At 71.0% G+C, this 57,671-nt stretch carries 41 protein-coding genes (2 of these 41 running past the window's edge); 26 read left to right on the plus strand and 15 right to left on the minus strand.

The annotated features are described in order from the left end of the window. Positions 1 to 2,685, plus strand: partial view of an efflux RND transporter permease subunit gene (locus HQM25_RS01060; protein ID WP_172988519.1) — the 3' portion only. 1,155 nt of this gene lie to the left of the window's left edge; only the last 2,685 of its 3,840 coding nucleotides appear in the window; the start codon falls outside the window, past its left edge; its stop codon occupies positions 2,683 to 2,685. Between the two features lies 1 nt (position 2,686). On the opposite strand, the gene HQM25_RS01065 is transcribed toward HQM25_RS01060, so the two are convergent. After that, positions 2,687 to 3,307, minus strand: a complete 621-nt coding sequence (locus HQM25_RS01065; protein ID WP_172988520.1) for an antibiotic biosynthesis monooxygenase — start codon at positions 3,305 to 3,307, stop codon at positions 2,687 to 2,689. 1,147 nt (positions 3,308 to 4,454) lie between these two features. Here HQM25_RS01065 and HQM25_RS01070 point away from each other — a divergent pair. Then, positions 4,455 to 6,536, plus strand: coding sequence for a DEAD/DEAH box helicase (locus HQM25_RS01070; protein ID WP_172988521.1), 2,082 nt, complete (start codon positions 4,455 to 4,457; stop codon positions 6,534 to 6,536). A gap of 159 nt (positions 6,537 to 6,695) precedes the next feature. Here the strand turns inward: HQM25_RS01070 and HQM25_RS01075 are convergent, their stop codons facing one another. Together HQM25_RS01075 and HQM25_RS01080 are read right to left on the minus strand one after the other, a co-directional pair. Then, on the minus strand, positions 6,696 to 7,970 hold the full coding sequence (locus HQM25_RS01075; RefSeq protein WP_172988522.1) for a glycosyltransferase: 1,275 nt from the start codon (positions 7,968 to 7,970) through the stop codon (positions 6,696 to 6,698). A gap of 101 nt (positions 7,971 to 8,071) precedes the next feature. Beyond that, on the minus strand, positions 8,072 to 8,620 hold the full coding sequence (locus HQM25_RS01080) for a hypothetical protein (RefSeq protein ID WP_172988523.1): 549 nt from the start codon (positions 8,618 to 8,620) through the stop codon (positions 8,072 to 8,074). A 44-nt stretch (positions 8,621 to 8,664) separates the two neighbouring features. Between HQM25_RS01080 and HQM25_RS01085 the strand changes: the two genes are divergently transcribed. Further along, entirely contained in the window at positions 8,665 to 10,113 is a 1,449-nt protein-coding gene (locus HQM25_RS01085; RefSeq protein WP_172988524.1) for a cellulase family glycosylhydrolase, read from the plus strand. 7 nt (positions 10,114 to 10,120) lie between these two features. Here HQM25_RS01085 and HQM25_RS01090 read toward each other — a convergent pair whose 3' ends face one another. Together HQM25_RS01090 and HQM25_RS01095 are read right to left on the minus strand one after the other, a co-directional pair. Further along, positions 10,121 to 10,825, minus strand: coding sequence for a hypothetical protein (locus tag HQM25_RS01090; RefSeq protein ID WP_172988525.1), 705 nt, complete (start codon positions 10,823 to 10,825; stop codon positions 10,121 to 10,123). A 111-nt stretch (positions 10,826 to 10,936) separates the two neighbouring features. Continuing rightward, positions 10,937 to 11,599 carry a TetR/AcrR family transcriptional regulator gene (locus tag HQM25_RS01095; protein ID WP_172988526.1) on the minus strand — a complete coding sequence of 221 codons (663 nt, stop codon included), beginning with the start codon at positions 11,597 to 11,599 and terminating at the stop codon, positions 10,937 to 10,939. A gap of 82 nt (positions 11,600 to 11,681) precedes the next feature. Here HQM25_RS01095 and HQM25_RS01100 point away from each other — a divergent pair, with 82 nt between their 5' ends. Further along, the gene (locus tag HQM25_RS01100; RefSeq protein ID WP_217275174.1) at positions 11,682 to 12,584 is read left to right on the plus strand and encodes an alpha/beta fold hydrolase; all 903 of its coding nucleotides are present in this window, start codon (positions 11,682 to 11,684) and stop codon (positions 12,582 to 12,584) included. Here the strand turns inward: HQM25_RS01100 and HQM25_RS17665 are convergent. Next, positions 12,566 to 13,441 carry a hypothetical protein gene (locus HQM25_RS17665; protein ID WP_172988528.1) on the minus strand — a complete coding sequence of 292 codons (876 nt, stop codon included), beginning with the start codon at positions 13,439 to 13,441 and terminating at the stop codon, positions 12,566 to 12,568. The genes HQM25_RS01100 and HQM25_RS17665 overlap by 19 nt on opposite strands. A gap of 98 nt (positions 13,442 to 13,539) precedes the next feature. On the opposite strand from HQM25_RS17665, the gene HQM25_RS17670 reads away from it, so the two are divergent. Beyond that, complete coding sequence (locus HQM25_RS17670; RefSeq protein WP_254359472.1) at positions 13,540 to 14,088, plus strand: NUDIX hydrolase; 549 nt, start codon at positions 13,540 to 13,542, stop codon at positions 14,086 to 14,088. Positions 14,089 to 14,123: 35 nt separating this feature from the next. Here HQM25_RS17670 and HQM25_RS01115 read toward each other — a convergent pair whose 3' ends face one another. Further along, a complete protein-coding gene (locus tag HQM25_RS01115; protein WP_172988529.1) occupies positions 14,124 to 15,206 on the minus strand; it encodes an Rv2578c family radical SAM protein in 1,083 nt (360 codons plus the stop codon). Positions 15,207 to 15,324: 118 nt separating this feature from the next. On the opposite strand from HQM25_RS01115, the gene HQM25_RS01120 reads away from it, so the two are divergent. The 3 genes from HQM25_RS01120 to HQM25_RS01130 all read left to right on the plus strand — a co-directional run bounded on the left by HQM25_RS01120 (position 15,325) and on the right by HQM25_RS01130 (position 24,175). Further along, a complete protein-coding gene (locus tag HQM25_RS01120) occupies positions 15,325 to 16,386 on the plus strand; it encodes a M15 family metallopeptidase (RefSeq protein WP_172988530.1) in 1,062 nt (353 codons plus the stop codon). 325 nt (positions 16,387 to 16,711) lie between these two features. Further along, positions 16,712 to 17,875, plus strand: a complete 1,164-nt coding sequence (locus tag HQM25_RS01125; protein ID WP_172988531.1) for an acyl-CoA dehydrogenase family protein — start codon at positions 16,712 to 16,714, stop codon at positions 17,873 to 17,875. A 243-nt stretch (positions 17,876 to 18,118) separates the two neighbouring features. Next, complete coding sequence (locus HQM25_RS01130) at positions 18,119 to 24,175, plus strand: DUF5979 domain-containing protein (RefSeq protein ID WP_172988532.1); 6,057 nt, start codon at positions 18,119 to 18,121, stop codon at positions 24,173 to 24,175. A 202-nt stretch (positions 24,176 to 24,377) separates the two neighbouring features. Here HQM25_RS01130 and HQM25_RS01135 read toward each other — a convergent pair whose 3' ends face one another. From HQM25_RS01135 to HQM25_RS01155, 5 genes are all read right to left on the minus strand, one after another. Continuing rightward, positions 24,378 to 25,208 carry an energy-coupling factor transporter transmembrane component T family protein gene (locus HQM25_RS01135; protein ID WP_172988533.1) on the minus strand — a complete coding sequence of 277 codons (831 nt, stop codon included), beginning with the start codon at positions 25,206 to 25,208 and terminating at the stop codon, positions 24,378 to 24,380. Then, positions 25,205 to 26,959: an ABC transporter ATP-binding protein gene (locus HQM25_RS01140; RefSeq protein WP_217275207.1), complete on the minus strand. Its 1,755-nt coding sequence runs from the start codon at positions 26,957 to 26,959 to the stop codon at positions 25,205 to 25,207. The genes HQM25_RS01135 and HQM25_RS01140 overlap by 4 nt, the downstream gene beginning before the upstream one ends. A gap of 124 nt (positions 26,960 to 27,083) precedes the next feature. Further along, entirely contained in the window at positions 27,084 to 27,635 is a 552-nt protein-coding gene (locus HQM25_RS01145; protein ID WP_172988534.1) for an ECF transporter S component, read from the minus strand. 39 nt (positions 27,636 to 27,674) lie between these two features. After that, positions 27,675 to 28,715 (minus strand): pirin family protein, encoded by a 1,041-nt coding sequence (locus tag HQM25_RS01150; protein WP_172988535.1) that lies wholly within the window; start codon positions 28,713 to 28,715, stop codon positions 27,675 to 27,677. 8 nt (positions 28,716 to 28,723) lie between these two features. Next, complete coding sequence (locus HQM25_RS01155; RefSeq protein ID WP_172988536.1) at positions 28,724 to 29,044, minus strand: GNAT family N-acetyltransferase; 321 nt, start codon at positions 29,042 to 29,044, stop codon at positions 28,724 to 28,726. A 196-nt stretch (positions 29,045 to 29,240) separates the two neighbouring features. Between HQM25_RS01155 and HQM25_RS01160 the strand changes: the two genes are divergently transcribed. From HQM25_RS01160 to HQM25_RS01170, 3 genes are all read left to right on the plus strand, one after another. Continuing rightward, positions 29,241 to 30,074, plus strand: a complete 834-nt coding sequence (locus tag HQM25_RS01160; RefSeq protein ID WP_172988537.1) for an SGNH/GDSL hydrolase family protein — start codon at positions 29,241 to 29,243, stop codon at positions 30,072 to 30,074. An 82-nt stretch (positions 30,075 to 30,156) separates the two neighbouring features. Next, positions 30,157 to 32,808 (plus strand): DEAD/DEAH box helicase, encoded by a 2,652-nt coding sequence (locus tag HQM25_RS01165; RefSeq protein WP_172988538.1) that lies wholly within the window; start codon positions 30,157 to 30,159, stop codon positions 32,806 to 32,808. Between the two features lie 57 nt (positions 32,809 to 32,865). Further along, the gene (locus HQM25_RS01170; RefSeq protein ID WP_172988539.1) at positions 32,866 to 33,402 is read left to right on the plus strand and encodes a DUF1697 domain-containing protein; all 537 of its coding nucleotides are present in this window, start codon (positions 32,866 to 32,868) and stop codon (positions 33,400 to 33,402) included. 97 nt (positions 33,403 to 33,499) lie between these two features. On the opposite strand, the gene HQM25_RS01175 is transcribed toward HQM25_RS01170, so the two are convergent. After that, on the minus strand, positions 33,500 to 34,141 hold the full coding sequence (locus HQM25_RS01175) for a TetR/AcrR family transcriptional regulator (protein WP_254359476.1): 642 nt from the start codon (positions 34,139 to 34,141) through the stop codon (positions 33,500 to 33,502). Positions 34,142 to 34,295: 154 nt separating this feature from the next. Between HQM25_RS01175 and HQM25_RS01180 the strand changes: the two genes are divergently transcribed. The 9 genes from HQM25_RS01180 to HQM25_RS01220 all read left to right on the plus strand — a co-directional run bounded on the left by HQM25_RS01180 (position 34,296) and on the right by HQM25_RS01220 (position 46,395). Beyond that, a complete protein-coding gene (locus tag HQM25_RS01180; protein WP_172988541.1) occupies positions 34,296 to 35,624 on the plus strand; it encodes an MFS transporter in 1,329 nt (442 codons plus the stop codon). Positions 35,625 to 35,654: 30 nt separating this feature from the next. Further along, entirely contained in the window at positions 35,655 to 38,327 is a 2,673-nt protein-coding gene (locus HQM25_RS01185) for a family 78 glycoside hydrolase catalytic domain (protein WP_172988542.1), read from the plus strand. Positions 38,328 to 38,365: 38 nt separating this feature from the next. Beyond that, positions 38,366 to 39,601: a glycoside hydrolase family 1 protein gene (locus tag HQM25_RS01190; protein WP_172988543.1), complete on the plus strand. Its 1,236-nt coding sequence runs from the start codon at positions 38,366 to 38,368 to the stop codon at positions 39,599 to 39,601. Then, a complete protein-coding gene (locus HQM25_RS01195) occupies positions 39,598 to 40,395 on the plus strand; it encodes an SDR family NAD(P)-dependent oxidoreductase (RefSeq protein WP_172988544.1) in 798 nt (265 codons plus the stop codon). The genes HQM25_RS01190 and HQM25_RS01195 overlap by 4 nt, the downstream gene beginning before the upstream one ends. 72 nt (positions 40,396 to 40,467) lie before the next feature. Beyond that, complete coding sequence (locus tag HQM25_RS01200; RefSeq protein ID WP_172988545.1) at positions 40,468 to 41,301, plus strand: SDR family NAD(P)-dependent oxidoreductase; 834 nt, start codon at positions 40,468 to 40,470, stop codon at positions 41,299 to 41,301. 26 nt (positions 41,302 to 41,327) lie between these two features. Beyond that, positions 41,328 to 42,152, plus strand: a complete 825-nt coding sequence (locus tag HQM25_RS01205; RefSeq protein WP_172988546.1) for a sugar phosphate isomerase/epimerase family protein — start codon at positions 41,328 to 41,330, stop codon at positions 42,150 to 42,152. Continuing rightward, positions 42,136 to 43,014 (plus strand): SDR family NAD(P)-dependent oxidoreductase, encoded by an 879-nt coding sequence (locus HQM25_RS01210; RefSeq protein ID WP_172988547.1) that lies wholly within the window; start codon positions 42,136 to 42,138, stop codon positions 43,012 to 43,014. Before HQM25_RS01205 ends, HQM25_RS01210 begins: the two co-directional genes overlap by 17 nt. After that, entirely contained in the window at positions 43,011 to 44,756 is a 1,746-nt protein-coding gene (locus HQM25_RS01215; protein WP_172988548.1) for a family 43 glycosylhydrolase, read from the plus strand. The genes HQM25_RS01210 and HQM25_RS01215 overlap by 4 nt, the downstream gene beginning before the upstream one ends. Positions 44,757 to 44,898: 142 nt before the next feature. Next, a complete protein-coding gene (locus HQM25_RS01220; RefSeq protein ID WP_172988549.1) occupies positions 44,899 to 46,395 on the plus strand; it encodes an MFS transporter in 1,497 nt (498 codons plus the stop codon). Positions 46,396 to 46,452: 57 nt separating this feature from the next. Here the strand turns inward: HQM25_RS01220 and HQM25_RS01225 are convergent, their stop codons facing one another. Continuing rightward, positions 46,453 to 47,655, minus strand: coding sequence for a helix-turn-helix transcriptional regulator (locus HQM25_RS01225; RefSeq protein WP_172988550.1), 1,203 nt, complete (start codon positions 47,653 to 47,655; stop codon positions 46,453 to 46,455). A gap of 157 nt (positions 47,656 to 47,812) precedes the next feature. Here HQM25_RS01225 and HQM25_RS01230 point away from each other — a divergent pair, with 157 nt between their 5' ends. Then, positions 47,813 to 50,047: a glycoside hydrolase family 2 protein gene (locus HQM25_RS01230; protein WP_217275177.1), complete on the plus strand. Its 2,235-nt coding sequence runs from the start codon at positions 47,813 to 47,815 to the stop codon at positions 50,045 to 50,047. A 43-nt stretch (positions 50,048 to 50,090) separates the two neighbouring features. On the opposite strand, the gene HQM25_RS01235 is transcribed toward HQM25_RS01230, so the two are convergent. Continuing rightward, the gene (locus HQM25_RS01235) at positions 50,091 to 51,443 is read right to left on the minus strand and encodes a BNR-4 repeat-containing protein (protein ID WP_254359478.1); all 1,353 of its coding nucleotides are present in this window, start codon (positions 51,441 to 51,443) and stop codon (positions 50,091 to 50,093) included. Between the two features lie 241 nt (positions 51,444 to 51,684). On the opposite strand from HQM25_RS01235, the gene recQ reads away from it, so the two are divergent. The 5 genes from recQ to manD form a co-directional block, all read left to right on the plus strand. Further along, complete coding sequence (recQ, locus tag HQM25_RS01240) at positions 51,685 to 53,571, plus strand: DNA helicase RecQ (protein ID WP_438803641.1); 1,887 nt, start codon at positions 51,685 to 51,687, stop codon at positions 53,569 to 53,571. A gap of 135 nt (positions 53,572 to 53,706) precedes the next feature. After that, positions 53,707 to 54,162, plus strand: coding sequence for a hypothetical protein (locus HQM25_RS01245; RefSeq protein ID WP_254359479.1), 456 nt, complete (start codon positions 53,707 to 53,709; stop codon positions 54,160 to 54,162). A gap of 246 nt (positions 54,163 to 54,408) precedes the next feature. Next, positions 54,409 to 55,812: a glucuronate isomerase gene (uxaC, locus tag HQM25_RS01250; protein WP_217275178.1), complete on the plus strand. Its 1,404-nt coding sequence runs from the start codon at positions 54,409 to 54,411 to the stop codon at positions 55,810 to 55,812. Beyond that, the gene (locus HQM25_RS01255; RefSeq protein ID WP_172988553.1) at positions 55,809 to 57,203 is read left to right on the plus strand and encodes a mannitol dehydrogenase family protein; all 1,395 of its coding nucleotides are present in this window, start codon (positions 55,809 to 55,811) and stop codon (positions 57,201 to 57,203) included. The genes uxaC and HQM25_RS01255 overlap by 4 nt, the downstream gene beginning before the upstream one ends. Before the next feature lie 41 nt (positions 57,204 to 57,244). Then, positions 57,245 to 57,671 carry the 5' portion of a D-mannonate dehydratase ManD gene (gene manD, locus HQM25_RS01260; protein WP_172991440.1) on the plus strand. Its footprint extends 812 nt past the window's final position, so 427 of the gene's 1,239 nt are visible here — the first part of the coding sequence; it begins with the start codon at positions 57,245 to 57,247; the stop codon falls past the right edge of the window.

Genomic DNA, 57,671 nt, shown 5'->3' on the forward strand with positions numbered 1-57,671 from the left:
ATCCTCACCCTGGGCGCGCTCACGATCTCCATCGGACGTGTGGTCGACGACTCGATCGTCGTCATCGAGAACATCAAGCGCCACTACGTCGGCGACGCCGACAAGAAGACCGCGGTGCTGCGCGGCGTCAAGGAAGTGGCCTCTGCCATCACCTCCTCGACGATCACGACCGTCGCGGTGTTCCTGCCGATCGCCTTCGTGAGCGACATCACCGGGGAGCTGTTCCGTCCGTTCGCGCTCACCGTCACCATCGCCATGCTGGCGTCGCTGTTCGTGGCGCTGACGATCGTGCCGGTGCTGGCGTACTGGTTCCTCAAGCCCGGCAAGCCGGTGCTCGACGAGAACGGCGCGCAGATCGACCCCGAGGATCCCGAGGCTCCGCCCAGCCGCCTGCAGAAGGGCTATCTGCCGATCCTGCGGTGGACGCTGCGCCACTCCTGGGTGACGCTGCTGCTGGCCGTGCTCGTGCTCGCCGGCACCGTGGCCGCCGCGCCCTTCATGAAGACGAACTTCCTCGGCGACTCCGGCCAGAACACCTTCACGATGACCCAGGACATCGGTCCCGCGCCGAGCCTCGAGTCGGAGTCGGCCGCCGCCGAGCAGGTCGAGGAGGCGCTGCTCGAGATCGACGGCATCCAGACCGTGCAGGTGTCGATCGGCTCCAGCGGCTCCGCCCTGCAGGACGCGTTCACCGGCGGCGGCGCCGGCATCACCTACTCGATCACCACCGACGCCGACGCCGACCAGGTCGCCCTCCGCGAGGAGGTGCAGGAGGCGATGGACGGACTCGAGGATGCCGGCGAGATCGCCCTCTCCGCCGGAGGCGGCGGGTTCGGCTCGACCGACATCGAGATCGACGTCACCGCACCCGACTCCACGACGCTGCAGGAGGCGACCGACGCGGTCGTGGCCGGCGTCGAGGGGCAGGAGGGCGTCGGGCAGGTCACCAGCAACCTGGCCGCGTCGCTGCCGTACATCGCCGTGACCGTCGACCGCGACGCGGCCGCGCAGCTCGGTCTGTCGGAGGTCGCCGTCGGCGCACTCGTGTCGGGAACGATGCAGCCGCAGTCGATCGGCTCCATCGAGGTCGACGACACGGCCCTCACCGTGTTCCTCGCCGCATCGGAGACCCCCGCATCGCTCGACGAGCTGCGTGCTCTCCCGATCCCGACCGCAGCCGGGGTGGTCCCGCTCGAAGACGTCGCCACCGTCGAGCAGAGCGAGGGGCCGGTGTCGATCACCACGCAGCGGGGCCAGCGCACGTCGACGGTCACGGTCACCCCGTCGACCGACGACCTCGCGGCGGCCTCCGCCAGCGTGACGACGGCGCTCGAGGACGTCGAGCTCCCCGACGCGGCCGACGCGTCGCTGGGCGGTGTGGTCACCCAGCAGCAGGAGGCCTTCACGCAGCTCGGGCTCGCGATGCTCGCGGCGATCCTCATCGTCTACGTCGTGATGGTGGCGACCTTCAAGTCGCTGCGTCAGCCGCTGCTGCTGCTGATCTCGGTGCCGTTCGCGGCGACCGGTGCGATCCTGCTGCAGATCGCCACCGGCGTGCCGCTGGGCGTCTCGTCGCTCATCGGCGTGCTGATGCTCATCGGCATCGTGGTCACCAATGCGATCGTGCTCGTCGACCTCGTGAACCAGTACCGCGAGAAGGGGCTGTCGGCCCACGACGCGACCGTCGCCGGCGGGTCGCGACGTCTTCGCCCGATCCTCATGACGGCGCTCGCGACGATCTTCGCGCTCACGCCGATGGCCCTGGGCATCACCGGCAGCGGCGGGTTCATCTCGCAGCCGCTCGCGATCGTCGTCATCGGAGGCCTCGTCTCGTCGACGGTGCTGACGCTGCTGGTGCTCCCGACCCTCTACAACCTTGTGGAGGGAGCCAAGGAGCGCCGCCAGGAGCGCCGCGCCGCCCGGGCTGCGGCAGCCGGCGACGACGTCGAGGACGCGAAGGATGCTGCCACCGACGAGAACGTCGAGGAGCCGGTGCTCGTCGGCGCCGCCGTGGGCGCGACCGCCGCGGGCGACGATGCCGCACCGGCCTTCGAGACGCGCCGTCAGCGCCGCGCACGGGAGGCCGTGGCGGCCGGCGGTGCGGCGGCCGTGTCCGCGGAGGCGCCGGTCGACGTGCCGCTGATCGAGGAGGCGCCCGACCTGGAGGTGCCCAGCGACGCACCGGCGCCCGAGGCGGCCGCCGACGCGGTCGCTGAGCCCGAGGGCGATGCCGAGGCGCCGACGGAGGTCGAGTCCGAGGACGTGCCGTCCGACGCGAAGGTCGAGGCCGACGATGCGGGCGGAGCGGCCGAGGTGGCGGAGCCGAGCGACGCCGCCGCGGAGGAGCCGGAGGATGCCGGTGATGAGCCGGTTGCGGAGGGTGCGATCTACGACGAGCCCGCCGTCGAGGAGCCCGCCGTCGAGGACGCAGAAGGCGACGAGCCCGCTGCGGACTCCGATGCCGCCGAGGAGGCCGTCGCGGACGCTGACGCCGACGCCGAAGAGCCGGCTGCAGAGCCGGCCGAGGAGCCCGTCGCCGAAGAGCCGGGCGAGGAGCCCGTCGCGGACGCCGTCGCCGAGGAGCCCGACGCCGAGGTGCTCGCCGACGCAGGGCCGGCGGGCGAGGCATCCACTGCCGACGCGACCGGCGAGGGCGACGAGGGCGCGGAGCCGTCGGAGCGATGACCTAGCGGGTGCTGCGTCTCTGGAGCCAGGGGCGCAGCATCCGGGTCACCCACGGCAGCACGGCGTAGGTCATCACCGGTGTCAGCAGCACGGTGGAGATGAGGATGCGCAGCACGAGCGGGAGTTCGGTGAACCCGGGGACGTAGCCGAGCAGCCACGAGGCGAGCAGGTTCGTCGGGAAGAAGCCGATCCAGATCGTCACGGCCTGCTTCCAGCGCGGCGGCGCGGCAGGGATCGGCTGCTGCACCGGACCCGTCGGCGCGGCGTCGGCCCCGCGGCGCGATTCGACGTGCGTGGCGAAGGGCGCATCGAACCACCCCTCGATGCCGGTCCTGCGCTCGACGCGAACCTCGCTGGCGAAGGCCCGCCCGGAGTCGAGCCACCACGCCCGCTGGGACGACTGCTCCCAGGCTTCCAGGGTGGCGATGTCGCGGAATCGATAGAGCATGTACCAGAGGTCGCTGGCTTCGCCGGCGCGCACCCAGCCCGAACCGAGGAAGCCCGGGAAGCCCGTGGCGAGGTCGGTGCCGGCCTGCATCCAGCTCGTGGCCTCGTGCGTGCGGGACGGATCGATGCGTCGCTCGATCGCGACGGTGATGGGGTGGGCTTCGGGTTCTGCCATGCATCCATTGTCGGCGGGAGTGCGGAGGCAACCGACCGCACGGGCATGGCGCGCAGGACCCGATTGAACGCGGTGATCCACGCTCCGACCGTGGTGAAGGCGATCGCCTCGTAGGCGGCGAGGGTGATCAGGCCGCTCATCAGCAGGCCCATGCCGGTTGCGAGGATCACGACGCCGGTGACGGTGAACGCGCGGAAGGGGCGTGCGACGTCGCGGACACCGAGTGCCGACGCGATCAGCGAGAGGAACGACAGTGCCAGCCCGGTCGCTGCCAGGTCGTGCATCGCCGTGCTCACGGGGATGGGGATGAGGCCGACGGCGGTCATGCTCGCGCCGGCCGACAAGATCGACGCGCGCACGGCGCGGGCCGTGCGACGGCCGACGAGTGCGGGCATGTCGGCGCCCAGGAGCACGCCGTAGACGGCGAGCAGGATGCCGGCGGCGAGCACGGTTGTGTTGAAGGTGCGTCCCGAGAAATCGGCGTGGGTGCCGAGCTCCGAGAAATGGAGATGCCACCAGTGCGGGTCGCTCGTCGTGACGATCGCGACCGCCACGCCGGCCGCGAGGACCATCATCGCCAGCGTGAAGGTGCGATGCGAGAGCGGCTGCGGTGCGGGCGCCGGGGCGTCGCCCGGGTGCCCGAGGCGGGATCCCTCCGCGCGCACGGTCGCGATGCGCGGCGGTGGCACGGGGCCACGCCGAAGGATCGGCTCACTCAGAGTCGAAGACGTCATTCCTACCCACTGCGGTCGGCGGTTCGCCTCCCTCACGGAAACGCCGCCCGCTCCCCAGACGGTCGGATCTCCGTGACGAACGCTCCCCGGGGCCTGCGGGAACCCCCCAGTTCAGCGATATATCGCTGAGGGAAACGCTACCGTGCGGTCGCCGGATTGCGTCATGGGGAATTCACAGCAAGGCCTGCGTCCGGGTTTCATCCAGGCGCGGCCGGTAAAGTGGCCCGGTCGGCTCTGGACACCGCGCCCGTTTCTCGGGGTTGCGGAGGCTATGTGAGTCCAAGGGGCCGATGGTGAGCGCCGATCGGTGCACATGACCATCACATGAATGGCCCCCGGCCGACGATTGTCCGGGTTGTCCGAGCGCGCGCTCGGACGCTGTTCTCGTGCGCGAGAGTACCCAGGAGAATCCGATGCCCAAGAACAAGAAACCGGCAGGCGGTCGCGCCGCCAAGAACTTCGAGCCCCGCTACGCGGCCAAGACGAGCTACCAGGACCGCAAGCGCCGCCCCGGCGACTCTTCGGTGGGAAAGCCCGGCAGCAAGAGCCCGGGTCACCGCGGCTATCGCGCCGATGCCGACACGGCTGCGCCGAAGCGCCGTTGGAGCGCCGAGGAGAAGGTCGGTCGCGACGAGGCGCGCGCGATCCGCGACGGTCGCCCGTCCCGCGACGGCCGCCCCGCTCGCGATGGTCGCCCCTCCCGTGACGGTCGCCCCTCCCGTGACCAGCGCTTCGACCGCGACGCCCGCGGTGACGGCAACCGCAGCGACGCGCCGCGCCGCGGCGCGAACCTCGACCGTGTCGATCGCGACGACCGCCGCAGCTTCGGCGACGGCCGCCCGTCGTACCGCTCCGACGATCGGCCCCGTCGCGACCGCGACGACCGTCGTCCGTCCTTCCGACAGGATGACCGTCCGCAGCGTTCGTTCGACGACCGTCCGCGTCGTGACCGTGACGAGCGGCCCGCCTTCCGTGGCGATGACCGCCCGCGCCGTGACGGCGGCCCGCGCCGTTCGTTCGAGGACCGTCCGCAGCGTTCGTCCGATGACCGCCCGCGCCGTGACGATCGTCCGCGCCGTTCGTTCGAGGACCGTCCGCAGCGTTCGTTCGATGACCGTCCGCGTCGCGACCGTGACGAGCGGCCCGCCTTCCGTGGCGATGACCGCCCGCGGCGTGACGACCGCCCGCGTCGCACCGACGGCCCGAGCCGCTCGAACTGGAGCGCTCCCGTGCGCGACCACGCCCAGGAGCAGCGCGTCGACGTTGTGCACGAGCGCCTGCAGGCCGAAGCCGTGCAGGCCGAAGCGGTCGCCGGCACCACCTTCGGAGACCTCGACCTCGGCCAGAACATCGTGAAGGCCCTGGCCGAGCTCGGCGCAGCGACGCCGTTCCCGATTCAGGCGGCGACGATTCCGCCGATCCTCGACGGCCGCGACGTGCTGGCCCGCGGTCGCACGGGCTCGGGCAAGACCATCGCGTTCGGCGCCCCGCTCGTGGAGGCCGTGCTGCGCAGCCAGGCCGGCAGCAAGCGCGTCTTCGGTCGCTCGCCGAAGGCCCTCATCCTCGCGCCGACCCGCGAGCTCGCCTTGCAGATCGACCGCACCATCCAGCCCATCGCGCGCAGCGTGGGCCTGTTCACGACCCAGGTCTACGGGGGCGTGCCGCAGGCGCGTCAGGTCGGCGCCCTCAAGAAGGGCGTCGACATCGTGATCGGCACCCCGGGCCGCATCGAAGACCTGCAGAACCAGGGCAAGCTCGACCTTTCCGACGTGCAGATCGCCGTGCTCGACGAGGCCGACCACATGTGCGAGCTCGGCTTCCTCGAGCCGGTCCAGCGCATCCTCCGCTTCACCGAGGACGGCTCGCAGAAGCTGCTTTTCTCCGCCACTCTCGACCGCGAGGTCGCCGCGCTGGTCGACGAGTTCCTCGTGAACCCCGCCGTGTACGAGGTCGCGGGCGAGGACCAGGACTCGGGCACCATCGACCACCGTGTGCTCGTCATCGATCACCGTGACAAGGCGGAGATCCTCAGCTCTCTGGTCGACCGCGAGGGCAAGACGCTGGTCTTCGCCCGCACGCGCGCCTATGCGGAGATGCTGTCGGAGCAGTTCGACGACGCCGGCATCCCTGCGCTCGCCCTGCACGGAGACCTCAACCAGGCCAAGCGCACGCGCAACCTCGAGAAGATGACGTCGGGCCGGGTGAACGTGCTCGTGGCGACGGATGTGGCCGCGCGCGGCATCCATGTCGATGACATCGACCTCGTGATCCAGGCCGACGCGCCCGACGAGTACAAGACGTACCTGCACCGCTCCGGCCGCACCGGCCGCGCGGGCCGGTCGGGCACGGTCGTGACGCTCATCACGCGTCAGCGCCGCCGCCGCATGCAGGAGCTGCTCGACCGCGCCGAGATCGACGCGCCGTTCGAAGAGGCGCGCATCGGCGACGACCTCCTCGAGGAGCTCAGCGGGCGTCAGGTCGACCCGACCCGCTGAGTCCCGGCCCGGCGTCTCCAGCCAGACGTTGCGCGGCAGGTTGCGGCATCCGCTGCGTCGATCGATGGCGCGGATGCCGCGACCTGCCGCGCACGTGTGAGGGGCGCGCCGGAAGATGGCGCGGATGCCGCGACCTGCCGCGCATGCGTGACGGGCCCGCTACGCGAGGGACTCGAGGAGCTCCGCCGCCCGCTGTGCGCCGCCGAGCGCGCGCAGCTCGGCGCTGATGCGGGCGGCGGCCTCCCGCATCGAGTCGTCCGCCAAGGCCCGATCGACGGCGGCGCCGACCTGCGTCGCCGTCGGCGTGCCGGTGCGGAGGTTGACGGCGGCGCCGGTCCACGCGACGCGCGCGGCGATCTCGGGCTTGTCGAGGTCGCCGCCGGCGATGACGAGCGGGACGCCGTGATCGAGGGCCGTCAGCGTGCCGCCCCACCCGCCGTTGGTGACCATCGCGTCGACGCGGGGGAGCAGCCGGTCGTACGGGAGGAAGCCCGCGACCCGGGCGTTCGGCGGCACCGGGAACGGCAGGGTGTCCCGGCCCCGCACGCCGGTAGCGACCACGACGAGCACGTCGCGGGATGCCAGGGCTTCGAGCGTCGGCCGGATGAGGTCTGCCGGGTCGATGTTCTGCGTGCCCTGGGTCACGTGCACGACGGGCCGGCCGTCGAGGTCGCCCCACCAGGAGGGCAGATCGTCGTCGCGGGTCGGCGCCGGCGTCGCGAGGCGCCCCACGAAATGCACGTGCGGCGGCCGCCCCGAGCGGTCGAAGTCGAGCGACGGCGTGCCGCTGGCGAGCACCAGGGTCGAGGAGTACACCTCTTCGGAGAAGTAGCGGCGCTGCGGCGGCAGGCCGACGGCTGCGCGAGCCTCACGCAGCGGACCCGCCAGGGGTCGCGCCATCAGCGGTGCGAGCGCGCGCAGCGCGGCATCGCGGCCGCGCAGGAGCGGCGTGTGCCCGGGCGTCAGCCCGATCCCCGACGGCGGCCCATCGGTGACCGTCATGTTCAGCGGCAGGATCCCGATCGTCGCCCACGGCCGGCCCTGCAGTTCCGACAGCAGGCTGCCGCCGAGGGCCACGTCGTCGCCCGCGATCACGTCCCACGGTTCCCGTTCCCACTCGGCGGCGAGATCGGCGACCTGACCCGGGGCGGTGCGTACGAACACGTCGGTCAGGTTGATCATCACCTGCCGCAGGCCCTTCCGGTCGCGCACGCGGGGAAAGCTCGACTCCAGGTCGTTCTCGTCGAAGTCGGGCGCCTCGCGCCAGGGCACGAGCGTCGCGCCGACCGCGGCGACCCGCGATGCGAACGCCGAGCCGGTGTAGACGCGCACCTCGTGCCCGCGGTCGACCAGAGCGGCGGCCACGGCGAGCACGGGTGTGACGTGGCCGGTGAACGGCATCGCCGAGAGCAGGAATCGCGCCATGGCGCCCATCGTGGTGCATCGTACGCCGGCGCGCCACGGGCGCGCGTCGGTGGCGAACGGGTCGCCTCATCGCGCGGGTCGGTACGCGGGGCGCGAGCTCGCCGGGCGGGTCAGACCGCGACCGACTCCCGCGCACGCGGGCGCAGGAGACGCGTGACGGCGGCGGCAGCGCCGACGACGACCCCGAGAGTCAGGCCGGTGATCAGCGACACGAGCATTCCGAAGACGACATACCCGGCGAAGGTGCCGAGGTCGGAGTGGGTGACGAAGCTGAGGAACACCGTGCGCACGAGGTTGCCCGCGACCACCGCGACCGCGGTGGTCCACACGCCTCGGCCGAAGGCGCGCCCGTGGCCCGGGTTCGGCCGGCGGCGTCCGACAGCGCGCAGCTGAAGCCATGCCGCTAGGAGCATCACCAGCACGGCGAGCGTGTCCGCGACCCAGAACCCGGCGGTCGTTCCGCCGAGCGGCACGAGTCGAAGCGGAGGCAGCAGCGAGGGCAGGCCCGCAGCGGCGGGAACCGCGAGCAGCGGCATCCACGTCGTCAGCACCCCCGCGATCGGCCAGATGCCCGCGAGGATCGCGAGCGCGAGAATGCTCGCGAGGATCGCCGCATCGGCGGGATCCCGGTGAGCGTGGAGCGGTGTCTTCGTCGGCACCGCTCGATGATAGCCTCCCGTGATACGTGTCAGAGAGGACATGCATGATCCCCCCTCGTGCCTCCCTCGCGCTCGGCCTGGCGGCGCTCGTCGTCGTGGGCGGCGTTGCCGCCGCCGTGCGCACGCCCGGCCCGGCATCCGCCGAGGCGTTCCTCACCGACGCGGAAGGCCGAGCACTCGTGCCGAGCGGCTTCAACACCGCGTCGAGCTCCAAGCAGGTCGCGAGCGGCCTGCCGGACTTCACCGAGGACGACCTCGACACCGAATATGCCGACATGGGCACGAATTTCGTGCGCTATCTCATCTCATGGCGCAAGATCGAGCCGGAGCCGGGTGTGTACGACCAGGGCTACCTCGACGATGTCGAAGAGCGCATCGGGTGGTACGCCGACCGCGGGTACCACGTCATGCTCGACATGCATCAGGACCTGTGGGGCAACGCGATCACTCCGAGCGGCATGAACGGCAACGGCGCACCGGCGTGGGCGACGTATATGGACGGGCTGCCGGTGGCCGAGAGCCTGCCCATGTGGGAGCTCTACTACCTCGAGCCCGGGGTGATCCGCGCATTCGACAACTTCTGGAACACGACCGGCGCCCACCCGGAACTCATGGACCACTACGCGGGCGCGTGGCGCGCGGTGGCGGCGCGGTTCGCAGACAACGAGGCCGTGGTCGCCTACGACCTCATGAACGAGCCGTACGGCGGCACCGTGCAGGGCCCGGCGTTCGAGGCCGGTCCGCTCACGGCGCTGTACCAGAAGTCCGTCGATGCGATCCGCGAGGTCGACGACGACACGTGGGCGTGCCTGGAGCCGCAGGCGCTGGGGTTCAACTGGGGGCTTCCCAGCGGCCTCGGTTTCGTCGACGACCCCCGCGACGGCGCGGCGCGGATCGCCTTCTGCCCGCACATCTATCCACTGCCCATGGATCTCGGCGACGGCTTCGCGGGAGTGAGTCGTGACCTCGTCGAGGGCACGGTGGCGGCCTGGCGGTCGAATGCGCTGCGTACCGCGCAGGCGCTCGGCGGGGTGCCGGTGATCCTCGGGGAGTTCGGGTTGAACACCGAGCTGCCGGGTGCCATCGACTACGTCGAGCTCATGTACGAGACGTCGGACGCGTCGGGATTCGGCGTCGTCTACTGGTCTCGCGATCCCGGAAGCTGGGGCCCGTACGACGCCGAGGGCGAGCCGCGGAACCTCGTCGAAGCGGTGTCGCGGCCCTATCCGCGCGCGGTCGCGGGCGACCTGCGTTCCTGGGAGGTGGGGCCCGACGTGCTCACGATCCGCCTCGGCGCCGCCGGCGGCGGCGACATCGACGGCGGCCGCAGCGGTGGCGGTGCGGCGGTGAGCGAGGCGTACCTTCCGGCGGACGGATTCCCCGACGGAGCCGAGATCACCGGCGGCGAGATCGTCGCGTGGGATGCCGCGACCGGCGTGATCGGCTTCACGATCGACAGCGGGGCGACGGAGATCGTGATCCGCGCGCGGTGAAGGCGGATCAGGGAGCGTCGACGTAGACGCTCACGCGGGCCTCGTCGAGCACGAACTGCACGGAGGTGCCGAGCCCGAATGCGTCGCGCAGCTCGTCGGGGGAGCTCGCGTCCACGGTGAGTGCCACGGTCGCGGGGAACCCGCCGACCGTGCAGCTGCCCCGCGAGAGGAACTCCGCGCCTCCCGCGAACCACGTCACCAGGTACAGGCACGGCGCGGGCGCCTGCGGCCCCTCGAACACGGCGATCGGGGAAACCCCGTGGAACGGCTCGTAGACGGCCGAGTTCGACACGCGATCGCCGAGCACATGGGTGGGCCACGGGGTTTCTCGGTCGATCTCGAGTGAGGCGACGCGCGCGTCGGGGGCCAGGAGCCACGCCGTCACGAGCGACGCGGTCACGGCGGTCACGACGAGGGAGAGCGCCCACCACCACGCGCGTCGTCGCCGGGGGCCGGGCGACGCCGCGGTCGCGGCGGGGGTCTCCTCCCCCTTCGCGGGCGCGGCCGGCGCGGGTGCGGCCGGCGCGGGTGCGGCCGGCGCGGACGCGCCCGTCGTGTCTCCAGGCCGCTCGGCGGCGACGGCCACGGACGCCCGGGACCGCTCTTCGAGCTCCCGCAGGCGCTCGAGATCCGCAGGGTCGTCGATGTCTGCGTCGCGCCCGTAGGCACGTTCGCGCAGCGCCCGCAGCTCGACGAGGGATCCTTCATCCATCACGGATCATCCTGGCACCGCAGGGGCACGCGCGGCAGCGCCGCAGCGCGGCGGAGGCACGGCAGCGCCGCCGCGCCGCCGCGCGAGGGAGCGTCGGATCCGTGACGGCTCTCAGGCCGCGGTGCGCTCCCCGATACCGGCCACCACGTCCGGATCCGCGCCGAGGGCGAGGAGGCGCGTGCGCACGGCCGTCGCCGCGCGCGCGTAGGGCGCGGAGCTCCCCTGCATGAGGGAGCGGGTGTTCGCGGCCTCGAGGAAGGACAGCAGCTCGAACACGAGCTGCGCCGGGTCGTCGAGACCGGGCAGCTCGCCGGCATCCATCGCGGAGCGGATCGAAGCCGTGAGGTACTGCTCCCATTCGGTGTTGGCGGCGATGATCGCGTCGCGAACCGCACCGGGCTTGGCGTCGAACTCCACGGAGGCGGCGGCGAAGAAGCATCCGCCGCGGAAGACGCGCACGTCGGAGTAGGCGATCCATGTCGAGATGAGCTCGACCACGCGGGCGAGGCCGCGCTCGGTGCGGGTGCGCGCGGGGGTGACGACGGTATCGATGAAGATCTCGCGCGCGGCGGACACGGTGGCCAGCTGCAGCTGCTCCTTCGAGCCGAACAGGGTGGCGATGCCGCTCTTGCTGTGGCCCGAGGCGTCGGCGAGCGAGCCGATGGTCAGTCCGTCGAGACCGTTCACCGACGCCGCATCGACGGCGCGGGCGAGGATCGCGCGGCGCGATTCGTCGCCGCGCGCGCGGCGACCGTCACGGACCTCTTGCACCATGCGGCCAGGTTACCGTACGATCGTGCGTATTGATACGAACGATCGTTCGTATAGAAAGTGAGAGACACCGATGAACGGGATGATGGCGGCCGCAGGCGCCGCCGTGCGCGGCGCCGGAACGGTCTCGCCCGAGTGGGGCGGGGCGCTCGCGCTGAAAATGTTCGCCCGCATCGAGCGGCCGCGGCCGCTCAGCGCGACCGACGAGCCCACCATGCTGCAGGCCCGGCGGTCCACCGTGCGGGTGCCCGGCCTCGATCGCCGCGGCACCGACCTCGCCGTGTACGACTGGGGGTACGGAAACGATGTGGTCGCGCTCGCCCACGGCTGGGACGGGCGTGCCAGTCAGTTCACGACGCTCGTGCGCGAACTCGTCGCCGACGGACGGCGCGTCGTCGCCTTCGACGCGCCCGCGCACGGCGCGTCGCCCGGGCGCGCGGCGTACGTGCGGGACTGGGTCGACGCGCTCGCGGCGCTCCAGGCGCGGCACGGACGCTTCCGGGCGGTGGTCGGGCACTCGTTCGGGGGTCTCGCTGCCCTCATCGCGGTGGGGCAGGGCGGCATCGGCGCGGACCGCGTCGTCACGGTGTCGGCGCCGGCCGACCCGGCCGTGCTGTTCGCACGCCTGCGCGGAGCGCTCGGCTACGACGAGAGGGTGGATGCCGCGCTGCGCGCGCGATTCGCGCGACGCTACTTCCCCGGCGAGCCGGACCCGATCGAGCGGCTGTCGCCGCTTCGCGTCCCGCTGCCGGAGGACACGCGGCTGCTCGCCGTGCACGACGAGCGGGACCCGCTCATGCCGGTGGCGGAGGTGGCGCGCATCGCCGGCGCCCACGCCGGGGCGCGCGTCGTGCTCACGAGCGGACTCGGCCACAACCGCATCCTCGCCGCCGACGAGTTCCTCGACGCGGTGATGGATTTCGTCGCGCACCCCGCCGACGTCGTCGAGCCCGTCGCGCCGGGCGCGACTCAGGGAGTCTGGGCGTAGACGACGACCCGCGAGCCGTCGAGCACGAACTGCAGCGAACTGCCGAGCGGATACTCCTCGCGCAGCCGGTCGGGGGAGTTCTCGCCGACCATCATCGCCGCCGTCGCCGGGAACTGCCCCGCCGAGCAGCCGCCGCCCGCGATGAACCCCGCCGCGTCGCCGGTGGTGATGAGGTAAATGCACGGCGCCGGGGGCTGCGAGCCTTCGAGCTGCAGCGGGAGCAGAACCGGGGTGATCCCCAGGAAGTCCTCGTAGAGCTCCGCGCCGTCGGGAGCATCGCCGAAGACATCGCGCGGCCACGGCACGTCATCATCGACCCCCAGCGAGGCGACCCGCCCCGCGGGGCTCATGATCCACACGGTGATCAGCGCGGCCACGAGGGCGGTCGCGATGAGCGAGAGCGCCCACCACAGCCAGAGCCTGCGGCGCGCCGGCCCGGGTTCGTCCGGGAGGGATGCCGCACCCGCCGGATCCCCGTCGACGGCGGCATCCGGCGCTGGCGCCGTCGCAGCAGCGGGCGCCGTCGCCGCATCCGCCGCATCCGCCGCATCCGCGGCATCCGCAGCATCCGCGGCGGCGGGCCCGACGTCGCGTCCGGAAGCGGCCCGTGCCGGGTCGGCGGGTGCGGCATCCACCGGCGTCTCGAAGGCGGGAGCGGCGTCGGCGGGCTCGGCGACCAGCGTGGCGAGACTGCCGGAGGCCGCACCGTCGACGGTCGAGACCGAAGCGCGCGCGAGTGAGCGATGCTCGAGCTCCTGCAGGCGCCGGAACGCCGTGTCGTCGTCGAAGATGTCGGCATCGGGTCCGTAGGCGCGCTCGCGCAGCGCTCGCAGCTCTGCGAGGGTTCCGTCATCCATCACGTTCCATCCTGGCACCGCTTCCTGCCCCGCGGCAGGGTCGCCGCCCGGGGAGGGCCCGGGCGTCGTGCGCGAGACGCGCCGGTAGGGTCGGAGCCGTGCCCGTGCGTGTCGCCGATGTGTCCCTCGCCCTCGCCGCTGCGGTGCTCGAACCGGCTCAGGCCGACCGGTACCGCGCCTTCCTCGACGAGGCGGGCGAGGCGGCGCTGCACCGGGACGGCGGCCGCGAGCACGTCACGGCGAGCTGCTTCGTCTTCAGCCCCGGATTCGACCGCGTGCTGCTGTGCCTGCACCGCAAGGGCGGCTTCTGGGTGCAGTTCGGCGGTCACCTCGAATCGATCGACGCCGCGCTCGCCGACGCTGCGCTGCGCGAGGCGCGGGAGGAGAGCGGCGTGGAGGCGATCGCGCTGCTCTCGACGCAGCCCGTCGACCTCGATCGCCACGAGCTGTCCGCCGGGTTCGGCTGGTGCGCCGCGCACTGGGACGTGGGGTTCGCCGCCGTCGTGGCGCCCGATGCCGTGCCGACCGCGAGCGATGAGAGCGACGACGTCGCCTGGTTCGACGTCGACGCGGTGCCGGCCGCGGTGCCGACCGGATTCGTCGTTCGCCTGCGGAACGTGCTCGACCTCGTGCGCCGCCTCGGCTGAGGGCGCTGCGGTCCGGCTCGACCGCCGGCCGATCGTCAGAAGAGGCGGGGCGTCGTGGCGGTGGCAGTACGGCCCCGCGACGTCGTGACGACGGCGCTCGCCGCGGCGCGGGAGGCGAGGCCCGCGCGTGCGGAGGCATCGCGCGGGTGGGACTCCTCCTCGGCGCTGCCGTCGAGCCCGTGCACGCGCAGCAGCGGCCGCACGCGCTTGGCGAGCCACGACCGATACGCCTTCGGCGCGACGGCCGACGCACCGGGATAGAGCCCGCGATACGACGAGACGAGTTCGGGATGCCGCTGCCCGAGCCACTCCAGGAACCACTGCTTCGCGCCCGGACGCAGGTGGAGCGCCCCGTACACGACCCGCACCGCGCCGGCCTCCTTGATGCGCGCGAGCGCGTGGTCGATCGCGGTGATCGAGTCGGTGAGGTGGGGGAGGATCGGCATGAGGAACACCGTCACGCGGAATCCCGCGTCGGTCGCCGCGCGCACGGTGGCCAGCCGCGCCGCCGCGGACGGTGTGCCGGGTTCGACGGCCTTCTGCAGCTCGTCGTCGAAGACCGAGATCGACATCGCGATCGACACGTCGACGCTGCGTGCGGCATCCTGCAGCAGGGGAAGGTCGCGGCGCAGCAGCGTGCCCTTCGTGAGGATCGAGAACGGCGTGCCCGACTCGGCGAGCGCGCCGATGATGCCGGGCATGAGCGCGTAGCGTCCCTCGGCGCGCTGGTAGGGGTCGGTGTTCGTGCCCAGCTGCACGGGGTCGCGCTGCCAGCTGCCGCGGGCGAGCTCGCGCCGCAGCACCTCTTCGATGTTGACCTTCACGATGATCTGGGTGTCGAAGTCGCGCCCCGCGTCGAGCTCGAGGTACTCATGCGTCGACCGTGCGAAGCAGTAACTGCAAGCATGGCTGCACCCCCGATAGGGGTTGATGGTCCAGTCGAACGGCATCGCCGACGGGCCGGGCACGTGGTTCAGTGCTGACTTGCACAGCACCTCGTGGAACGTCACATCGGCGAACTCGGGGGTGGTCACCGACCGCACGAGGGAGTTCAGCTGTTCCAGGCCGGGCAGCGCCGCGGCATCCACCGCTCCCAGTTGCTGTCCCTGCCACCGCATGCCGATAGTCGAACATAAGAACGAACAAACTGCAAGAGTCAGAACGAAAGAATCGAACAGGACATGAGGGTGTTCTTCGCTGACGCGTTCGCGGCGCACCTCCCGTGAGAATGGGAGGGTGGCGGACACCCGACAGATCGCCGGCGAAGTGGATGCTTCGCCGCGCCGCCGCGCGCGTTCGGAGGCGCTCCTGCGCGACGAGGTGACCCCCGTTCGTCACGCTCGCCGGAGGCGCGCGGCGCGGATCGCCGCAGTGTTCGCGCTCGTCGCGTGCGCCGCTCTGGTGGCCGGCGGTGCCGCCGCGGTGACGGGGGCGATCAGCGCGCCCGCCCTGGCCGAGGAGGAGCGGCTCGCCGCCGCGGAGGCCGAGATCGAGGCGCGCATCGACGAGCCGCCGTTGCCGGCGCCGGCCGAGTCCATCCCTGCGCCCAGCCTGGCCGCGGTCGCGCCCCTGGCCGACCTGTGCGCGGCGCCCGAGGTGGCCGACGCGCTCGCCGCGGGCGACGACGCCGCTGCCATCGCGGCGGGCGGTGGCGGCGAGGCGCTGCGCGCCGCGGTCGTCGAGGGTCGCGCGCCGTGCATCGCCCTCGACGATTCGGCTCGCCTCTGGTCGGTCATCAACAAGGTGCGTCCGCACGATCCCGTCGACTACCGCCCCTCGCCGCTGACGATGCCCGACGGCGTGCGCAACCTCGCAGGGGGCGCTCTGCGCGCCGATGCCGCGGCCGCGCTGACGCGGATGGTCGCCGCGGCGCGCGAAGAGGGTGCGGGGGAGATCGCACTCGCCAGCGCGTTCCGGTCGTACACGACGCAGCAGGGTTCGTACGGACGTCAGGTGTCCTCGCGCGGCGTCGAGGGGGCCGACCTCGTGAGCGCGCGGCCCGGTCACTCCGAGCATCAGTCGGGCCTCGCCGCCGACGTCGTCGCGTGCAGCGGCGGCTGCGGGTCGCTGGACGACCTCGCCGGCACCGCGCAGGGCGACTGGATCGTCGCGAACGCATGGCGGTTCGGCTGGATCGTGCGCTACGAGGCCGATCGCACCCCGATCACCGGCTATCTGCCCGAACCCTGGCATCTGCGCTACATCGGGCCGCAGCTGGCCGAGGCGTATCACGCGGGCGGCTGGCACACGCTGGAGGAGTTCTTCGCGCTCCCGGCGGCGCCCGACTACTTCGGCTGACGGCCCCGGGCCGCCTGCGGTCGTGCGGAGATCTGCAGTCCTGCGGAGGATTCCGCCCGAATGCCTCCGCAGGAGCGCAGATCTCCGAGCCAGTGCGGTGGGGGCGGTGCGGTGGAGAGGCTCCGAGGCGGTGGGCGGGAGGCCGGAACCGACCGGGTTGCGGCATCCCACAAATCGCGGCACTGGGTTCCGGCATCCATAAGACCGAATCTCAAAACGCACACCGTTCGGTCAGAACCCGGCGATAGGATCGACGCGGTTCGCCGCTCTGCGCCCGGTCATCGTGAGGCGCCGGCGAGCACTCGAAGACGAGAGGGAGGCGCACATGGAGCGCGACATCTACGACGAGGACCACGAAGCGTTCCGCGACGTCGTCAAGGAGTTCATCAAGCGGTACGCGGGTGACGACAAGCGCAAGGAATGGGATGCCGCGGGCGAGGTCGACCGCGAGACCATGCTCGCCGCGGGCGAGGCCGGCATCATCGGCCTGTCGGTTCCCGAGGAGTTCGGCGGCGCCGGGATGCTGCAGGACTACCGCTTCCGCGCGATCGTGCTCGAAGAGGTCATCGCGGCGGGGCAGGGCTCGCTCGCCGGCGCCCTCGGCATCCAGGACGACCTGGCCGTGCCGTACATCGCGCACATGGGCACCCAGGAGCAGAAGCAGAAGTGGCTCCCGCGCATGGCCACCGGCGAGATCCTCGGCGCGCTCGCGATGACGGAGCCCGGTGCCGGCTCGGACCTCCGCGGCATCAAGACCACCGCCAAGAAGGTCGACGGCGGCTACCTCGTCAACGGCGCGAAGACGTTCATCTCGTCGGGCAAGACGGCCGACATCGTCGTCACCTTCGTCAAGACCGGCGAGGGCACCCGGCCCGATGCGTTCAGCCTGCTGATCCTCGAGGACGGCATGGAGGGCTTCGACCACAGCAAGAAGCTCGAGAAGATGGGCTTCCACGGCTGGGACACGGCGGAGATGTCGTTCCAGGACGTGTTCGTCCCCGAGGAGAACCTCATCGGCGGCAAGGAGGGCCTCGGCTTCATCCAGCTCATGATGAACCTGCCCCTCGAGCGCCTGTCGATCGGCGTCGCCGCCGCGGCCGCCGGCGAGGCGGCCTTCCACTGGACCCGCGACTACGTGATCAGCCGCGAGGCGTTCGGCGAGCGGATCGCCGACTTCCAGAACACGCGCTTCGCCCTGGCCGACATGGCCACCACCGTCGACGTCATGTGGGCGTACATCGACCGCGCGATGATGCTCTACAAGGACGAGAAGCTCACGGCCGAGGAGGCCGCCAAGGTCAAGTTCTGGGCGACCGACCGCGAGGCGGAGCTCCTCGACGTCGGCGTGCAGCTGCACGGCGGCTACGGCTACATCACCGAGTACCCGATCGCCCGGGCGTATCTCGACGCCCGCGTGCACCGCATCTACGGCGGCACGAACGAGATCATGCGCGACCTCGTGTCGCGCCAGATCGTCGGCAAGCGGTAGTCGCCCGCACTCCTCCTCCTGCTCCCCTGCCGCGAAACGCCGGATCACCGGCCGATCGCGACAGGGGAGCAGTGCTGTGTCCGGGTGTGCCGGGGGCTCTCCGCGCGTCAACTATTGCAATCCCGCGAAATCGTTGCGGTGGGTCGCGGCCTCGTGCCAGAGTGCAGGGGCGGGAGCTCCGTCGGGGCGCCGCCGCGGCATCGGGGGGTGCGAGTGGACGGGTTCGGCACTATTCGACGGTTCATGGCCTGGTCGGCCGCGTGTGCGCTCCTCGCCGGGATGCTGGTGGTGGCGCCGGCGGCGACGCCGCCCGCCGAGGCCGCCACACTCAATGTCGGACCGATCAGCGCGCAGTTCAGCGGCACTCGCGGCACGGACGGCTCCAACAGCTCCAACCGTGACGAGTGCATCCGCTACGCGCCCGCCGGCACCGGCGGCACGACCTCGCTCGTCGGGCCGGGTCAGGAGGCGCTCACCGCACATGGCCACGCATCGGGCAACCGGTGCCCCGATCAGCTGAGCACCCGCATCCAGTCGGCCATCGGCTTCACGCCGTCGACCACGCAGACCGCTCAGGATGGCGACACCTTCCTCATCGGCCGGTTCACGCACTACAACAACGTCGTATCTGGCAGCCGTGGCGGTGCCAAGCACTTCGAAGGCAGCCTCAGGGTGCAGATGGGCGGATTCACCCCCCTGCAGCCGACGACGTTCCCGTGGATGCTGTGGGAGACGCCGAACGGCGACCGCCCCTGCGCATTCCTGAACGGTCCGAACGACCGTGGCTGCGCCGACGAGATCCGGTTCACGAACCAGATCGCCGATCAGGTCTTCGACCAGCAGGGCTTCCAGTACAAGCTCGTCGTGTCGGGCTTCATCCCCACGAGCGCGGCCGCCTGCCCGGCCACGCCCGCCGGCAGCGCGGTGAACCGCTTCCTCACGCGGGAGAGCGCGAACTCCGCGGCGTGCCTGTACGCCTCGCTCGTGCAGCGGCGCGAGCTGACGATCGTCAAGCAGGTCGCGGCGCCCGCGGGAACGACGATCCCCGCCTTCGCCTACACCGGCACGAGCGACCTCGCCGGCTCGCCGTGGGCGACGAAGAAGTTCTCGCTGACGCCCGGCGTCGGCACGTCGGACTCGGAGGGGCCGGTGCAGCTGCTGCGCGGCGAGACCGTGTCGGTGACCGAGGCTCCCGTGAGCGACGAGTGGTCCACGACGAGCATCGAGTGCCTCGACACGGCGGGCAATCCCGTGCCGGAGGCGAGCTATGACCTGGATGCCGGAAAGCTGACGCTCGACGCCGTCGGCGCCCCGCCGACCACCGACGCGCTGGGCATCGTGTGCACGTATACGAATACCTTCACGCCGAAGGCCTCGCTCACGCTGGTGAAGCAGGTCGACGGCGGCGACGCGTCGCCCGCGGCCTGGACGCTGAGCGCCGTCGGTCCCGACTCGATCGGCGGCGCCAGCGGCAGCGCGGCCGTGACGAGCCGCCGCGTGGCGGTCGGCACGTACGCGCTCAATGAGGCAGGGGGCCCCACCGGGTACTCGGCGGGCACCTGGTCGTGCGAGAACGGCTCGATCACCGGGAGTCGCGTGACTCTCGAACGGGGCGCGAACGCCGTCTGCACGATCGTCAACACCAGCGCTCCGCCCACCGGCAGCCTCACCGTGACGAAGGCGATCACGGGCCCCGACGGGGGATTCACCGGCGACGACGCCACCCCCTTCCACGGCGCCTATCGATGCGACGGCGCGGATGCGGTGGCGTTCACGGTCTCGCGCGGCACCCCCTTCGTCTCCCCGCCGCTGCCGGCCGGAGCATCCTGCGTCGTCACCGAGACCCCGCCGACGGGCAGCCTGCTCGACGGGTCGTTCTCGTGGCAGCCCGCGGCCTTCGTGCCGACCAGCGCCACCGCCGAGATCCCGTCGGGCGGCACGGCGACGGTCGCGATCACCAACAGCTTCATCCAGCGCGGCAGCATCGAGGTGCGCAAGATCGTCGAGCCGCGCCCGGGCACGCCGGCCGTCGGCTACACGGGCGGCGCGGCGCGCGTCTTCCCCGTGACGTACGAGTGCACGCTCGGCGGCGTCACCGTGGCGGGGGGTGCGCTCGAGCTCACCACGACGGGCTCGGCGATCGTCTGGGATCTGCCCACCGGTGCATCCTGTGCCTTCGACGAGACGCTCGCCCCCGCGGCCGGCGACTTCGCGAACGACACCTACCAGTGGGACGGCTCGAGCTGGAGCGAGCAGACGGTGCCGGTGCCGGGGAGCACGACACCGGCATCCACCACCCTCACCAACTTCTTCACGCGCCTGACCGGTGAGCTGGTCCTCACCAAGAACGTCCTCGGCGACGGCTTCACCGGGGGCACGTCCGCGGTCTTCGAGATCGCCTACGACTGCGGGGCGGGCTTCAGCGGCACGCGCACGCTCGCCGCCGGTGCGAGCACGACCGTCACCGGCATCCCGGCGGGCACGCAATGCCGTGTGACGGAGACCGCGCCGACGGGCAACCTCCAGACCGGGTACGAGTGGGCCCTGCCCGTCTACGACGGCCTCGTGGGCGGGGTCGTGACCGTCCTCGCGGGCGGATCGAGCACCGTCGCCGTCACCAACCGGCCGGTCCGCCAATACGGCGAGCTGATCGTGGGCAAGCAGATCACGCCGGCCGAGCTGCGTGGTGGAGTCCTCGCGAGCGCCCGCTTCGAGGTCATGGTGACGTGCGACCAGCCCGCACAGGGACAGGCGTCGCCGTACTCTGCGACCTTCAGCCTCGCCGTCGACGCCAGCGCCACGACACCGCGGCTGCCGATCGGCACGCAGTGCGACGTGACCGAGACGGCGCCGGCGCAGGCGCTGCTCGTCGACGAGTCCTACAGCTGGGGCGCGACGCCTGCCGCCCAGACGGTCACCGTCGACAGCACGGCGGAAGCCGTGTTCGCGGCCGTCGTCAACAGTGTGCAGCGCGAGGTCGGCTCGTTCCAGGTGCGCAAGCAGGTCAACGGCATCGGCCCGGCCGACGGCGCGCAGACGACCTTCAGCGGCACGTGGTCGTGCCAGTACGGAACCGACACGCCGCTGACCGGCGAGTGGTCGGTGACCGGCGCCGGCGACGCGGTCATGACCGGGCCGGCCACGGCGATCCCGCTCGGCTCGATCTGCATCGCGACCGAAGAGGCGATCGACCCGGCCGTGCCGATCGAGGGAGACCCCGCCTTCATCTGGGGCGGCACCGACATCGACGGGCCGCTGACGCTGACGGCGGCCGCGCCGAACGGAGCCAGCACCGTCGAGAACAACGTCGCCGAAGTCGACGGCGCGTTCTCGATCAGCAAGAAGGTCAAGGGCGGCAAGGAGGGCGCGCAGTTCACGGGGACGTTCACATTCGAGTACTCGTGCCTGGCAGCCGCGGGAGGCACCTTCACCGGCTCGGTCGTCGTGGCCGCCGGTGCGACCGCCGATGTGTCCGCGATCCCCGCGGGGAGCGAGTGCACGATCACCGAGACCGCGAAGGGGGCGGAGATCGACCCGTACCGGTGGACCGACCTGGTCGGCTTCTCGCTGCTCGGCGCGACGCCCACGAACACGACGGACACCTCCGTGACCTTCCTCATTCCCGACGACGGGTCGCATGTCGCCGTGCGGGCTACCAACGACATCGTGCGGGTGACCGTGCCGGTCTCGGTGCAGAAGCTGCTCGACCCCGACACCCCCGGCGGCGTCGTCACCGGCGGCGGGCTGTTCCCGATCTCGCTCGTCTGCGGCGCCGAGACCTTCGGCCCGTACCAGCTCACGATCGGCCAGAGCGTGAGCGTTCCGGTGCCGCTCGGTGCGACCTGCGAGGTCGCAGAGGGTGCCGTCCCGGCCACGCAGGGACTCGCCGCCGGCTGGATCTGGAACGCGAGTCCGGTGCTCAGTGCGCAGGTCACGATCGCCGACGAGAACGGCACGTACGCGGCATCCGTCACCAACGCGCCGGAGCGCCAGTTCGGCCGGCTCCGGCTCGTGAAGGTCGTGGACGAGGGCGCGTATCCCGGCACCGTCGACCCCGGCATCGAGTACGAGGGCACGTGGTCGTGCGTCTACCCCGGCGAGCAGCCCGTGACCGGCACGTGGTCGGTCGAGGGTCCCGGAGAGGCGACGCTCGTGGGCGTGCCGGCCGCGGGCATCGCGGCGGGATCGACCTGCACGCCCACCGAGGAGACCCCCGACGAGCCCACGCTCGGCGCGGACCCCTCGTTCACATGGGCGCTGCCGCCGACCCTCGACGCCGCCTCCATCGGGGCCGGCGAGACCGGAACGATGCAGGTGACCAACATCCTGCAGCGCGACACCGGTCAGATCAGCGCCCGCAAGGTGATCACCGGCGAGACCGCCGGCTACACCGGCGGCGCGGACCTCGTCTTCCCGATCGACTTCTCCTGCACGACGCCGGCTGTCGAGGGTGAATACATCGGTCGCGGGCTGTTCGCGGCATCCACCGACCCGGATGCCGCGCCCACGGTGTTCACCGCGGCGATCCCCAACGGGTGGGAGTGCACGTTCGCCGAAGGAGCGGTGCCCGACGGGCTGCTGCGGGACGCGTCGTTCGCATGGGGCGCACCCGTGATCGGTCCGGCGGTGGTGACGGTCGACGGCACCGACACGCCGACCGTGACGGTGACGAACCCGATCGTGCGGCGGATCGGGACGTTCACCGTCTTCAAGAGCTTCACCGCCGTGGTGCCGGAGTCGGCGACCACGGGTGCCTTCTCCGGCACGTACTCGTGCGTGTACGGCGAGGGGGAGAGCTTCGAGCAGACCTTCTCCGGCACGTGGACCGCGAACCCCACCGGACCGGATGGCGCCCAGGCGACCCTCGACCCGGTGCCGACTCTGCCGATCGGCAGCGAGTGCTCGCTCACGGAGACGGCGCCCACGACCGCCGAGGCGCCGCTGCCCGACGCGTCGTACCGCTGGGGCGCACCCGCGATCCCCGACCCGGTGACGATCGCGCAGGGAGTGCCCTCGACGATGCCGGTGATCAACACCACCGAGCGGGTCTACGGGGCCGCGCAGCTGCAGAAGGCGTACACCGGCGTCGACGGGGCACTGCTGCCCGGCACTGTCGTCACCGGCACCTGGTCGTGCGAGTACGGCGGTGCCGAAGTGGCCGACGGCGTGTGGGAGCTGCCGGCGAGCGGCGGCACGGTGTCGCTGTTCGGCGCGACGGACCAGGTGCCGGTCACCGCCACGTGCGTCGTCGGCGAGGACACGCTCGACGACGCGGACCTGGTCGACGCCTCCTTCACCTGGAACCGGCCGGTGCTCAGCCCCGAGAGCGGCGAGTTCACCGCCACCGAGCAGACGACGGCGGTCACCGTGACCAACTCGACGACCCGCGCGTTCGGGCCGTTCGAGATCACCAAGCGCGTGACCGCCCCCGAAGGCGTGCCGGTCGAGACGGGGCTCGTCTTCGACGGCACCTGGCGCTGCCAGTACGGCGCCGACGGACCCGTTGCCGAGGGCCAGTGGTCGGTCATCGGCGAGGGCACGTATCGCGTCGACGGGATCCTCGTCGGGTCGGCGTGCACGATCGAGGAGAACTCGCAGCGCGCTGCAGCGCCGGTGCCCACGGACTTCTCGTACGTGTGGAATGCCCCGGTGATCACCGCGCCGCAGCCGGTCGCCCGCGAAGGTGAGGCTGTCGCGAACGGCACGGTCGACAACCCGGTGCGCCGGGTGCTCACCGGCTTCTCGATCAGCAAGATCGGCCTCGTTCCCGGGGGCACGGCGCCCTCCGGCGCCCTGTTCACCTTCGACTGGTCATGCGTGTCGGAGAGCGGTGAGGTCTACGAGGGCACTCGCGAGATCGGCCCCGGTGGCACGACGCGCATCGCCGACATCCCGGCGAGCTCGGAGTGCACGGTGACCGAGCGTGAGCCGGCTGCCGCCGGCGGGTTGGACTGGGCATTCCGTGACTGGACGCTCAGCGGGGTGGCCGACGCCGTGCTGTCGGTCAGCGGCCGGTCGCTCGTGTTCGCGATGCAGGACCCGCAGCCCGACCTCGAGATGGCAGACGTCGTGGTCGCCGCCACCAACACGGCGACGCCCCAGCAGGGGCCGACCCCGCCGATCACGCCGACGCCGACGCCCGGTCAGGGCCCGACGCCCACGCCGACTCCGGGAACCGCGCTGCCGCCCACGGGCCTGCCCGACACCGTGTGGACGATCGCCTGGGCCGGGTTCCTCGCGATGCTCGCGGGCGCCGTCGCCTTCGGCTTCGCATCCCGCCGCCGCATCGTGCGGCGCTGACCACCCGTTGCCCCCTAGCCCGCTGCTCCGCTGTCGCAATCTGCTGCTCAGGCCGCTGTTTGCGACAGCGGAGCAGCGGGGGGTCGCTGTCGCACGCCGTTCCGCTGTCGCGATCTGCTGCTCAGGCCGCCGTTTGCGACAGCGGAGCAGCGAGGGCCCGGGGCGGGGGCTGATCGTTCGCGGGCGGGCGGGCGCGGGGGAGCTACGGCCCCCAGGCGAAGAGGAACCAGAAGAGGGATGCCGAGGCAAGCCAGAACGCGACGATGAAGCCCACGTCGCGCGCGCGGAACGGCACGAGGTGCCGCTCGGTGCGGTCGGGGAAGGCTCCGAAGGCGCGGGAGTCCATCGCGAGCGCGACGCGCTCGGCGTGACGGATGGCGCCCGCCAGCAGGGGTATCACGTAGCCGAACCAGCGCGCCGTGGCGGCGAACGGTCCGCGCCCACCGTGGGCGCCGCGCACCCGATGGGCCTGGCGGATGACGTCGAGCTCGTGGGCGAACCGCGGCACGAACCGGAATGCTGCCAGTGCCGTGTACCCGATGCGGTACGGCACCCGCAGCTGCTGCACGCTCGCCCGCACGAGGTCGGGGCCGGTGGTGGACAGGCCCGCGATGAAGGTGAGGGCGACGATCGCCGCGAGCCGCAGGCCGGTCGCGAAGCCCACTTCGAGGGCGCCGCCGTAGAGGGTCCATCCGCCCAGCTGCCAGATCACGACGGACTGGTCGACCTGGGACGGGTCGGTCCACAGCGAGAAGCCGAAGCCGATCAGGGCCGCGCCGACGGGCAGCGCGAGCAGCACCGCGGCGAAGCGCCACGTGAGGGAGATGCCCACGAGCATCACCGCGTAGGCGAGGGCCAGGAACGCGGCGGGCGTAGCGAGGTCGCGCACGAAGACGAGCAGCAGCATCGCGGGGATCGGGGCGGCGAGCTTCGCGAGCGGGTTCAGCCGGTAGAGGAACCGCACCGGCGAGGCCGCGACGGTGGTCGCGTACGGGTCGGTCGTCGGTGCCGGTTCGGCGGCCACGCTGGTCATGCGGACGCCTCCGCGGGGAGATCGGCCAATCGCGTGACGCGGGCCAGTTCGGGATGCCGCGTCACGGCGCCGAGCGCACGTCGCAGCGGCGGCGGCCGCAGTCCGGCGCGCTCGATGAGCGCGTCGTCCGCGAAGAGATCGGCGGTGGCGCCGGCGGCGAGCACGGTGCCGTCGACGACCACGACGGTGCTGCGGGCGTGCTCGGTGACCAGCTGCATGTCGTGGGTGACGATGACGATGGTGGTGCCCTCGGCGTTGAGTTCGCCCAGCAGCGAGAGCAGCTCGTCGGCGCGGGCGCGATCCTGACCGAAGGTGGGCTCGTCGAGCACGAGCACATCGGCTCCCGCGACCAGCGCGGTGCCCACCGACAGCCGGCGCTTCTGCCCGCCCGAGAGCAGGAACGGGTGCGTGCCGGCCTTGTGCGAGAGTCCGAAGCGGTCGAGCAGCGCGTCGGTGCGCGTGCGCACCTCGTCGTCGGGCAGGTGTTGCAGCCTCAGGCCGTGGGCGATCTCGTCGAAGACCGTATGCGCGATGAACTGGTGCTCGGGGTTCTGGAAGACGAACCCGACCCGGCGCGAGAGGGTGCGCGCGTCGGTGCGGCCGACGTCGAGCCCGTCGAGGTGCACGGCACCGCGCGGGACCGGCACCACACCGGCGATCGCCTGGATCAGGCTGGTCTTGCCCGCGCCGTTGGCCCCCACGATGGCGACGAAATCGCCGCGCGCGATGTCGAGGTCGACGTGGTGGAGCACCTCGGTGCGACCGCGGCGGAGCGTGAGGTCGCGCACGGCGATGAGCGGCGGCGCCTCCGGCGCTGCTTCTGCGCGAGGCCCTTCGTCTCGCTGCGCTCGCTCGGGGTCAGGGTGCGCCGCCGGCGGAGCCGCCTCCAGCGCCGCCCGCAGCTCGTCGGGGGTCAGCGGCAGCGGGTCGAGCGCGTACCGGGCGCGGCGCAGCCGCAGCGCCGCCAGCGCCGAGACCGGCAGCCACACGCCCAGGTCGTGGAGTTCGTCGGCGCGGGCGCGCAGCACGTCGTCGACGGTGCCGTCGGCGGCCAGGCGCCCGTCCTGGTCCAGCACGACGACCCGGTCGACGAAGCCCACGGCCGCATCGAGGTTGTGCTCCACGAGCAGCACCGCGCGGTCGCCCGCCGCGACCAGGTCGGCGAGGGCCGCGTAGGTCTCCTCGATGCCGCGGGGGTCGAGGTTGGCGGTGGGCTCGTCGAGCACCAGCAGCGGTGAGCCCATCGCCAGGGCGCACGCGATGGCGAGGCGCTGACGGCCGCCGCCGGAGAGCCGGTCGGGGTTCTCCGATCTCCGCTCCCAGAGCCCGACGCGGCGCAGCGCCACCTCGGCCCGCGAGAGCACGTCGGGCACCGGCATCCGCAGATTCTCGACTCCGAAGGCGACCTCGTCGAGCACCGTGCCCGTGACGAGCTGCGCATCGGGATCCTGGAAGACCATGCCGACGCGCGTGCTGAGCGCAGCCACCGTGGTGGCGCGGGTGTCGACGCCGTCGATCTGCACGGAGCCGTGGATCGACGCGGGCACCGCGTGCGGGACGAGGCCGTTGAGGGCGAGGGTGAGCGTCGATTTGCCCGATCCGCTCGGCCCCAGCAGCAGTACGACCTCTCCGACTCCCAGCTCGAAGGAGACGGATGCCGGTGACGGCACGGTCTCGCCGTCGTGGGTGATCGCGAGGTCGACGAGGCGCACGAGGGGGGTGTGCGCCTGGGCCGGATCCGGGCTCGTGATCGCCGACCGGATGGCAGGTTCGCGCTCGGGTGCGGTCACGGGGTCTTCCCAGCAGGAGTGAACTGAGCCACTCCTAACTTAGTCGACCCTTACCCATGATCGGAACGCCGCGTGCCGATCGGCTTCAGCGCTGCGGTGCGCGCGCGACCCCTGCGCGTCTGAGGCCCCGCCCGACGGCGAGGCCGACCGCCGTCCAGACCATCGGGCCGGCCAGGAACAGCGCCACGTAGACGATCTGCCCCCACAGCGGGAAGCGTGCGACATCGGCGGCGAACCAGATCGCCGTCGCGATGACCGCACCCACGATGATGCCCGAGAGGAAGAACCGCCACGGCTCCCAGCGCTGATACCGGGTGAGCGCGGCCACGCCCTCCTGCAGAAGGCCGATCAGCAGCGCGGTGCCGATGTAGCGCCCGATCCACAGCGGCACGACGGCGCTGGCGACCAGCGCCGCGATCATGTGCGTGATGAGGGCGACCCAGGGGGCGCGCAGCACCTCCTGGGCGATGACGCCAGGGAGCACATGCACGCCCAGCACGAGGCCGTAGACCAGCGGCAGCGCGGCCGACACCGGGCCGCTCACGGCGCCCGCGATGGCCTGGAGCACGCCGGTGGCGACGCCGATCGCCGCGCATGTCAGCAGCAGGCGGGTCGACAGTCGTGAGGAAGGGGCCACCAGGTCAGCGTAATGCGCGCGGGAGCCCCCGATCCCCGGTCAGATGCGCCGCCGGCGACGGGTGAGGCGCACCGCGGGCATCGGCGGTGCCGGGATGCGCTCGGGGCCGTGGTCGATCACATGGCCGAAGCGCGGCTCGTCGGCCTCCCAGGCTTCGCGGGCCGCGACGATCTCCTCGTGCGAGCGCCCGACGAAGTTCCACCACATCACGATGTCGTCCTCGAAAGGTTCGCCGCCCAGGAGGAACAGCGCGGCATCCGACGTCGCCGCGACCTCGACGTGCGACCGGCCGCGGCCGAGGTAGAGGAGGTGGCTCGGATCGAGCGGGGTGTCGGGCGCGAGGTCGGGGATCGACGGGTCGCCGGTATGCACCGAGACCTCGCCGGTGACGCCGACGAGGGCGTGCTCCCACTCCGGTCGCAGCGGCAGGCGCACGCGCGACCCCGCCGGAAGAGCGATCTCCGCCCCCACGATCGGGGTGTGCATCGTGGCGGGCGAGGAGGCGCCCGCGAACTCCCCCACGACCACGATCGCCTCGGCGCCCGGTGCCTCCGCGTCGGGGTTCGGGATGCCGCTGCCCGCGGCATCCACCTCGGGCAGCACCACGAGGGGGAGGTTCTCGTGTCTCTCGAAGTCGGGGGCGCCGTGACGGCGGGATTCGGGCAGCGCGACCCACAGCTGCAGCGCGTCGAGGGGCACCTCCTCCTCGCCGAGCGAATACTCCGAGTGCGCGATGCCGTGACCGCTGGTCATGAGGTTGAGTGCGCCGCGGCGCACGACCACATCGCTGCCGAGCGTGTCGCGGTGGCGCACCTCACCCACGAGCGGCCACGTGACCGTCTGCAGGCCGATGTGCGGGTGCGGCTCCACGCGCATGCGCGTGCGCTGCGGACCGAACCGGTCGAGGAAGCACCACGCCCCCACGAGCGGCAGATCGCGCTGGGGCAGCGCCCGGTGCACCTCCATGGCGCGCACGCCGCCCAGCGGCACCTCCCGCGCTTCGAGCAGGAGCGCGCGCGGACCGTCGCAGTCGGCCGGGGATTCTGCGGCGACCGCGTCGTCGGTGTCGAGCCGGGTCATGGTCGTGCTCAGCCGACGCGCACGTGACCGGGCCAGTCCACCTGGAGGCCCTCGACGGTGTTCTCGCGCAGGTACTTCACCACGAACGGGCAGCGCGGCACGATCGTCTCGCCGCGGCGCGCCACGTCGGCGAGCGCCTCCGAGACGAGCACCGTGCCCAGGCCCCGGCCCTTGAAGGCGGGATCGACCACGGTATGGGGGAGGACGAGGCGCCCCTGGTCGTCGGGATGGAACTCCGTGAACCCGCCCAGCACGTCTCCGACATGGATCTCGTATCGGCCCGCGTCGTCGTTGCGGGTGACGGTCAACTGCTCTTCGAACTCGGTCATCGGCGTCCCTTCGTCGTCCCTCCCTCAACGTAGGGGCGGGCCCCGGTGTTCCGCCACTGTCGCGCACCCCTCTGTCGCGGTGCTTCGCGGCGGGTATAGCCTCCGAGCATCGCGGCTCCCGCTGCGTGCGGATCGATTTTCCCTGGGGGGATTTCAGGGTCTGGGGCCCGCATCCATGATTCGAAGGAGAATCACCATGCGCAGACGCATCGTCGCGCTGATGGCAGCACTGGGGCTCGCCATCTCCGTCTCGGTCGCCGCGGCACCTGCGGCGACCGCGGTCTCGAATACCGGGGCCTCCTACGTCGCGTTCGGCGACTCGGAGGCCGCCGGCACCGGGAACCTGTTCTACGTCGAACGGGGCACGTGTCTGAGATCGCGGATCTCGTACCCGCTGATCCTGGGCGGCACGTCGTACGCGTGCGCGAGCGTGACCACCGACGGCACGATCGCCCAGGTGCACGCCGCCGCGGCGGCCGGAAAGCTCGGCGGCAACACGAAGCTCGTCACGGTGACGGCGGGCATCAACAACCTGCCGTGGCAGCAGACACTGCTCACCTGCGCGCAGGCCGGCCCGGAGGTGTGCCAGCAAGCGGTGGCGGCGCTTGCGCCGCAGTTCGCCACGGTGGCGCCCGGGGTTGCGGGCATCGTCGCCACGGTGCGCGGCTACGCGCCCAACGCGAAGATCCTCGTGACCGGGTATCCGCAGCTGTTCGGCGACGTCACGACCAGTTGTCGGGTCGGCTTCCTCAACGGCAGTGCGATCACCGTGCCGGCGGCGACGACGGCGCTCGCGAACGCCGCGGTCGACACGCTGAACCAGACGATCGTCGGGGGTCTGAGCATCGTCGGAGACCCGAACACCGTCTACGTCGACCTCGCGGCGCGGTTCGACACCCACGGGCTGTGCGACACCCGCACGCCGTGGGTGAACGGCGTGATCGGTCTGCCGGTGCTCTCCGACGGCAGCCTCCACGTCAACGCGATCGGCCAGTTCGCCATCGCAGCGACAGTGCGGAGCATGCGGTAGCCGCGTTCTTCGCGCTCCCGCGCGGAGGCGTCCCGCGTGCGGGACGCCTCCGTCTCGCTGTCCGCCTCCGCGGGAGGGGCCGATGGGGCAGACTCGGAGGGTGTCTGCCTCGCTCCTCGACCTCGTCCCCCGCGGTGCGGATGCGGATGCCGCGTATCTCGGGTTCGTCGAATGGGCGGCATCCCGCGGCCTGAATCTGTACTCGGCGCAGGACGAGGCGATCATCGAGATCGTCTCGGGCGCGAACGTGATCCTGTCGACGCCCACCGGCACCGGCAAGTCGCTCGTCGCGGTAGCCGCGCACGCGGCCGCGCTCGCCGCCGGCGGCGGCCGCACGTACTACACGGCGCCGATCAAGGCCCTGGTGAGCGAGAAGTTCTTCGCGCTCGCCGAGATCTTCGGGGCCGAGAACGTCGGCATGGTCACGGGCGATTCATCGGTGAACCCCGAAGCCCCCATCGTGTGCTGCACGGCGGAGATCCTCGCGAACCTCGCGCTGCGCCAGGGCGCCGAGGCCGACGTCGCGCAGGTCGTCATGGACGAGTTCCACTACTACGGCGACCCCGAGCGCGGGTGGGCGTGGCAGGTGCCGCTGCTCGTGCTCGAGAACGCGCAGTTCGTGCTCATGTCGGCGACCCTCGGCGACGTGACCGCGATCGCCGAAGACCTCTCCCGCCGCACGGGCCGGCCCACCGCCCAGGTGACCGGCGTCGAGCGGCCGGTGCCACTGCACTTCTCGTACGAGCGGCGCCCCGCCCACGAGGTCGTCGAGACGCTGCTCGAAGGAGGGGAGTCGCCGATCTACATCGTGCACTTCTCGCAGGCCGCCGCGCTCGAGCGCGCACAGGCGCTGTCGAGCGTGAAGATCACCACACGGGAGCAGCGCGACGCCATCGCCGAGGCCATCGGCGGGTTCCGGTTCACCACCGGGTTCGGCAAGACCCTCTCGCGCCTGGTGCGCGCGGGCATCGGCGTGCACCACGCCGGCATGCTGCCGCGCTACCGCCGCCTGGTCGAGACGCTCGCCCAGCGCGGGCTGCTGCGCGTCATCTGCGGCACCGACACGCTCGGCGTCGGCATCAACGTGCCCATCCGCACCGTGATGATCACTGCACTGTCGAAGTTCGACGGCACGAAGATGCGGCAACTGTCGGCGCGCGAGTTCCACCAGGTCGCCGGCCGCGCCGGCCGCGCGGGCTACGACACATACGGCAACGTCGTGGTGATGGCCCCCGAGTGGGAGATCGAGAACGAGGCGGCGCTGCGCAAGGCCGGCGACGACCCGGCCAAGCGCAAGAAGATCGTGCGCAAGAAGGCGCCCACCGGCGTCGTCAACTGGGGCATGGGATCGTTCGAGCGGCTCGTCGCCGCGCAGCCGGAGCCCCTCGTGCCGCAGCTGCAGCTGTCGGCGGCGATGCTGATCAACGTCATCGGGCGCGGCGGCGACGTGTTCGCCGATGTGCGCTCGCTCGTCTTCGACAACCACGAGCCGCGCGCCCGCCGCTACGAGCTGGCCCGGCGTGCCATCGCGATCTTCCGCACCCTCGTCGCGGCCGAGATCGTGCAGGTGGACCGCACGACGTCGCCGGCCGGCATCCATCTCACGGTCGATCTGCAGCCGAACTTCGCGCTCAACCAGCCGCTGTCGCCGTTCGCGCTCGCCGCGATCGGGATCCTCGACCCGGCGGAGGGGGCGGGGTCGCGCGCGGCGCCCGTGCACAACTCCGGAGAAACGGCCGGATTCGGCGCCGGTGGAACCGAATCCAGCGGAATCGGACAGAATCTCCGGAGTTCTGCACACCCGCGGTCCGTCGGAACCGGCCACTACGCGCTCGATGTCGTGAGCGTCATCGAGGCGACCCTCGACAATCCGCGGGCGATCCTCTCTCAGCAGGAGTTCAAGGCCCGCGGCGAGGCGATCGGCGCGATGAAGCAGGAGGGCATCGAGTACGAGGAGCGCATGGCGCTCGTCGAGGAGGTCACCTACCCGAAGCCCCTCGAGGAGCTGCTCGGCGAGGCGTTCGAGACCTTCGCGTCGAGCCAGCCCTGGGTGCGCGACTTCGAGCTGTCACCCAAGTCGGTCGTGCGCGACATGTTCGAGCGCGCGCTGTCGTTCGGCGAGTTCGTGTCGCTGTACCAGCTCGTGCGCAGTGAGGGACTCGTGCTGCGCTACCTCAGCGACGCGTACCGGGCGATCCGCCAGACCGTGCCTGCCGAGGCGCGCACCGACGAGCTGCTCGATGTGATCGAGTGGCTCGGCGAGCTCGTGCGCCAGGTCGACTCCTCGCTCGTCGACGAATGGTCGGCCCTCGTGAACCCCGCCGACGACCCCGACGAGCCGGTGGTGCCGCCCGCACCCCCGTCGATCCTCACGAACCGCCGCGCGTTCACGGTGCTCGTGCGCAACGAGATGTTCCGCCGCGTGCAGCTGGCCGCGCTGCAGCGCGATGACGAGCTCGTCGAGCTCGATCCGGACGTCGACTGGCCCGGCGTGCTCGACCGGTACTTCGACGACCACGATGAGATCCTCACCGGCGGCCCCGCGCGCTCGCCGCGCCTCGTCACGATCGACGAGTCGGCGGCCGCGGGCGGCGAGGGCATGTGGCGGGTCGAGCAGATCATCGACGACCCGGCCGGCGACCACGACTGGCGCATCCGCGCCGAGGTCGACCTTGCCGCGTCGGTAGAGGCCGGCTCCGCCGTCGTGCGCGTGGTCGAGGTGCTGCGCCTGTAGCGCCCGCCGACGTTCGCGGGGTTCCGCGGTGTCGGCGGTGCGCGGCAGAGTGGGCGCATGCCGACCTACCTCGCATTCCTGCGCGCGATCAACCTCGGGCCGAACCGGAAGTTCCCGAAGGCCGACATCGTGCGCGCCGTCGAGGCGGCCGGGATGACGAACGTGCAGACCCACATCGCCTCGGGCAATGTGCGGTTCGACACCGCGATGCGCTCACGCGAGCGCATCGCGTCTGCGCTCGAAGCGGCGTTCGCAGCCGACCGGGGCTTCGAGGTGCCGACGATCGTCTTCCGCGCCGACGAGTTCGCCGCGATCGCCGCCGACGCGGAGAAACTGGGCGCGGAGAACCCCGGGGTCGCCCGCCACTACGTGTACCTGCTCAAGCATGAGCCCACGGCCGAGACGGTCGCTCGGGTCGCGGCGACGGCAACGGATGCCGGGGAGATGGTGATCCGCGGCCGCGCGGCGCACGCGCTGCTGCAGCCCGGATATCAGGACGGCCAGGTCGATCCGCTGGGTGCGGCGAAGCTGCTCGAGCCCGCGACGAACCGCAACGCCGGGGTCGTCGTCGCCATCGCAGCGAAGTGGTGCTGAGCGCCGGCCGCCCTTCGTCTCGGTCGCTGCGCTCCCTCGCTCAGGGACCGGTCGCGGTGCCAGGTCCCTGAGCGAGGGAAGCGAGACGAAGGGCCGGTCAGTCGGTGGCCGGTGCCGAGATCAGGCGCATGAAGACCTCGAGCAGCGGCAGCACATCCTGCTCAGGGTCCATGAGCGCCTGGATGCGCAGGCCGTCGATCATCGCCATGAGCATGGTGACCTTCTCGTCGGCGGTGAGTTCCTCGCCGTCCTCGGCGGTGCCGAAGCGTCCACTCGAGAAGTGGGCGCGCATCCGTGCGCGGCGGGCGACGAAGAAGTCGTGCGCGGGATGCTCGGGATTGGTGGCGGCGACGGTGATCGCGAGCCAGTTGCGCTGGCGCTCGGGGTGGGCGAACTCGTCGGCGAGCACCCCGGAGAGCACGCGCTCGGCGGGCACGCGCGATTCCATGATGTGGCGCGCGAACTCCTCGTCGTCGATGTCGCGCTGGGCGAGGGCGGCGAGAAGCAGATCGTCCTTCGAGGCGAAGTGGCGCAGGAGAGCGGCATGGGTGACGTCAGCCCGCGCCGCGATGTCGCGCAGTGACGCGCGCTCGTAGCCGTGTTCGGCGATGCTCGCCAGCGCTGCCCGCACGATCTGGGCGCGCCGTGCCGGGGTCGACGCGTACGGCCCGCGTCGTCCGCGCCGCGTCGACGAAGCCGCCGCCGGCGTCACGGCGCTGTCGGTCCCGTTCGTGCTCACGTGGTCGAGTCTTTCATCTCGTGTCCTGCGGTTGCCAAGTGTAACCAAGTTGGTTACTCTTTCTTGAAAGCTAACCACTGCGGTTACATTTAGGCTGAGCGATCGGCCCTCGACCACGCGCAGCTGCGTGCTCGGATCACACGATGAAGGAGTCATGGTGACCAACCACACCTCGGACGCGGCAGCGACTGCGGTCCCCGCGGGCGAGCCCCAGATCGCCGACGCCGCAGGCGCGCTGGGCGCAGAGCCACTGCAGCCGATCAGTCGGAGTTACATCTTCTGGCTGATGCTCGCGAGCTTCGGCGTCTCGATGGCGATGATGGTGCCCTTGGCGTATGGACTCGCTGTCCGCATCTCGGAGCTTGCGCCCGGCCACGAGGAGGTGCTCGGCTACATCACGGGTACGGCGCAGGCGGTGTACCTGATCGTGAGCCCGCTGATCGGCATCTGGAGCGACCGCACCCGCTCTCGGTTCGGTCGCCGCACGCCGTTCATCTACCTCGGCATCGTGATCGGCCTCCTGGGACTCGTGGTCATCTCGTTCGCGCCGAACCTGCTCATCGTGGGCGCGGGGTGGATCCTCGGCATGTCGGGCTGGTCCATCGCGGGCGCGCCGTTGCAGCTGCTCATGGCGGACAAGCTCCCCGAGCAGCAGCGCGGCAAGGTGTCGGCGCTCACCGGACTGATGACGCAGATCGCTCCGGTGCTCGGCATCGGCGTGGCGTACGCCGTGTCCTCGAACACCACCCTCGTCTTCCTCGTCCCCGCCATCATCGGCGCGGTGATGCTCGCCATCTTCCCGCTGATCAAGCCGGAGGGCAGCTCGAAGGACCTGCCGCGGGCCGATCGCGTCACCGCGAAGTCGATGATCACCAGCTACGGCTTCAACGTGCGGAAGTACCCCGACTTCGCCTGGAACTGGCTCGGCCGCTTCGTCTTCTTCGTCGGCCTCTACTTCAACACCACGTTCGGCACGTTCTTCTACGCGCAGCGTCTCGACCTGCCCGTGCGCGAGGTCGCGGGCATCGTGGCCACCGTCGGCATGATCGGAGTGCTCGCCGCCGCGGCGGGCGCCCTTGTGGGTGGATTCCTCTCCGACAAGCTCCAGCGTCGACGTCTGTTCGTCATGATCGCCTCGCTGCTCTTCGTCGCGGGAGCCGTCGTGGAGGCCACCGCGTGGTCGCTGCCGCAGATCATCATCGGGGCGGTGCTCATGCAGCTCGCGATCGCCGTCTTCGCGACGGTCGACCAGGCGATCATCTACGCGATCATCCCCGAGCGCGACCAGGCCGGCCGCTACATGGCGATCGTCCAGTTCGCCCAGAAGATCCCGAGCGCGGTCGCCCCGCTGCTGGCCGGTGTCGTGATCACGATCGGCGCGGTCGGCGGCGACAAGAACTACACGCTGCTGTACCTGGCGGGCGCCGTGTTCGCCCTCATCGGCGGTCTCATCATCCTCCTGAAGGTCAAGTCGGTCCGCTGACCGACGCGCCACCTCGCGAAGGAACCCATCATGCGCAGCAGCACCCCGTTCGCCCTCACAGTCGACAGCGGTGGCGACGATTTGGTCGTCACCGGCGCCGAGCCCCGCCTCTCATTCAGGCTCCCGCTCGAGGCGCAGGCCTCGGCCCGCTACGAGATCGAGGCCGAGATCGACGGTGTTCCGACGGGAATCGCCGAGGTGGAGGGTCACCGCTTCATCGAGTGGCCCTTCGGTGCGCTGCGCAGCGGAAGTCGGGTGCGGTGGCGAGTGCGCGCCACCGCACCCGGCACGGACTGGTCGGAGCGAGCCGCCTTCGAGGTCGGCCTGCTCGATCAGGACTGGACGGCGTCGTGGATCTCGCCGGTCGAAGAAGCCGACGCCGGGTACGGACAGCGTCCGGCCCACCTGCTCGCCGGCACGTTCACCCTGCCCGAGGACGTGGTCGAGGCCCGACTGTACGCGGCCGCTCTCGGTGTGTACACGGCGACGATGAATGGATGCCGCGTGGGCGGCGATGAACTCGCCCCTGGCTCCACCTCCTACGACCGCACGCTCTACGCGCAGGCGCACGATGTGACCGCGCTCGTGCGTGCGGGCGACAACCGGATCGAGATCGAGCTGTCCGACGGCTGGTACCGCGGGCAGGTCGGCGCGTTCCGTCTGCCGGCCGGTTGGGGCGCGACCACCGGCGTCCGCGCCGAGCTGCACGTACGCTGCGCCGACGGCTCGCGCCGCGTGGTCGTCAGCGACCAGAGCTGGACGGGCGCGGCATCCACCATCACCCGGGCCGATCTCATGGACGGCCAGACGACCGACTTCACCGTCGAGCCGAGCGATGCCCTCCCTGTGCGCATCGATGCGGTCGAGGGCGCCCCTGCGATCGACTGGTCGCCCGCCCCGCCGGTGCGCGTCATCGAGACGCGCTCGCCGAATGCGGCGCGCGAGATCCGCGACGGGGTGTGGGTGCTCGACTTCGGGCAGAACGCGTCGGGCTGGGTGCGTCTCACCGACCTCGGCGCGCCCGGAACCCGCACGGTCATCGAGTACGGCGAGTACGTGGATGCCGCGGGAGACCTCTCCACGTCGCACCTCGACTCCGAGCGGCCGGGCGAGGCGCCGCTGCCGTTCGTGCAGCGCGACGAGGTCGTGGCCGGCGCCGAGGGCAGCGTGTTCGAGCCTCGTCACACCGTGCACGGGTTCCAGTACGCGCGGGTCACCCGCTCGGATGCGCCGTTCGATCCGGCATCCATCGCCATGCAGGTGGTGCACACCGACCTCGCCCGCACCGGCACCTTCCAGAGCAGCGACGCCGACCTCAACCGGCTGCACGAGATCGCGGACTGGAGCTTCCGCGGCAACGCGGTCGACGTTCCCACCGACTGCCCGACGCGCGAGCGGCTCGCGTGGACGGGCGACTACCAGGTGTTCGCTCCCACGGCGACGCGCCTCTACGACGTGCTCGGGTTCACCCGCAAGTGGCTGCGCTCGGTGCGCGACGATCAGCTCGACGACGGCCGCATCGCGAACTTCTCGCCGGACGGTCGTCGCATCAAGCACCACCTCGACGACCAGTTCGCGATGATGACCGGCTCGTCCGGCTGGGGCGACGCCATCGTCGCCGTGCCCTGGGAGATGTACCTGTCGTACGGCGACCGCGAGGTGCTCGCGGAGAACTACGACGCCATGGTGCGTTGGGTCGAGTGGGCGCTGGAGAAGGCCCGCACCTCACGTCACCACGCGCGCATGCAGGCGGCGCCCGAGTCGGCACCGTTCGAGCAGTACCTGTGGGACGGCACGTTCCACTGGGGCGAGTGGACCGAGCCCAAGCAGCGCGACGCCGACGGCAACCCCATCGACCCGATCAAGCACAACCCGATGGCGTGGTTCATGGCCGACAAGGGCGAGGTGGGCACCGCCTACCTGCACCGCTCGACAGCGACCCTCGCGCAGATCGCCGGGATCCTCGGCAGGGATGCGGATGCGGCGCGATACGCGGACCTCGCCGACCGCGTCGCCGATGCGTGGCGCCAGGCCTACCTGCGAGAGGACGGCACGACGGTCACCGACACCCAGGCCGCCTACGTGCGCGCCCTGTCGTTCGGGCTTGTGCCCGCGGACCTCCGCGACGCGGCGATCGAGCGTCTCGTCGAGCTCATCCGAGCGAAGGACACCCACCTCGGCACGGGCTTCCTGGCCACCGGCGACCTGCTTCCGGTGCTCGTCGACGGCGGTCGCGCCGATGTCGCCTACGAGCTGCTCGCCCAGCGCACGGCGCCGTCGTGGCTGTACATGGTCGACCGCGGTGCGACGACCATCTGGGAGGACTGGGAGGGCATCGACGAGAACGGCGTCGCCCACGAGTCCCTGAACCACTACAGCAAGGGTGCGGTCATCCGCTTCCTGCACACCCACACCCTCGGACTCCGGCAGGAGGCCGACTCGGTGGCGTGGGAGCGTGTCGTCATCGCTCCGGTTCCCGCCCCCGGGATGACCTGGGCGCGCGGCACGCACGACGGCCCGCAGGGCGAGATCGCCGTCGAATGGCGCCTCGACGGCGACGGCATCCGCATCATCGCCGACATCCCGGCCGGCACGACCGCCCGCATCGTCTTCCCCGACGGCACCGCCCACGCCGTGGGCGCGGGCCGCTTCGACCAGACCGCCGGACTTCCGGCATCCACCCTCGCCGTCACCGCCCGGTGACGGACATCCCACGCATCGACGCGAAGAGAGAGAACGACATGACCAGCTTCCCCGACGGCTTCCTCTGGGGCGCGGCGACCGCCGGCCACCAGATCGAGGGCAACAACGTCAACAGCGACTGGTGGGCCCGCGAGCAGATGATGCCCGGCATGGAGCTGTCGGGCGACGCCGTCGACAGCTACCACCGCTACCGCGAGGACATCGAGCTGCTCGCCGACGCCGGCCTCACCTCGTACCGGTTCAGCCTGGAGTGGTCGCGCATCGAGCCGGTGCGCGGACACTTCTCGAAGGCCGAGCTCGCGCACTACCGGCGCATGATCGAGTTCTGCTTCGAGAAGGGCGTCACGCCCGTTGTGACCCTGCAGCATTTCACCACCCCCCAGTGGTTCGCCGCTCTCGGCGGCTGGGACGGCCCCGAGGCGCAGGAGCTGTTCTGCGCGTTCGTCGAGCAGGCGTGCACGATCCTCGACGGCGTCGAGTGGGTCGTCACGATGAACGAGCCCAACATGCAGGCCGCGATCATGACCGCGATGCGTCACCTCGCGGCCTCGGGCGGAGACTGGACGAGCCCCACGGTCGAGGCCGACGGCGACCAGGAGAAGAAGCAGACCCACAGCGACTTCCTCACCTACGCCGACCCCGAGATCGGCCGCATGTTCACGCGCATCCACCACGCGGCTCGCGAGATCGTGCGCGCCCGCACTGACGCGAAGGTCGGCTGGACCATCGCCGCGGGTGCCCTGACGGCCGCTCCGGGCGGCGAGGAGAAGCTCCTGCAGATCCGCCACGGCAAGGAGGACGTGTACTGGGAGGGCAGCCGCGGCGACGACTTCGTCGGCGTGCAGGCCTACTCCAGCCAGGAGGTCGACGCGAACGGTCTCGTGCCGCACCCGCCGCACCCCGACAACACGCTCGTCGGCACCGCATACCGCCCCGACTCGCTGGCCATGGCCGTGCGCCACGCGTGGGAGGTCAGCGAGAACACGCCGATCGTGATCACCGAGAACGGCATCGCCACGGCCGATGACACCCAGCGCATCCGCTACACCGGCGAGGCGCTCGAGGGCCTGCTGGGCACCATCGCCGACGGCATCGATGTGCGCGGCTACCTGCACTGGTCGCTGCTGGACAACTTCGAGTGGGGCCACTGGGAGCCCACCTTCGGCCTCATCGCCGTCGATCGCGACACTTTCGCGCGCACCCCGAAGCCCAGCCTCGCCTGGCTCGGCCAGGTCGCGCAGCGCAACGCGCTGCCCGCAGGGGTGACCGCGTGAGGGTCTCGGGCAAGACCTTCGTCGTCACCGGCGCCGGCAACGGCATCGGCCGCGAGGTGACCCTCCAGCTTCTCGCGGGGGGTGCGGCCGTGGCCGGCGTCGATCTCAACGAAGCAGGCCTGGCGAAGACCGCTGAACTCGCCGCCGCGGGTGAGCGCTTCTCGTCCCATCCCGTGAACATCACCGACCGCGACGCCGTGGAGGCGCTGCCGGATGCCGTCGCGCTGGCCCACGGCCCGGCCGACGCGGTCATCAACATCGCCGGGGTGATCCAGAAGTTCGTGAAGGTCGACGACCTGCCCTTCTCGGAGATCGAGAAGGTCATGAACGTCAACTTCTGGGGGACCGTGAACATGGTCAAGGCGTTCCTGCCTGTTCTGAAGTCACGCCCCCAAGCCGCCCTCGTGAACGTCGCGAGCATGGGCGCCTACGCTCCCGTGCCCGGCCAGGCGGTGTACGGCGCATCCAAGGCGGCCGTCAAGGTTCTGACCGAAGCGCTGTACGCGGAGCTGCTCGACACCTCGGTCGCGGTCACCGTCATCTTCCCGGGAGCGATCGGCACCGACATCGCCGCGAACTCCGGTGTCGCATTGTCGGACGGATCTGCCGATGCGCCGGCGTACAAGACGACCGCTCCGACGGCCGCTGCGGCGGTCATCGTCGACGCCGTGGAGAAGGGCAAGTACCGGGCGACCATCGGCGGCGACGCCGCCGCGATGGACAAGCTCTCCCGACTCAGCCCCAAGCGGGCCACCACGCTCATCGCCAAGCAGATGGGCGCGCTGCTCAACTGAATACCCCCGTAGGCGCCCCGTCGTCGGGCGCCTGCACCATCTCGCTGACACTCAGCATGCAAAGGAGCACCCATGTCCTTCCCCTTCGCCGACGTGTCGGACCGCCCGCTGTCCGACCTCCTCTCCCTCGCCGGCCGCCGCGCCGTCGTCACCGGTGCCGCTCAGGGCCTGGGCAAGGCCATCGCCTCCCGCCTGGCCGAAGCCGGCGCGGACCTTCTGCTCGTCGACCTCAACGAGGATGCCACCGGCGCGGCGGCCGCCGAACTCGCCGACAGCTACGGCGTGCGTGTGGCGAGCACCCGCGCCGATGTCGCCGACGCGTCGTCGGTCGCCGCCGCTGCGGACCTGGCGGTCGCCGAACTCGGCGGCATCGATGTCTGGGTGAACAACGCGGGGATCTTCCCCAATGCGCCCGTCACGATGATGCCCGACGAGATGTGGGATGCAACCTTCGCGGTCAACGCCCGTGGCGTCTTCCTCGGCGCGCGCGAGGCCGCCCGCCGCATGTCGGTGGACGGTTCCGGCGGCGTCATCGTCAACATCATCTCGACCGCGGGGGTGCAGGTGGCTTTCCCCGGCATGGCCGCTTACGTCGGGTCGAAGCACGCCGCGCTCGGGATGACGAAGTCGCTCGCCGTCGACCTGGCGCCGCTCGGCATCCGCGTGCTCGGGGTTGCGCCGAGCTTCGTGCCGACGGAGGGCAATATCGCCGCCGCCAAGGCGGGCGCCGCGGCCGCCGCCGCGGCTGGGATCGAGATGCCGCCGCTCGACGTCATGAACAAGAGCATGATCGGCCGCATGGGCACCCCCGACGACATCGCCCGCGTCGTGCTGTTCGCCGCGAGCGACCTCTCGATGATCATGACGGGAAGCACGCTCCTGGCCGACGCCGGCGAGACGATCTGACGCGCGCCACGACCAAGGGAAAGCCGATGACGACGACACCTCGCACCTCCGTGCAGCTGTACAGCCTGCGCGATCACCTCGCCGATCTGGATGCCGCGTTCGAGCGGATCGCCGCGCTCGGCGTCTCGCACGTCGAGCCCTTCTCGATCTTCGACCGCACGATGGAGGTCATTCCGGCTCTGCGACGGCACGGACTGAGCGTGCCGACCGGGCACGCGCCGTTCCTGTCCGACGAGATCGAGTACCAGGGCACCATGGTGCCGCTCCCGCCGCAGGCGATGACCTTCCAGGCTGCGCAGGCGCTCGGCATCGAGGTGCTCATCGACCCGATGGTGCCTGCGGGCCGGTGGCGCGCCGCCGACGAGGTCGCCCGCACCGCGGATCGGCTCAACGCGGCAGCGGCTCAGGCGGCCGAGTCCGGCATGCGCGTCGGCTATCACAACCACTCGTACGAGTTCCACCGCCAGATCGACGGGCGCACCGCGTACGAGCACTTCGTATCGCTCCTCGATCCGCGGGTCGTGCTCGAGGTCGACGTGTTCTGGGCCGCCGTCGCCGGACAGGATGTGCCCGCGCTCCTGCGTCGGCTCGGCGACCGCGTGGTCGCGCTGCACCTCAAGAACGGACCGATCGACGTCGATCCGTTCGCACCCGATGCGACCGTCCGCTCGTACGAGCTCGATCAGACGACCCTCGGTGTGGGCGCGCTCGACATCGCCGTGATCCTCGACGCGGCGCCCGCCACGCGCCTCGACGTCGTCGAGTTCGACCACGTGAGCGGCGACGTCTTCGACGCGATCGCGAGCTCCCTGCGCTACCTCGAGGCCCGGAACGATGTCGCGGCACACTGATCGGGCGCCTGCGCTGCTTGCGCCAGGCTCCACCGCGCTCGTCACCGGGGCGAGCTCCGGACTCGGGGAGGAATTCGCCGTTCAGCTGGCCGGTCGCGGGCTCGATCTCGTACTGGTCGCGCGCCGCGCCGAGCGCCTCCACGCCCTGGCCGACCGCATCGCCGCGGAGTACGGTCGCCGTGTCACCGTGATGCCCTTCGACCTGAGCGTGGCGGGCGCGGCTTCCGCACTCCACGCCGAGACCGCGGCACGCGGGCTACCGATCGACGTCCTGATCAACAACGCCGGCTCCGGGACCCTCGCCGACGTCGTCGTCACCGATCCAGCGGCCCTCGACGACGTGATCGGGCTCAACGTGACGGCGCTCACCGGTCTGTCGCGCCTGTTCGGCGGGGACATGGCCCGCCGTGGCCGAGGCGCTCTGGTGAACGTGGCGAGCCTGGCGGCACTCCTGCCGGCGCCGCACATGGCCGTCTACGGCGCGTCGAAGGCCTACGTGCACAGCTTCACGCAGGCGATCGATGCGGAGCTTCGCCCGGCTGGGGTCATCGCCCTGACGGTGCTGCCGGGACCCACCCGCACCGAGTTCTTCGACCGGTCCGGCGGACGGATCGGACCGGACAGCGCGTATCTCACGCCGTCGGTCGTCGTGGCGTCGACGTTGCGCGCACTCGACCGTCCGAAGCCTCCGATCGCAGTCGTGCCCGGCCGCGGAAACGCGTTCGCCGCCCCGCTGATGGCCCGCCTGCCGCGACGGCTGGGGCTGTCGATCAGCGGCAGGATGATGGCTCTCGGTCTGGACATCGCCGCCAAGTCCGACACACCCGGCACCACCACCCCCGAACAGGAACATCAGCAATGAACCGGATCGTCTGCAACCCGCTCGACCTGAGCTACCGCTACCAGGATGTGCGTACCCCGTTCGTCGGCCGCAGCGTCCACCGGGAGGCGGCGGATCCGACGATGGTCTTCTACCGTGGCCGGTACTACATGTTCGCGTCGATGACGCGCGGCTTCTGGCACTCCGAAGACCTCGTCACCTGGACGCTCCAGACGAGCGAGAACATTCCGGCGGTCGACTACGCGCCCGACGTGCGGGAGGTCGACGGTGCGCTGCTGTTCACGGCATCACGCAAGACCAAGGGGCGCTTCTTCCGCAGCGTCGACCCGCTCGCCGATGACTTCGAAGAGGTCGCTCCCAGCGACGTCGCGTTCTGGGACCCCGACACGTTCCAGGACGATGACGACCGCCTGTACCTGTATTGGGGGTGCTCCCACAATCGTCCCGTGAGCGGTGTCGAACTCGACCGGACCACGTTGCAGAGCCTCGGCGAGCCGGTGCCGCTCATCTCGGCGGACACCGCACACCGCGGGTGGGAGCGCACCGGAGACGACTACGTGGCCGAGGTGCGGCGGGGACTCAGCGGCAAGATCATGGACGCCTACATCGGCGACGCACCCTTCATCGAAGGCGCCTATATGAATCGCGTGGGCGACCGGTACTACCTGCAGTACGCGGGGCCGGGCACCCAGTTCAACACCTACGCTGACGGATGCTATGTCGGCTCCGGGCCGCTGGGCCCGTTCGAATACGACCCGCACAGCCCGTTCTCATCGAAGCCGGGAGGCTTCATCACCGGCGCGGGGCACGGGAGCACGTTCCAGGACTACCATGGCAACTGGTGGCACGTCGCCACCATGCGCGTCTCGGTGAACGCCGATTTCGAACGCCGGATCGGGCTGTTTCCCGCCGGCTTCGACGAGGACGGCATCCTGTTCTGCAATCAGAACTTCGCCGACTTCCCGATGGCGGTCCCCGACCGCCCGTTCGACCCGTGGACCGAGGCTTCACCCGGCTGGATGCTCCTCTCCTACCGCGCCCACGTCACCGCTTCGTCGGCTCTCGCAGGTCACGACCCAGAGCTCGCCGTCGACGAGTCGGTTCGCACCTGGTGGGTTGCCGAGTCCGACCAGCCCGGCGAATGGCTCCAGCTCGACATCGGCGCAACGCCGACGGTGCACGCGCTGCAGATCAATCTCGCCGACCACGAACTGGCCGCGCTCGCGCCGAAGCGCTCCGACGTGAGCAAGGTGACGTTCGGAAAGCGCGCCGTCTATCCCGACTCGCAGCCGACCGAGGTGCGGGTCGAGCTGTCCGTCGACGGAGAGGACTGGACCGTCGTGCACGACTCGATCGGTGCGGCACCCGACGCGCCGCACGCCTTCCTCACGCTCGACGCGCCGATGCGTGCACGCTACGTGCGGGTCACCGCGGGGGCGATGCCCTTCGGCGGCCCGTTCGCCATGAGCGGGCTGCGCGTGTTCGGCCTGGCAGACGGCGATGCGCCCCGCGCCGTCACGGTCTCGGGCGAGCGTCGTGATCCGCGCACCGCCTCGCTGGTGTGGGATGCCGCGCCCGGCGCCGTCGGCTACAACATCCGCTACGGACTGGCGCCCGACAAGCTCTACCACAGCTGGCTCGTCTACGACAGGACCGAGCTGGAGGTGGGCTCGCTCAACGCGGGACACACCTACTGGTTCGCCGTCGACAGCTTCAACGGGGCAGGGGTCACCCCGGGGGCGGTCGTGCGCGTCGGCGAGTGATCGCTGCCGAATCACTACTGCGATCGACGATCTGGTTCTACTCGGGCCGGTCATGGCCGATCTAACGTTGCGGTCGTCCCGGTGAGATGCGGCAGACCCGACCGTTTTCGACTGAGATAGCACCCGAAGGAGAGTGAACGCGATGGCGCGTATCCCCAAGCAGACAGCAAGCCAAGCGGACGGCGTGGAGTACCGGCGAGCCCGCACCTGGGAGATCGCCTTCTCGCAGCTGAACAACGGCTCGGCGATGATCTTCTACGTGCTCGTCGGCCTGATGAGTTACCTGCAGAACGCCGGCTACGGCATCGCCGTGGCCGTGGCCGGTGTCATCCTCACAGTCACCCGCGTCTTCGACGGCGTCATCGACCCGCTGCTCGGGCTGATCATCGAGAAGGTGCGCTTCCGCTTCGGCAAGCTGCGGTTCTTCATGCTCGTCGGCTGGGCGATCCGCTCGCTGGCCATCCTGATGCTGTTCGTGTGGGGATCCGATGCCGGACTCGGCGCCGCGTTCTTCATCGCCCTCTACGTCGTCTACATCATCGGCTCGTCGATGAACGACATCGCGGGTCAGATGTCCGGCCCCGTGCTCACCAATGACCCGCGGCAGCGACCGACCGTGCAGGTCTGGGCGACGGTGTACGCGTACCTGATCCCCTCGATCTTCACGATCATCTCCACGGTCGTCTTCCTGCCCCGCCACGGCAACGAGTTCACGGTGGCGATGCTCAGCGAGACGGCCCTCACCTACGTCGCCTGCTCGTTCGTCTTCCAGGTGCTCGCCTGCATCGGTGTGGCGCGCGTGGACAAGCCCGAGAGCTTCGCGCACATCTCCGTCACGCGGGAGAAGGCGGAGGTCACGGTCCGCGACATGTGGAATGTGCTCGCGCACAACGGATCCTTCCAGCGCTACCTGATCAGCGGCGCCTCCGACAAGCTCGCGCAGGTGGTGCGCTCGCAGGCTGTCATCGGCACGCTGATGTGGGGCATCCTGCTGGGCAACATGCAGCTGGGCACCGTCCTCAGCCTCGTGGCGATCCTCCCGGGCATCATCTTCGCGATCTTCGGCGCCCGCTACACGGGCAAGCACGGTTCGAAGGCGGCGACCGTCACCTGGACCTGGATCTGTCTGATCCTCGCCGCAGTGATGGCCGCCTTCTGCCTGTTGGTCGACCTGCGGGCGGTGCTCGGGAGCCTCGCGCTCACGATCCCCTTCTTCCTCGTCTACCTGCTGTTGAACGGTGCGTCGATGGTCGTCACCGTCGCCAACGGGGCGATGCGCGCCGACGTCATCGATTCCGAGCTGGACCGTTCCGGCAAGTTCCTCCCGGCCACCGTCACGGCGACGTACAACATCGTCGACCAGGTGATCTCGTCACTGGGGTCCACGCTCGCCCTCGGAGCGGTGGCGCTGATCGGCTTCACCACCGTCATGCCGCAGCCGACGGACAGCCCTAACACCGCGATCCTGATGATGACGATGGTCCTGTTCTTCGGGCTTCCGATCCTGGGATGGATCTGCACCCTGATCGCGATGCGCGGTTACAAGCTGGACCGCACCGAGATGATCGAGGTGCAGAAGCGCGTCGCGGGTCGCAAGGCCGAGCAGGCCGAGGTGGAGCCCATCGCGAATCTGTCCTGACTGCACGACCGAGGCCGCGGGAGGTCGCTCACGCTGAGCGACCTCCCGCGGCTCGTGTCATCCGGCGTGGGCTTCCCGGTAGGCGGTCGGGGTCATCCCGTACTCGGCGCGGAAGACCTTCACAAAGTAGTTCGCGTCGTCGTATCCGACGAACAGTGCGATGTCCCGCACGCTCTGCGAGGTGGTGGCGAGCAGTCTTGCCGCCCGTTCCGCGCGCCGCTGCGCGATGTATCCGGCCACCGTCGTCGCCGTCGCGTCTTTGAATCGTCGCGCGAGCGTGGATGCCGAGACGCCGAGCCGCTCGGAAAGTTCCGACGTCGAGGCGGGGCTGCTCAGATGCAGGTCGATCTCGTCGGTGACGCGTCGTACCAGCGGCGGAAAGCCGCGCTGCCGATGCCGCCGCACCGCCTGGCAGAAGTCCGTGACCATCTGCGCGGTGAAGCCCACCGTGCGCCGCGGGTCGGAGGTGTGGCCGATCCGGTGCAGGCGCTGCGCGTAATCCTGTGAGATCGCGTCGATCGTCACGGCGGGCAGACCGCCGCGCTGCGCGGCGACACGCGCCATGATCCGCAGGATCGTCGTACCGAGGAACGGCGTGTTCAGGTAGCCGATGACCCGAGGCATGCCGGCGAGGTGCTGCAGTGCGGTGAGGGCATCGTCGGCGGAGCCGTCGGCGACGGCATCCATGAATTCCTGCTCGAGACGGTACCGCTCGTCGATCACCGCGAACGATGCCGACTGCGGCGGTTCACCCTGCCCCGGCGCAATCGTTCCTCCTTCGGCCTTCACGTGCTGCAGGCTTCCGAGCGCGTCCTCGTGCCCGGCGGCCCGCATCAGCGCCGATGCGCTCCGATGCACGTACTCGGCGTCGACGATCGGGTATCGCGTGCGGTACAGCTTGTACAGCGACAGGTGCGCTGTGGGGATCGCCAGCCGGCTCATGAGCTCCTCTGCCGTGCCGGGATACATCTGCTCGTGCGTGTAGGGGCCGATCATGAGCAGCCGATCCTGCCACCGGACCAGGGTCACCGCCATGCCCAGAGGCTCCTCGACCTCGTGGATGACCTGGGCCGGCATCCCGCCCACGAACTCGCGCAATGCGGCGGCGGTGAAGGCGGGCTGGATCTGCGGGTTCAGGCAGTGCTCCCGCTCGAACGAGAGCAGCGCCGACGGGATCTCGGCCGTGAGGATCACGGGACAGCTCAGCACACCGGTGAGCACGGCGACGATCGATGCGAGTCGCTCGTCCGATTCGGTCATCGCCGTCGTCATGAGGCCCCTTCGCCTGTCATCACCGAATGTTTGCGGAATACGTACTGCTCCTGCGTCCTCAGTTCTATCATCGGTCGCCGATGTCTTCCTAACGTGGGACGAGCACCGGCACGCGCCGGTGCGCTGTGCGCCGAAGGAGACCACAATGACGCAGCCTCCCGTCCGTTCCACCCGCCGGGTCACGCCGATCCTCGAGGGGTGGGCATTCGCGCCCGCGGCGATGTCGGAGGCGAGCTGGGACGACGTCGTCGCAGCGGGCGGGCAGGTTGCCGTCCCTCACACCTGGAACGCGATCGACGGGCAGGCCGGCGGAGGGTACCGGCGGGGCCGCTCGACCTATGCGCGGCGCATCACCGCCGACGCCGGCGCCGTGCATACGTGGATCGAGTTCGCCGGAGTGAACTCGTCGGCGGAGGTGTACGTGGCGGGGGAGCTGCTCGCGCGGCACGACGGTGGGTACTCGACCTTCCGCGTCGACCTCACACGGCATCTCGTCGACGGAGAGGCGACCGTGGTTGTCGTCGTGGACAACGCCGCGAACGAGACGGTCTACCCGCAGCAGGCGGACTTCACCTTCTACGGCGGCATCTACCGAGAGGTGCTCCAGATCAGCGTCGGATCCGACCACTTCGCGCTCGGCGACGGCGGCCCCGGCCTGCTGGTCACCCCCTCGCTGGCCGGGTCGCGCGCCGACGTGACGATGAGTGCGCACGTGGTCGGTGCGACGGAGGCCGCCGTGCGCTTCGTGATCGACGGCGAGGCGGCCGTCACCGTGCCCGTGGTCGACGGGCATGCGCGCGCCGATCTCGCGATCGAGCGGGTGCGCCGCTGGCACGGTCTGCGTGATCCGCACCTCTACACGGCTCGCGCCGAGCTCCTGGACGCAGATGCGGTCGTCGACACCGTCGAGCTGCGATTCGGATGCCGGGAGTTCGCGGTCGATCCGCAGCGAGGGTTCCTGCTCAACGGCGAGGAGTATCCGCTGCGCGGCGTCTCGCGCCATCAGGACTTCGAGGGCGTCGGAAACGCGATCACCGAGGAGATGAAGCAGGCCGATCTCGCCCTGCTGCGTGAGCTCGGCGCCACGACCGTGCGACTCGCGCACTACCAGCACGACCAGCGGTTCTACGATCTGTGCGACGAGGTCGGTCTGGTCGTGTGGGCGGAGATCCCGCAGATCACGGTGTTCCTCCCCGGTGCCGTGGACAACGCCCGCGATCAGCTCACCGAGCTCATCGTGCAGAACCGTCACCACGCGAGCATCGTCTGCTGGGGCCTGTCGAACGAGATCACCCTCGCCGGCGCGGGTGACGATCTTGTCGCCGCCCACCGTGATCTCAACGATCTCGCGCACCGGCTCGACCCCACGCGCCTGACCGCGATGGCGCACCTGTTCCTGCTCGAGACGGACCATGCGCTCGTGACGCTGCCGGACGTGATGTCGTACAACCTCTACTTCGGGTGGTACGTGGGCGAGTCCGCCGACAACGACACGTGGCTCGATGACTTCCACGCGTCGTACCCCGAGATCGCGATCGGACTGTCCGAGTACGGGGCCGACGCGAACCCGCAATACCAGGCCGTGGACCCCGCCAAGGGCGACTACACCGAGAGCTACCAGGCGCTGTACCACGAGCACATGGTCGCGATGATCGCGCAGCGCCCGTGGCTGTGGGCCACCCACGTCTGGAACCTCGCCGACTTCGGATCGGCCGGTCGCGACGAAGGCGGCGCGGCCGGGCGCAATCAGAAGGGCCTCGTCTCCTTCGACCGCTCACTCAAGAAGGACGCGTTCTACGTCTACAAGGCTGCGTGGTCGACCGAGCCGTTCGTGCACGTGGCCGGGCGGCGCCGTGCCGAGCGCGCCGAGGCGGTCACCGAGGTCGTCGTCTACTCGAACCAGTCCGAGGTCACGCTGATCGTCGACGGCGTCGAGGTCGGCACGGTCGCCGGCAAGCGGGCGTTCCGTTTCGAAGTGCCTTTGGCAGGCGAGCACGAGATCGCCGCCCGCGCCGGCGATGCGACCGACGTGATCACCTTGCGAAAGGTGGATGCCGTTCCCGCGGCATCCATCATGCCGACGACCACGATCGCGAACTGGTTCGACGAGGCACCGCTGCCGACACCGGCCGGCTTCTTCTCGATTCAGGACACCCTCGCCGACATCAAGCGCAACGATGATGGCGCTCGTCTCATCGCGTCGGTGCTCGAGGCCGTGGCGACCAGTCGCGGCGAGGTCGGACGCGGCGTCGAGATCCCGCCCGCGATGCAGGCGATCGTCGACCGGATGAGCGTCGAGAAGCTCATCGCGCAGGCCGGCGGCGTGCCGATCGAGCAGGTCGCCGCGCTCAACGCGCAGTTGAACCTGATCGCGAAGTAGCGGGCGCGCCCCGCGATCGTGCGACGGGCGAGCGGTCGTCGGATCAGCGGGTCGCCGGCGAGCGCGGCTCGACCTGGAGCACGACCTCGCAGCGGTAGTGCTGGGACGCGGACATGTCGCCGCGGAACCACAGCAAGGCGATCGTGTCGGGGTCGCCGGGGGCGACGATGGGTCGCAGGTTGTCGACCGTGGAGTCCGCGGTGACGGCGGTCCAGGTCCACGATGCGCCGCCGTCGACGGTGTGACCGCGGTAGATCTCGTGGTGGGAGGTCTCGACGTCGCTGCGCGGGTCGAAGCGTGTGGAGATGTAGACGGTGTCGAGATCGTACGGATCGATCGCCGCGAGGCCGGTGTAGTCCTGCTCGTGGGGCAGCAGACCCGCGCCTGCGCGAGCGAGGTGGTGGACCTGCCACGAGCCACCGGGCGCGAGCCGTGCGTAGACGAACCGATGGTCGAGCACCGGGCGCATGCGTTCGTAGGCGTCCTCCGGTGTCTCGAGCACGTCGTCACCGCGCGCCGTCAGGGTCGCGACGATCGTGCCGTCCGCGCTGGTGCGGATGTCCGACGTCCACGCATGGGTCAGTTCGGCGTCACCGACGACCGATCCGGCGGCCAGGACCGTGGTGAGCCCCACTTGGGAGGGCGCGTCGCCGGAGAGCGCCCGCGCATCGAGCACCGAACCGTCGGAGCGGTGCAGCCGTCCGTCCTGCAGGTAGCCGTGATAGATCGAGTTGTCGAAATCGCGGGGGTGGTGGTCGGTCGTCACCAGGTCGATGCGCCCGTCGCGGGACGCGTAGCGGGTGTAGCCGTTGACGTAGCCGACCTTGGGGTGCGTGAAGAGCTTCCCGGCGAACGACCACGTATTCCCGTCGTCGTCGGACACGAGCGCGCACTGGTCGTCGTTGATCGCTCGCGTGAAGCACCACAGCCGGCCGTCGCTCTCGTGGATGTTCGCATACGTCACCCCGCGACCGCCGGTGAGCTCCGACCAGTCGAAGAAGTTCGCCGGGCCCCACCGGGTGGGGTCGTCGACCTCACTGATGCGCCACAGGAGCAGGTCATCGGTCTTGTGCTTCGCGTACATCGCCAGCCATCGGCCGTCGCGCCGCCGCCACAGGGCGGGCACGTTGTGATCGTCCGCTTCGAACGCCTCGTGGAGCACGACGATCTCGGTGTCGCCGCTGTCGAGGTCGACGACGGTGAGCTCGAGGTTGCCGGAGCGCCGGTCACCGTCGGCGCCGTCGGGGGCGGCGACGGTGCCGACGACGAGGCGGCGGGCGGCGGGATCGACGAGAGCGCGTTCGTCCTGGAACCAGCACCACGCGCCGTTGTCATTGATGACGAAGCGTCGCACGGAAGCGGCCGGTGACGCCGGGATGTCGGGTGCGGTGCTCACGATCCGCAGCTCCTCACTGAGTCGATGGACACGCGACGATGGCGCGGCCCGATTCTTCCATGGAAATCGTTTTCCCGCAGGCGCGGCATCCTCTCCTCCCCAGCCCGGTGCGAGTGCCGCTGTCCCCGAGCGCACGTACCCTGGTCGGGTGAGTCTTCCCGCCGGCGATCCGTACGCAGACATCCCGTGGGACGACGCGCCTCCGCCCGACGACCAGTGGGCTCCGCCGGAAGACGGATGGATGCCGCCGCCCGACGCCGCGGCCCCGTACGGTGCCCCCGCCCCCGGCCCGAGCCTCCCGGAGCACCGGGACTTCGTCGGCGCCGACCCCCGCGCGGTGCTGCACGAGGTCTACGGCTACGACGAGTTCCGCGGCACGCAGGCGGCGATCGTCGAGCACGTGATCAGCGGCGGCGACGCGGTCGTGCTCATGCCCACCGGCGGCGGCAAGAGCGTCTGCTACCAGGTGCCGGCGCTGGTGCGCCCGGGCACCGGCCTCGTCATCAGCCCGCTCATCGCCCTCATGCACGACCAGGTCGACGCGCTCGTGGCCAACGGCGTGCGGGCCGCGTACCTCAACTCGACGCAGCTGCCGGGGGAGCGGGCCGCCGTCGAACGCGCGTACCTCGCCGGCGAGCTCGATCTGCTCTACGTCGCCCCCGAGCGGCTGAACACCGAGCCGATGCGGCGCTTCCTCGAGAAGGGCACGCTGAGCGTGATCGCCATCGACGAGGCGCACTGCGTCAGCCAGTGGGGCCACGACTTCCGGCCCGACTATCTCGGCCTCGGCGACCTCGCCGAGCGCTTCCCCGGCGTGCCCCGGCTCGCACTCACCGCGACGGCCACGCCCGCCACCCACCGCGAGATCACCGAGCGGCTCCAGCTGCCGCGTGCTGAGCACTTCGTCTCCAGCTTCGACCGGCCGAACATCCAGTACCGCATCGAGGCCAAGACCGACCCTCGTCGGCAGCTCGTCGGCTTCATCAAGAGCCAGCCGGCCGGCGCGGCGGGGATCGTCTACGCACTGAGCCGCAAGTCGGTCGAGCAGACGGCCGAGTACCTCCGCGGGCAGGGTGTCGACGCGCTGCCCTATCACGCGGGGCTCGATGCGAGCGTGCGCGCGGCGAACCAGTCGCGGTTCCTGCGCGACGACGGCGTCGTGATGGTGGCGACCATCGCGTTCGGCATGGGCATCGACAAGCCCGACGTGCGCTTCGTCGCCCACATCGACCTGCCGAAGTCCGTCGAGGGCTATTACCAGGAGACCGGCCGAGCCGGCCGCGACGGAGACCCCGCCGTGGCGTGGATGGCCTACGGACTCGGCGACGTCGTTCAGCAGCGGCGCATGATCGACCAGTCGCCGGGCGACCGCTCGTACAAGATCCGGCTCGGCCAGCACCTCGACGCCATGCTCGGGCTGTGCGAGACGGTGGGATGCCGCCGCCAGAACCTCCTGGACTACTTCGGCGAGCCCTCCCAGCCGTGCGGCAACTGCGACACCTGCCTCGAGGCGCCCGACACGTGGGACGGACTCGTCCCCGCCCAGAAGCTGCTCTCGACGATCGTGCGGCTGCAGCGCGAGCGCAATCAGTCGTTCGGTGCGGGCCACCTGATCGACATCCTCCGCGGTGCGTCGACCGACCGCATCCGGCAGCAGAGCCACGACACGCTCTCGACCTACGGCCTCGGTGCCGACCTGAGCGACCAGGACTGGCGGAGCGTCATCCGGCAGCTGCTCGCCCGCGGCATCCTCGTCGCCCGCGGCGAGTACGGCACCCTCGCCCTCGGCGAGCCGGCCGGCGGCGTGCTGCGCGGCGAGACCGCCGTGCCCCTGCGCCGCGACATCATCGGCCGCGCGGGCGGCACCCCGCGCGTGCGCAAGGTGTCGGCGTCGGAGGCCGTGGCCGAGGGCGATCGCGACCTGTTCGAGGCGCTCCGCGAGTGGCGTGCGAGTGTCGCGCGCGAGCTCGGCGTGCCCGCATACATCGTCTTCGGCGATGCCACGCTGCGCGCGCTCGCCGAGCACCGCCCCGCGAGCCTCGGCGATCTCGACGGCATCACCGGCATCGGCGCCAAGAAGCGCGAGGCCTACGGCGAGGCCGTGCTCGAGGTGGTCGCCGCGGGCTGAGCCGCCTCTCGCGCCCGGTCGGAGCACAGGAGCGGAGCTCGCGACCGGCGCTCCGGGCGCGGCATCCCCAACCCGGCGTGTCGGCGACACCAACCGCTCCTGTGCGCGGGCGGGTCGCGGTGGGATGATCGCCGCATGGCAGAACCCGACGCACGCCGCCACGGTCGATGGATGCCGGTGACGGCCGCGCTCGCGGCATCCACTCTCCTCGCCGGATGCGCGGGGATCGGCACGCCGCCGTTTGTGGAATCCAGGTCGTGCGCGTCGTGGGCGGCGCTCGAGACCCACGAGGAGCGCCTCGCGGAGTCCGACGCGGTGATCGTCGCCGACACGATCACCCCCGACGGCACCGCCGAGGTGATGGGATTCGACGCGAACGCGTACCGCGTGACCGTGGCGGCCGTCGAGAAGGGGCCGCTCGAGGTGGGGGAGACCGTGCGCGTGGCATCCACCGCCGACAACTGCGCGGCCCGGCCGTACGGCGACGGCGATCCGCTGCTCGGCGACCCGCCCCTGCGTCTGTACCTCACCGACGTCGACGGCTCCTGGCGCACCCTCACCCCGTTCGACGGCGTCGCGCCCGCCGACTGACCCCATACGCACGCCGCCCGCTGCTCCGCTGTCGCAATCGGCGGTTGGGGCTGCACTTTGTGACAGCGGAGCAGCGGAGTGTGGGTGGGGATGCTCTGAGACCGAAGAAGGTCAATCCGTGCTGGCAACCGGTGCAACCGTGTCGCAGTGAGGAAACCGGCCGCTGGTTACGCGCCCAGACGTGACTTCGGTCATCCGTAGTGCAATCGGTTGACAAACGCGGCGAACTCCGGCATCCTGGGGGACATGTCGATGCCGACCACACTCGCGAACGATCGCCTCCTGCCCGCCGATGAGCGCACGCGCGACCTCGCCCGCGAGATCTTCGCGGGCATCGAGAGCGCCCCGATCCTGTCCCCGCACGGTCACGTCGACCCGACGCTGCTCGCCGACGACGTGCCCTTCTCCGACCCGACCGAGCTGCTCATCACGCGCGACCACTACGTCACGCGACTGCTCCACGCGGCCGGCATCCCGCTCGCCGACCTCGGGCTCGATCCTCAGCGTCCGGTCGACCCGCGGCAGCCGTGGCGTCTGCTCGCCGAGAACTGGCACCGCTTCACCGGGACGGCGAGCGGCTACTGGATCACCCACGAGCTGCAGACGCTGTTCGGGGTCGCCGACGAGTTCGGACCCGACACCGCCGACGCGATCTACGACCGCATCGCGGTCACGCTCGCCGAGCCCGCGTTCCGACCGCGCGCGCTGTTCGACCGGTTCGGCATCGAGGTGCTCGCCACCACCGACGACCCGCTCGACGACCTCGCCGCCCATGCGCGCCTCGCCGCTGACGGCACGTTCCGCGGGCGCGTGCTGCCCACCTTCCGCCCCGACGCCTACCTCGACCCCGAGGGCGCCGACTTCGCGGACCGCGTCGAGCGCCTCCTCGCCGCCACCGGCGAGGAGCGCACGTTCGCCGGCTACCTGCGCGCCCTCGAAGCGCGCCGCGCCCACTTCATCGCCCACGGCGCCGTCTCGGCCGACCACGGGGTGCTCGAGCCGTTCACGACCGACCTCGATCCGGCCGTCGCACAGTCGCTGTTCGCCGACGCGGTCGCGGGCCGTGCGACCGCCGAGCAGGCTCGCCTGTTCCGCGGGCACATGCTGTTCCAGATGGCGCGCATGAGCGTCGCCGACGGGCTGGTCATGACCGTGCACCCCGGCGTGCGCCGCAACCACCACCGCCCGACCTTCCAGGCCTACGGCGCCGACACCGGTCACGACATCCCCGTGCGCACCGAGTACACCGAGAACCTCCGCCCGCTGCTCGAGGCCTTCGGCACCGCACCCGGGTTCCACCTGGTGCTGTTCGCCGTCGACGAGACCGTCTACTCCCGCGAGGTCGCGCCGCTCGCCGGCTTCTACCCGAGCGTCTACATCGGCGCACCGTGGTGGTTCCTCGACGCCCCCGACGCGATCCTGCGCTGGCGCAGCGCCGTGACCGAGACCGCGGGCTTCTACCGCTCGAGCGGCTTCATCGACGACACGCGCGCCTTCCTGTCGATCCCGGCCCGCCACGACACCTCCCGCCGATTGGATGCCGCCTTCCTCGCGCGCCTGGTCGCCGAGGGTCGCGCCACCCTGCCGCAGGCCCACCGCATCGCGCGCGACCTCGTCGACGCGCTCCCCCGAGAGGTGTTCAAGCTGTGACTGTTCCGCTCACCCGCGACGCGCTCGCCGCGCGCACCGGCATCGACGCCGACGCCGCCCCGGTACGCATCGTGCACCTGGGCCTCGGCCACTTCTTCCGCGCCCACCAGGCCTGGTACACCGCCCGATCGGTGGATGCCGCGGAGTGGGGCATCGCCGCCTTCACGGGGCGCAGCGCCGGCATCGCCGACACGCTCCAGGGGCAGGACGGCCTGTTCGCGCTCGTCGAGCGCGGCGCCGAGGGTGACGGCGTCGAGATCGTCACGAGTCTCGTCGAGGCCCGCCCCGGCACCGACACCGCGCGCCTGGTCGAACTCGTCGCCGACCCCGCCGTCGCGGTCATCACGCTGACGGTCACCGAGAGCGGCTACCGGCTGACCCCCGACGGCACGCCCGATCTCGGCGACGCGGCACTTGCCGCCGACCTCGAGGTGCTGCGCGGCGGCTCCTCCGCAGACCGCGGGCCGCAGACCGCGCTCGGCCGACTGGTGCTCGCCCTCGACGCCCGCCGGCGGGCCGACGCGGGGCCGATCGCCGTCGTGTCGTGCGACAACATCCCCGGCAACGGCGCGTTCGTGCGCCGCGGGGCGACCGCCCTCGCCGAGGCGATCGACCCGGCGCTGGCCGACTGGATGCGCACCGAGGTCTCCTTCGTGAGCACGTCGGTCGACCGCATCACCCCGCACGGCGACGAGTCGCCCGGAGCCGTCGCCGACGCCGGGTGGGAGGACCACGCCGCCGTCGTCACCGAGCCGTTCGCCGACTGGGTGCTCGCCGGAGACTTCCCCGCCGGCCGGCCGGAGTGGGAGAGCGCGGGCGCCCGCTTCGTCGACGACATCGAGCCCTGGGAGCACCGCAAGCTCTGGCTGCTCAACGGCGCGCACAGCATCCTCACGTTCGCGGGACTGCCGCGCGGTCTCGAGACGGTGGCCGACGCCACCGCCGACGCCCACTGCCGTGCTCTGGTCGAGGCGTTCTGGTCCGAGGCGGTGCAGTGCCTCCCGGCCGGCACCGAGCACGTCCATTACCGCGAGCAGCTGATCGAGCGGTTCTCGAACCCGCGCATCGTGCACCGCCTCTCGCAGATCGCCGCCGAGGCCACGGTGAAGGCGCAGTTCCGCTTCGCCGCGGTCGCCGAGCGCTCGGTCGCGGCCGGTCGTGACGCCGAGGGCTCGCTGCAGGCGCTCGGCACCTGGATCGCATGGGTGCTCGACGGCCCGTCGGCGCCCGACGCCCGCGCCGACGAGGTCGCCGCCGCCGCGGCATCCATCGATCCCGTCCGCAGCCTCCTCGGCCTCGTCTCGCCGATGCTGGCGGCCGACACCGTCGCCGTCGCGCGCGTGCGCGCCGCGGCATCCCTCCGTCCCACGCTCGCCCGACGCGCGAGCTGACCCAGCCCCACACGCCCGAAAGCGAGAACCACGCAATGAGCATGATCATCGACAAGGCCGAGGTGATCGTCACCAGCCCCGACCGCAACTTCGTGACCCTGAAGATCACGACCGCCGACGGCCTCACCGGCCTCGGCGACGCCACCCTCAACGGGCGCGAGCTCGCCGTGGTCTCCTACCTCACCGAGCACGTGGTGCCGCTGCTGATCGGCAGCGATGCCGCGAAGATCGAGGACACCTGGCAGTTCCTCTACCGCTCCGCCTACTGGCGTCGCGGCCCGGTCACGATGGCCTCGATCGCCGCCGTCGACATGGCGCTGTGGGACATCAAGGGCAAGGCGGCCGGGATGCCGGTGTACCAGCTGCTCGGCGGCGCCAGCCGCACCGGCCTGCTCGCCTACGGTCACGCCTCGGGCAAGGAGCTCCCCGAACTGTTCGACAGCGTGCGCTCGCACCTGGAGCAGGGGT

The sequence above is a fragment of the Microbacterium hominis genome (assembly GCF_013282805.1).
GTDB lineage: Bacteria > Actinomycetota > Actinomycetes > Actinomycetales > Microbacteriaceae > Microbacterium > Microbacterium hominis_B.

Bases quoted from the DNA above. Each gene is read 5' to 3' on its own strand.
- HQM25_RS01130 (WP_172988532.1), top strand. From the start codon at position 18,119: ATGGCCTGGTCGGCCGCGTGTGCGCTCCTCGCCGGGATGCTGGTGGTG.
- HQM25_RS01095 (WP_172988526.1), bottom strand. From the start codon at position 11,599: ATGGTGCAAGAGGTCCGTGACGGTCGCCGCGCGCGCGGCGACGAATCG.
- HQM25_RS01205 (WP_172988546.1), top strand. From the start codon at position 41,328: ATGACGACGACACCTCGCACCTCCGTGCAGCTGTACAGCCTGCGCGAT.
- HQM25_RS01135 (WP_172988533.1), bottom strand. From the start codon at position 25,208: ATGACCAGCGTGGCCGCCGAACCGGCACCGACGACCGACCCGTACGCG.
- uxaC (WP_217275178.1), top strand. From the start codon at position 54,409: ATGTCGATGCCGACCACACTCGCGAACGATCGCCTCCTGCCCGCCGAT.
- HQM25_RS01170 (WP_172988539.1), top strand. From the start codon at position 32,866: ATGCCGACCTACCTCGCATTCCTGCGCGCGATCAACCTCGGGCCGAAC.
- HQM25_RS01075 (WP_172988522.1), bottom strand. From the start codon at position 7,970: ATGGGCGCCATGGCGCGATTCCTGCTCTCGGCGATGCCGTTCACCGGC.
- HQM25_RS01225 (WP_172988550.1), bottom strand. From the start codon at position 47,655: ATGACCGAATCGGACGAGCGACTCGCATCGATCGTCGCCGTGCTCACC.
- HQM25_RS01100 (WP_217275174.1), top strand. From the start codon at position 11,682: ATGGCGGCCGCAGGCGCCGCCGTGCGCGGCGCCGGAACGGTCTCGCCC.
- HQM25_RS01190 (WP_172988543.1), top strand. From the start codon at position 38,366: ATGACCAGCTTCCCCGACGGCTTCCTCTGGGGCGCGGCGACCGCCGGC.
- HQM25_RS01065 (WP_172988520.1), bottom strand. From the start codon at position 3,307: ATGGCAGAACCCGAAGCCCACCCCATCACCGTCGCGATCGAGCGACGC.
- HQM25_RS01245 (WP_254359479.1), top strand. From the start codon at position 53,707: ATGGCAGAACCCGACGCACGCCGCCACGGTCGATGGATGCCGGTGACG.
- HQM25_RS01155 (WP_172988536.1), bottom strand. From the start codon at position 29,044: ATGACCGAGTTCGAAGAGCAGTTGACCGTCACCCGCAACGACGACGCG.
- HQM25_RS01115 (WP_172988529.1), bottom strand. From the start codon at position 15,206: ATGCGGTGGCAGGGACAGCAACTGGGAGCGGTGGATGCCGCGGCGCTG.
- HQM25_RS01070 (WP_172988521.1), top strand. From the start codon at position 4,455: ATGCCCAAGAACAAGAAACCGGCAGGCGGTCGCGCCGCCAAGAACTTC.
- HQM25_RS01085 (WP_172988524.1), top strand. From the start codon at position 8,665: ATGATCCCCCCTCGTGCCTCCCTCGCGCTCGGCCTGGCGGCGCTCGTC.
- HQM25_RS01180 (WP_172988541.1), top strand. From the start codon at position 34,296: ATGGTGACCAACCACACCTCGGACGCGGCAGCGACTGCGGTCCCCGCG.
- HQM25_RS01150 (WP_172988535.1), bottom strand. From the start codon at position 28,715: ATGACCCGGCTCGACACCGACGACGCGGTCGCCGCAGAATCCCCGGCC.
- recQ (WP_438803641.1), top strand. From the start codon at position 51,685: ATGCCGCCGCCCGACGCCGCGGCCCCGTACGGTGCCCCCGCCCCCGGC.
- HQM25_RS01125 (WP_172988531.1), top strand. From the start codon at position 16,712: ATGGAGCGCGACATCTACGACGAGGACCACGAAGCGTTCCGCGACGTC.
- HQM25_RS01215 (WP_172988548.1), top strand. From the start codon at position 43,011: ATGAACCGGATCGTCTGCAACCCGCTCGACCTGAGCTACCGCTACCAG.
- HQM25_RS01220 (WP_172988549.1), top strand. From the start codon at position 44,899: ATGGCGCGTATCCCCAAGCAGACAGCAAGCCAAGCGGACGGCGTGGAG.
- HQM25_RS17665 (WP_172988528.1), bottom strand. From the start codon at position 13,441: ATGGATGACGGAACCCTCGCAGAGCTGCGAGCGCTGCGCGAGCGCGCC.
- HQM25_RS01160 (WP_172988537.1), top strand. From the start codon at position 29,241: ATGCGCAGACGCATCGTCGCGCTGATGGCAGCACTGGGGCTCGCCATC.
- HQM25_RS01165 (WP_172988538.1), top strand. From the start codon at position 30,157: ATGGGGCAGACTCGGAGGGTGTCTGCCTCGCTCCTCGACCTCGTCCCC.
- HQM25_RS01210 (WP_172988547.1), top strand. From the start codon at position 42,136: ATGTCGCGGCACACTGATCGGGCGCCTGCGCTGCTTGCGCCAGGCTCC.
- HQM25_RS01185 (WP_172988542.1), top strand. From the start codon at position 35,655: ATGCGCAGCAGCACCCCGTTCGCCCTCACAGTCGACAGCGGTGGCGAC.
- HQM25_RS01090 (WP_172988525.1), bottom strand. From the start codon at position 10,825: ATGGATGAAGGATCCCTCGTCGAGCTGCGGGCGCTGCGCGAACGTGCC.
- HQM25_RS01230 (WP_217275177.1), top strand. From the start codon at position 47,813: ATGACGCAGCCTCCCGTCCGTTCCACCCGCCGGGTCACGCCGATCCTC.
- HQM25_RS01200 (WP_172988545.1), top strand. From the start codon at position 40,468: ATGTCCTTCCCCTTCGCCGACGTGTCGGACCGCCCGCTGTCCGACCTC.